Raw genomic sequence first — 57,671 nt, forward strand, 5'->3', positions numbered from 1 at the left:
TAGCTGCAGATGTGTTGCCGTATTTATGAATATTGATGAAAGCTTTCTTTTGGTCGATTTCAGCGTGATCACACAAGGTTTGAATAATCCGGACGTTAGCCTGATGAGGAACCACCAAATCGATATCATCTGTGCTTAAATTGGAGCGGTTTAGCACGGTTTGAGCAGCGGCACCCATTCCCCTAACAGCGCGTTTAAATATTTCCTTGCCAACGAATTCAAAACTCCAATACCCATTATCTGCCGCAAAGCGATCCATTGCTGTGCCGTACTTTGGTACAGACAGAATATCTCGCCCTTCAGCATCACAACCTAACTGAGCTTGTTGTAAACCAACGGGCTCAGTGGTTTTACTAAGAACAACGGCACCGGCACCATCCCCAAATAGAACCGCTGTATCTCGCTGAGTCCAATCTAAATAGAATGTTAAGCGCTCAGCGCCAATAACAAGTGCATGCTGGTAATTTCCTGCTTGAATCAGCCGCGTTGCCGTTTCAAGACCATATACAAAGCCAGTACAAGCAGCATTCATATCAAAAGAAGCACAACTTTGAATCCCTAAATTAGCTTGTACCTTGGAGGCAATATTGGGGATCAAAGTATCAGGTGAACAAGTCGCGACGATTAAACAATCAATGTCTTTTGGCTCTATGCCTGCGCACGCTATGGCTCTCTGTGCTGCCACAGTGGCAAGATCGGAGGTATTTACATGGCTAATTCGACGTTCTTCAATACCTGTTCTTGTTTTAATCCACTCGTCTGAGGTTTCTAAAAAGGTACTAAGATCTTGGTTGGAGAGCTTGGCAGGAGGTAGACACTTACCCCAGCCGGTAATTTCTGCAAAATTCGATTGCATGCTATTTCACCTATGATTTTATTTTTATGGCTTTTACCCAAATAAACGGGTTTCACTTTGAGTATACTCAAGCATATATAAATTCATCAAACTGTAAACTTTTCTGCCTCCAAAATTCGTTTTAATGACGGCTTGTTTTTTGATTCTGGTAAGGTTTCTGAGGAGGCAAACTACTTACAAGTTCCACGAAAAAAGCTGTACCTTAGAATGAAAAAGCATGGGATAGAAAAAGATAAGTTTAAAATCCGAAGCTAAAGCTTGGTAAGATGCAAAAAAAAGGAGAATGTATGTCTAGTTTTAATACACCCTGCCCTTCATGTCGTGGCGTTAACCGAGTTCCCGTTGAGCGTGTTTCCGATCATGCAACATGTGGTAAATGTAAATCCCACTTGTTTGATGGCGCGCCCATTGAAGGTACAGAAAACAATGTTGATGCACTATTGCAAAGTGACCAGCCTGTTGTAATCGATTTCTGGGCTCCTTGGTGTAACCCATGTGTTGGATTCGCCCCTGTATTTAGCGTCGTAGCAGAAGAAAGAAAAGGCAGTGTTCGATTCGTGAAAATAGATACTGAAGCTCAGCAAAATCTAGGTGCAAAATACCAAATCCGAAGCATTCCTACCGTCATGGTATTTAAGAATGGCAAACGAGTTGATGTTATTAATGGCGCATTACCAAAATCTCAGTTTGATCAATGGCTCAATCAAGCCTTAGTGAAATAATTTAGATCTGAAATTACTTTGAAAGCCCCATTGAAAGGTCATTTCAATGGGGCTTTTTGTTCTTCTTAAATCAAAAATTTTTTGTCGTAAGAATCAATATTTTTCGTTTTACTAAAACCTCCCAAAACCCGATAGTCGCCGCTCCTAACTAACCTATTTTTCAGGAGATTCCGGCATTGGAAAACACCCCTACTGCACCACTAAAAATCATCGCTCCAGTGGTCGCGTTGTCTTTGTTTGCTATCGCATCAGGCTACTTAATGAGCATCATCCCTTTGATGTTGAGCGAGTATGGTATGAGTTCTGATATTGCAAGCCGGGTCGCGAGCAGTTTCTATGCCGGCTTACTCATCGGGGCGACAGCGATAGAACCTTTGGTTGCGAAAACCGGGCACCGTAAAGGATTCCTTTTGTGCTTGGCAGTGCTTAGTAGCACCATCGCGCTTTTGCCTGTGTTTCCACAAGCTGAAGTGTGGATGTTTTCGCGCCTAGTCGCGGGTATAGCTGTCGCTGGTATCTTTGTCATCGTGGAATCTTGGCTGCTTGCAGGAGATGCATCCGGAAGAGCAAAAAGATTGGGAATCTACATGATGTCTCTATACGGAGGCTCTTCCCTAGGGCAGTTGGGTATTAACGTGTTTGGCGTAACGGGAGTATTACCGTTTGCAATTATTTTGTCACTGATGGTATTGGCTGCGATCGCCTTAGTGGTTATCCAATCCACTCAACCAGAATGTGAACAACACGACGCTATGTCGTTAAAGCAGATCATGCACTTAAGTAAACCAGCACTCGTGGGTTGTGTGGTCTCTGGGCTAGTGTTGGGGGCAATTTATGGGCTCATGCCTCTAGAGTTGAACAATAGAAATGTTGGGCTAAACCAAATTGGCAGCTTAATGGCTTTAATCATTTTAGGAGGTATGCTTGTTCAACCAATCGCCTCTTGGCTAATGAAGTACGCTGGCAGAACATTGTTGCTTGCGCTATTCAGCTTGTTGGGAGCATTCGCAATTGCACTTATTGCGGTATTTGACTCTCGGTCTATTTTAGCTGGTGCGCTGTTTGTGTTGGGTATGGCAAGTTTCGCTCTATATCCGGTCGCAATAAATCTAGGCTGCGATAATTTGGGAGACAATTATATCGTCTCTGCAACACAAGTGATGTTGTTTAGCTACAGTGTGGGTTCTGTATTGGGTCCGGTAGTTGCGGACACCTTTTTAACCAACGAGGAAGGGCTAATGGGTTACTTGTTTGTCACTTTACTGGCAACCAGCTTTTACATGTTAATTTCAAGCGCTAGACACAAGCCAACGCTTGTTGCTGGTGGCTAACAATTAAGTTTGTAAAAACACCGCTATCGCTGTATTCTGCGCGTCCTTAACAAGGTCGACGGAATACAGCAATGAACCGGAAAAAGAAGATAAATCAGATTCTGAAAAGTAAGCAGAAAAAGAAAAATTCAAAACTGCACAAGAGCAATAAGCCTAAATACGTTTCTAAAGCAGAACGAGCCAAGCTTGAAGCTGAAGAACAGGTACAAACAGATTTAGCAACCGTCGCGGAAGAAGAATCCAGCAATTAAAGAAGCATGTCATCTTCTATTGGAAAGTATTGAGTAGCGCTGTCTATTAGCGATTGAGCAGTCAGTGCTCTAACTCCATAGACTTCCACTCGCTTTTTGTATTTTTCGCAAATACGTTTTGCAAGTATGTCAAAATCCCCATCTCCCGAGAGCAATACAATCGTATCCACCTCCGGTGCAATTTCTATCGCATCGATGGCAATACCTACGTCCCAATCGGCTTTCGTACTGCCGTCTGCTCTTTGAATAAAAGGCTTTAGGACAACATTAAACCCTATTCCTCTTAAGATATGATGAAATTGTCGCTGCTTTTCTTGTTGGCTTGATATGGCATAGGCATTGGCGCAAACAACTTGACGTCCATTAGTCGCTCTCCACCAAAATTCGTTGTAATCAAAGTTTTTTCTAAATTTCTCTCTAGTGGTGTAGTACACGTTTTGTACATCAACCAAAATGGCGACTTTCTCTTTTTGATTTTCTTTTTCCACGACGGTATCCATATATGTGTTGAAGGCAACAGCATACAGAATTTTTTGAAAATCTCGACTTTAATACCGCTATTCTCAGCGGCATCTTCGTATAGGACCCATAATTGTAGAATCTTACAGCGTGCACGGCTTTCGTGTTCTCGCGGTGAGTCCCGCAAAATCAGACGAATTGGTCTGGGACGGAGGTGTGAAAATGATTCGTTTATTAATTCTAGTAGTGATAATTATCTGTAGTGCTAGCCTCCATTCATACCCTGCCCATCAAAGTCATTGGACACACAGAAGTATCTTATATTTCGCACCTTCTGAAGATGAATACGTAAAACAGTTTTTGCTTGAAACGCTAACAAATGAATGTGCACTAAAGACACGTGACATTGTCACTCTCGTAATGACCCAAGACGGTTTTACTGCACCAAGATGGCTTCAGCGTGAATTCGACGTTGCGAAATTGGCTAAGTTGTACCGAGTAGACAAGCAGTCACACACAGCGATACTGATCGGTAAAGATGGCGAAGAAAAATATCGATGGGGAAAAATCACAGATTGGGCTTTCATCAATCAGCTGATAGATTCCATGCCGATGAGAAAGCAGGAAATGAAGGAAAAGAGTAACCCCTGCAGTATTTGAATACTCTGGTAAGGACAGGAACTACATTAAAAGCGGATTTCATTGATCCGCTCGTCATAGGAAGTGCCTCAATAACGCATTAATCTCGTAACAAATGCCAAGCTTCACACAGTGTTCGAAATTTCTCTGTGTTGCCCCCTTCTCTATCAGGGTGCCATTTTAGTGCCATTCTACGCCATTGTTTACGTATTTCCGTTTGCGTAGATGTATCGTCCAATTCAAACAATCTTAGCGCCTTTTGGCGAGTCATATCTCCGTTGTGAGAACCGACAAAATTTCGGTATCGAGTCCAAAATTCGTTAAGTAGCCTTTTTACTTCACCATCTTCTGCTTCGTAATTACTCCAGTCTGTATAGTAATCACGCAGTGGATCTTGGACGTCAATTTCATATTCGCGAGTTTGCGTGTCATTTTTAAGTTGAATATCCATTGCTTGAACTTGTACCCAAGCGTCTGGGTATAGTGTCTCTTGCAATTGATATAATGCGTTCATCATTAAGAAGTTACGCTTAAATAAGTCTTTTTCTGGTGAAGAGTCCAAAAAAGGAATAATACCCAACTCAGATAGATGAGATGCTAAAGTGTGGACTTTCCAGCCTTCGTGTTTCTTTTTCAACACTTCCATAATGGGCCACACTAATGGATTTTCCATGTGTGGGTCATGGCTATGAATTAAATCGTTGTTCGACATAAGCGCTCTTATTTAATCTACTACTTACATTCAATGCTATAGAGAAGATTTTGTCATTCTTTATACGTTAACCAGCATCACAGATTTCAATTTGTATACAGCTCAGTATTATGATAGTTGTTGCTTTAAGATCTCGAATCAGACACTTATATTCCTATGCTAGTACAGCCGAATAATGCCTACCTAGATGCCTTTGTTGCATTTTACGATGATATTTTAGTTAACGACCCATTAAGCTGCGACTTTTACGGTGAAAACATTGAGGATTTTAATCGGTACATCAAAAACCTGTTAGATGAAGAACAAGGCGTTAATTTAAAAGATGGATACGTTCCCTGTTCACATCGATGGTACTTGAATAAAAAAGGAAACATTGTAGGAACAATAAGAATTCGACACAGTTTAGACACTGATTTTCATAGAAACGAGCTAGGACACATTGGCTTTGACATCGCGCCATCTTTTCGTGGCTATGGCTATGCTACCGATATGCTGGCAAAGGCAATTGACGTTGCCTCACAACTCTCAATCTCGGAGCTGTTACTGACAACAAGTGAAGAAAATGCCGCTTCGCAGCAAGTGATCAAGAAGAATGGCGGGCAATATCACTCTAAAGTGTATTCTTCTGTGTTTAATGAAGTGATTGAAAGATATTGGATTACTACGAACCCTAAGTAACCTCAGTTCCGAATAAAAATAAATATTCAGAGCTGAGGTTATATGGCCGGCTACATTTCTTAGATTACACCAAGTTCGCGTAAACGTTCCGTTAGATAGCTTCCAGCAGTGTGTCTATCCGACAAAACAACCTCTGGCTTCGGGTGTAAGAAAAGTGGCAATGAAATACGCGAATGGGTTTGTTGCTCACCTGTTGGGTTGATCACTCGATGCGTTGTCGACGGAAAATAACCACCTGATGCTTCTTGAAGCATGTCACCAATGTTGATGATCAAGTTACCAAAATCACAAGGCACATCTAACCACTCGTCATCCTTGCCTTGGACTTGTAGCCCTGGCTCATTTGCTGCGGGTAAAACTGTGAGCAGGTTGATATCTTCATGCGCGGCAGCGCGTATCGCTCCCGGTTCTTCGCTACCAGTCATCGGTGGGTAGTGAAGCACGCGCAGCAAAGTTTGCTCGCTACCGTTGATCATCTCAGACAATGGAATAGAGAATTTCTCTTGAACATCAACCGGGGCATGCGCTTCAACCCAGCCCAATAACTCTTGTGCAAAAGCATTGGCTTGCTGGTAGTAGTCTAAAATTTGCTCTTTTAGCGAAGGCGGGATTTGCCCCCACGGGTAGACATGAAAATATTCTTTGATGTCTTTTACGGTGTGTCCTTTCGCAACTTCTGACACGCTTGGTGGAAAATAGCCGTCTTGCGTATCAACATTAAATTGATATTGCGCTTTTTCATCTGTCAGAAAAAACTTGTACCAGTTGTCGTAAATCGACTCTACAAGTTCTTTTTGAATAGGATGGTTGCTCAGCACGCCAAAACCTGTTTCACGTAGGGATTTAACAAATTGCTCGGCTGAATCTGGAGAACGATAATCTACAGTTTCTAATTTCATGACTGTCTTTACTTTTATTGGGTACAAAGGTTATTGGAAGGTTAAAAGTTTAGACATCTACGTGACTCAAGACAAACATTTGAATGCGGACTCGACTTTGTTTAACCAATATATGTGACAAACAACTCATTTACATCTACCTCTGGCTATTCTTTAATTCAGAACGTTTTGTTAGAAAACAAAAAAGGCAGTCACAACAATGACTGCCTTTGGATTTCGTTAAGAACTATTTTCTAAGCTAGTGCGTTACGATTTAGGATCAATTGCTTCTTGTAAGCCATCACCTAGAAAGTTAATAGTGATAACTGTGAATAAAACCATGATACCTGGGTATACCGCTGCCATTGGATAGCTCCACATTGCTTCACGAGCGTTCTGAAGCATGTTACCCCATGACGGAGTTGGCGGGTTAATACCAAAGCCTAGAAAACTAAGTGCACTCTCTGTCAATATTGCACCACCAATACCCAATGTCGTTGCAGTAATTACCGGTGCGATTACGTTTGGCACAATATGACGTGTCATAACAAACCAGCTACTCGCGCCGTAACCTATTGCAGCTTGCACATACTCTCTATGCTTAACAGAAAGCGTATTCGAACGTACAAGACGAGCCGCAAACGGCCACCCAAGTAATGAAAGTACAACAACAAGTCGGTAGATACTAAAGCTGTCTGAACGGACCAGTTCTTCTGAAAAACCTAGCTTGGTCATATCAATACTTTGGATAAGAATCAGCAGCATAATACCAGGAAGGCTGATGATGAAATCGGCTGCACGCATAATGAATGCATCAACTTTTCCACCGTGGTAACCCGCAACAACACCTAATATAGTACCAATCACAGAGGTCGCAATTGCTGCCATAAAGGCGAAAGTGAGAGAAACCTGCCCACCAAGAAGTAATCTCGTGAAAATATCACGACCTAACTCGTCCGTTCCTAGAATATTATCTTCATCTGGCGCTTCAAAACGGCTGAAGAGATCATCAGCGTACGGATCAACACCTAACCAACCTGCAATCGGGTTTGCACTAAAGCAAACAATGGTTAGAGCCGCTAAGAAAATCATTGAAACCATCGCTAGCTTGTGACGGTACAAGCGTTGTGCCACCTGTACCCAAGGGTTTTGACTGCGTTTAGCAACGTAACTCATTTATTACCCCCTTTTGTCAGGTCGATACGTGGGTCAACTTTAGAATAAAGAATATCTGCAATGAAGTTCATAATTAGAATTGCCGTGGTGGCAACCATGAAACACAGCATTGCCACGTTGTAGTCACTGCCGTTGATCGAGTCAACGGTCAGCTTTCCAATTCCGGGCCAGCTAAAGATTGTTTCGGTAAGAACAGCGCCACTCATAAGTGCTGCAACATCCATAGCTAAAACAGTGATCATTGGAAGCATACCGTTCTTAATACAGTGCTTGAACAAAACTCGAGTCGAAGAAGCACCCTTTGCTTTTGCTGTTCTAACAAAATCTTGTCTGAACACTTCAAGCATGCTGGATCGCATGAAACGAGAAATAGAGGCAATACTTAGCAGCGTTAAGCTCAAGATAGGTAAGATCATGTACTCTAGCTTATCAAGACCCTCTACTCCGTCGGCTTCACCGGTTCCTCCTGCTGGGAAGATTGGGAATACGACTGAGAAAATCATGATGAGCATAAGCGCTAACCACGCGGCTGGCGTTGAAAGGAAAACATAGGTGAGACCACTAATAATGTAGTCAGTTGCTTTGTTTTGCTTTACCGCACAAATGATACCAATAGGTAGTGCAATAAAAATTGAGAGTAACGTGCCGCTTCCAACCAATACCAAGGTATTTTTCATCGCATCCCATAGAACATCGATGGCTGGTTGGGAGAACATACGTGAGTAACCTAAATCACCTTGCAGTGCATCACCCAACCACACGAAGTAGCGAACATAAACGGGTTTATCCAGCCCTTGTTCAGCCTTCAGGCGAGCAATGTCTTCAGATGTAATATTTGGGTCACTTTGCGCCAATAGATCAATAGGATCGCCTGGCATTAGTCCCATAAGGTTATAAGCTGCAAATGAGGCCAGTAAAAGCACCAATAGCATTTGCAGTATCCGTGAAATAAAAAAGCTAGTCATATTAACGTCCGAGCTGTTTTTTCAGCTTCTTAATCTTGCTTGCCATATTACGCCGATTTCCTTTCCGATTGATTTCGACGACGAGCGTTTCCAATGTCCGGTACTGCGTTCAGCAGTTCCTGGCTGTAAGGGTGTTTTGGACTTGCAAAAAATTCTTCTTTTGTTGCTTGCTCCACAATTTCGCCAGCTTTCATAACGACAATTTCGTGTGCAAGGTGGTAAACCACCGCCATATCATGACTAATGAAGAAAAAGGCAATGCCATGTTCTTCTTGAAGATCTTTAAACAAATTAAGGATTTGAGACTGAACAGATACATCCAGTGCAGACAGAGGCTCATCTGCAATGATGAGTTCTGGTTTAAGCATCAGTGCACGCGCAATAGCGATACGCTGTCTTTGTCCACCAGAAAATTCATGTGGATACTTGGTCAGAACGTCTTCACGCATCCCTACCCACTCAAGTACTTCCAAAGCGCGAGCACGCTGAGTTTCCTTGTTGCCAATTCCGTTCACTTTCATAGGTTCGATCAGTGATGCAAGAATAGGCATACGTGGGTTAAGTGCAGAATACGGATCTTGGAATACCAAACCAATGCGTTGACGCAGTGGGCGTTGGGCTCTCGTGCTAAGACGCGAAATTTCTTGCCCTGATAGGTAAATATCGCCGGAATCCGGCACTTCCAACATACTGACCATTCGACCCAAGGTCGATTTACCTGAACCAGATTCGCCAACGACAGCCAGCGTTTTACCCGGTTCAAGGTTTAGAGAAATGTTCTTTGTCACATGAAGATATTGTGGTTCACCACCAAACATCGATCCCGCATCAAGTACATAACGTTTTTGTAGATTTTTAACTTCCAAAAGAGCCATTAGGATACGCCTCCTTTGCTCAGTTGACGCTGTTTTGCAACATCAACGTAATGGTCGAAGAGTTCAGGACAACGGTCGCGGAACGTATAGTTATCGCCACGCTGATCCAACGGAGGTACACTTCCTGGAATCGCGGGCAATCGATCAACATTAACACCAACGCGTGGAATAGTGTCCAGCAATGCTTGTGTATACGGATGCTGAGGATTATCGAAAATTTCGTTTACATCTGCTAGTTCAACAACTTGACCAGCATACATAACCATTACGCGGTCCGAAATTTGAGAAACAACACCAAGCGAATGGCTAATAAACTGAATCGCCGTTCCGGTGGTTTCACGTAACTCTTCTAGCAAATCGAGTACTTGAGCTTGAACCGTAACATCCAAAGCCGTTGTTGGCTCATCTGCAATCAGAACTCGAGGCTTACATGCTAGCGCCATTGCAATCATTACGCGTTGACGCATTCCGCCTGATAGCTCATGCGGAAATGCTTTGGCTCTCTTTTCTGGATAAGGAATATGAACTTGCTTGAGCATTTCAATTGCTCGGTTCATCGCTTCTGGTTTTGAAGCTCCTTCATGAATGATGAACATTTCCGCGACTTGCTCACCCACAGTAACAACTGGGTTTAGTGCGGTCATTGGTTCTTGGAATATCATTCCAATACCTTCACCACGGATTTGTTGGTAACGCTTTTCTGGCATTCCGACTAGGTTTTCACCTTCGAAAAGGATTTCGCCAGACAGCTTTAATTTTTTATCCAGTAAACCCATAACAGATAATGATGTAAGAGACTTGCCACAGCCCGACTCTCCAACAATACCTAGAATTTCACCAGCTTTGATTTGGTAGTTGACATCCTTTACAGCTAAGTGCGGCCCTAAGGCCACACTCATATTGCGAACGTCTAGTATTACTTCACTCATAGACATTCCAATCGTTTATTCTGCACGAGTCCAGTTTTCAGCCCAGAAGCTTGAATACGTTTGATGACCCGTTGGAGCCACACCTTTTAGCCATTTAGGCATAATGAAGCTGTCTGAACGGTAGTACAGAGGCAATGCTGGTAGATCTGTCGCGTATAGGTTTTGGAATTTTTTCCATAGCTCCATACGTTTTTCGAAGTTTAACTCAGCATCGATTTGATTAATTAGGTTATCCATTTCTTCACTTTGGTAACCCGCATAATTTTGCCCAGACCAACCATTTTCTTTCGTTGGAATGTATTCTGAATGAAGTGTCGTTCTTGGTAGCTGCTCGGGTGAAGAACCCCATGCAAACATTGCCAAACCTTTGTGCTTACGTTCGTTTAGCGTTGTGCCAAAGTAAACACGAGCAGTTTGGTTGTTGATGACCGCTTTAATACCAACCTTTTTCCATTGACCTTGAGCAAACTGCTGTACAAGTTCACGCGTCTTGTTGCCAGAGGTTGTCATAAACTCGATTTCTAGTGGTTTGCCGTTCTTCATTTGAACGCCATTCACCAACTTATAGCCAGCATCTTTGAGAAGTGCTTTTGCTTTTTCAGGGTTGTATTCATACGTTGGAGCGTTTGGATCAAACGATGCATCTAATGGGCTAACATTTGAATTCGCAACTTTTTGCTTACCTTGGAAAAGCTTGTTTGTTAGCAATTCGCGATCCAATCCAAATAGTAATGCTTGGCGTACTCGCACATCTTGCAGGTGCTCATTTTGAAGTTGCACATCTAGGTGCTCATAAAGCGCCGCTGGACGAATATCTACGTTGTACTTGTTACCAAACTTCTTCTCAAATTGAAGCGCTTGGTCAAGAGTCAAACCCATTTCACCTGGAATAAAATCGACATCGCCAGATAGCAGGTTTGCTTGAAGCGCTTGTGTATCTGAAACGGTTTTGATAGTTACCTTACCGAAATGTGGCTGTTTGCCTTTCCAGTGTTCATTCAAGCCTAGCTGTACGAACTGCCCTTGTTTGATGTTTTGGATTGTGTAAGGGCCATTGTACAAGCCTGAGTGAGTCGGCTCTGTAATGTATTTTGTATTTAAGTGGTATTCTTTTGGGTTTGACTGGAAGATAGATTCTTCCAAGTGACGTGGTAACGCATCAGGAATATAGTAAGCGTTATATTTGTAAGAAACGCGGTCTACATAAACGTTTACCGTGTGGTCATCTACAATCTCAAGCTTTTCCATGTGCTGATATGTTGAAAGACCTGCATTTCCTTGAACATCTGGTGAAATGGCAACTTCGTACCAAAACTCAACATCTTTTGTTGTGATTGGCGTACCATCACCCCAGAAAAGATCTTTTTTGAATTTGACGGTCATCTTAACGCCTTGCTTGCTTTCACCCTCTTTCGCATGAGGACGATCAACAACAACTGCTAGACCATTTTCAAAAGTAGGTACCTCTTCACAAAGAAAACATGTCAGCTTCCATTGCTGATCAAATCCGATAGTGCCACGGTGTGTAAAGCCATGAGTGTAGGTTTTTGCAACCATGCTATCGATAACAGGGTGAAGAGTAGAGGGGAATTGTGAAATGCCCAAAGTCAGTTTGTCGTTAGATGCGAAAGCTTGACCGCTTAGCAATGCTGTAGCACCTGCAAGCGCCAATACGGATTTCTTTAACTTCATATTAATCTCCATATCTTTATATTGAGCCATTAGTAAATTCCATCTATGAAATTCTAAATTAGCTCTATTCCTTAAGTGATAAGTGCGGAATTTATAGGTGAATTTTAGATTTCTTCACCCCAAACCAGCGATTATTACAGAATTTTATACACAAAATAGATTTCCAATGTACTTTCTTTATAAAAAGCGATGCAATTATCATTTGTAATAATTTTTTAAGCGATGAATCATGTGATTTGAGGTTAAGTCGAACAATTTAGTTATGTAAGTGGTTATAAGTTAAGTTTTTAATTCATTTTCTAGTTGTTTTTTCGGATCGAAATCTCAAATACGGATGTAACACCAGCCCCCTTCCTTGAAACATCTTTGTATAAACATCAAACAATTCAATTCCGTTCGTTATTCATAATTCGCTAAAATCCACAATTGTACGGTGTTCGATTATATGTATAATTGCGTTGTTGATTTAGTATCTAAGGTGAGAAAATGAACTCCATGCGCTTAATTTTAAAAAATCGATTACTCGCTCTCTTGTCCATCAATTACATTGCTATTTTCGCTTTTTCTATGATTAGCCCAGCCTCATGGGCTGTTTGGACAGCAGAAATCATTCCGGTGATACTCGCATTTATTCTTATTGTTTTGACCTATCAAAAATTCCAATTTAGTAACACGGCTTACCTATTTATGTTCGTATGGCTATTCATGCACACCATAGGCGCGAAATATACCTTTGCAGAAGTCCCATTCGATTGGTTTAACAACCTAATTGGATCGGAACGTAATCATTACGATCGCGTGGCACACTATTCTATCGGATTTTGGGCTTACCCAATTGCTGAGTACTTGTATAGAAAAGGTCACGCCTCTCTTGTCATCTCATCTTTATTTGGCTTGTTTGCAATAATGAGCGTGGCTGCGGCTTATGAGATCATAGAATGGTGGTATGCCGATCTAGCTGGCGGGGATGAGGGGATTGCGTTTTTAGGTTCACAAGGTGACATCTGGGATGCACAACGTGACATGCTGTGCGACACCTTGGGTGCAGTAACTGCTTTAGGGGTATTCTTATACAAATACAAGAGCCTCGAGAAGTCTTTTGCGGTCAACAAGGTTTAGCCAACGGTATTATTTTTCACCCATGCTAAATAGTCAGGCAGACCAGATTCGATTGGAAGCTGTACAATTTGCGGAACATCGTAGTTGTGCAGCTTCTTGATGGTGTTCTCGATTCTTTTGTAAAGTTTGGACTGAGTTTTAATTATCAGCAGTTGCTCGTCATCTTGGCACACCTTGTCGTCCCATACATAGTAGCTCTCGATAGGCATAACTTGGATACAAGCCGATAATCTTTCGGAAAGTAAGCCATTAATGACCTTTCTCTTAACCACGTCATTATTGACGGTACTAAGTACAATACAAAATTCAGAGTCAGACATTTAAGCGTTTTCCTTCTAAAGATTTTACGTTATTCCATTTTTTAACTTTTTGAGTGGCAAATGGCCAAACGTTGTTTTTCAAACATCTTATTTTGCAAACACTTTGCCGCCAATCATTTTGTTCGCAGGGACACCTAGAATGATGGTTTGGCGTGCAAACTCTATCCCACAGTAGGGACATGTACATGATTTGTCCGTGTAGTCTTCAACTATCCTTTCGATAAAACATTTTACTAGGGATCCCTTCCCGCCCTTTCGATATTTGTAGAGCTTTGTTCGGCATTTTGAACAAAAAACATCAACCGTTTTTGTTGGTTGCTTTTTATTGGGTTTCGCCACGATACACTCGCTTAATGTTGGTTAGTATAGGTGTAAAGCAGTCCAGCTGCGGGGGCACTTATTACTGTGAGTTTGGCTAGTCTCGAGAAAAAAGTGTTAGCCCAATTCCGCCAAGCACTAAAACAGAAGATACTGCAAACCAGATTGTTATAGTTTCTCCTACAAATACAAGCCCCCCAAAAGCAGCGATTACTGGCACAGAAAGCTGCACTACACCGGCCTGAAGACCTGAAAGCTCTTTAACCGCCAGATACCATATTGCGTATCCAACACCTGAGGCAACACTTCCAGACAGTACTGCATAAACAACACCCTCTTGCGTTGTACCACTCCAATCAATTATCCAAGGCAATACAAGAAATATTGGAATCGACGCCCCTATAAAATTGAGTTGTGTTGAAATGAGAGGTGTTTGGCTGCTTTTACCATGCAGAGTATACCACCCCCAACATACGCCAGATATCGCCATAAGTGACGCGCTAGTGAAATCTGGCTGAGTAGTACTAGGAAGAAGTAAAATGATTAAACCTGCAAAAGAAACAGTCATACCCACCAGTGCTAAAAAGCGCATTTTTACGCCTTGGACGAGTGACGTAAAGATAATGGTAAGTTGCACCAACCCAAACAATATAAGCGCACCACTTCCTGTTGAAAGGTCAATATAGGCGTATGAAAAAGTAATGGCATAACCGAAAAGAAGAAGGCTGCCCTTGATACTGAATTCGTTTGAAAGCAATGAAGAACGTCTGGTTTTATTGCTTAGCATAACCAATACAAACAGTGTGATTGCACCGGAAACAAGCCGTATAGAAGTAAAAGTACCAGGGTCAATCTTTCCATCCGCTAATGCAAGTCTACAGAGCACCGAATTGCCCGCAAATGCGGTCATAGCAAAGAGTATATAAAGTTGAGTTCGTATTGAGGGCATCAAGCTAATCCATTCATCATGACTTAACTCATCATCGCCTTGTTACAATTATAAAACCAGCCTATTTTCGCTGGTTTTATAATCATATGGAATATACGCAAGTAGGGCAAGATACGTGGTACAGTGAAAGGCTATCTTTGTAACACTCTGAATTAGCGATGTTAATGAAGATCTTAGATAGAGCCTACTTCGATACATCTGGCATAACGGTATCTGGTTTCACCCATACGTTACTAAAATCAAACCACCCTAGCGCATTGGTTTTCGCATTTTGAAGAGAGCCACATTGATCTTTGCTTAATCCCATCCAGCCGTGAAACATTGGAATAATAACTTGGCTTTCTACGAGCTCTTTTCCCAACTGTTTTGCCGGAAATGTGGTATTGGGTTCTGCGCGCCAAGTATTAATTAACGACCGCCACTTTTCGAACTGTTCAGGCTTGCACATATTATGAATGTCGCCATAACTTAAAAACCATCCCAACAATCCATCATCTCGATTTGTGCTAATTCCCATTGGTTTTATCCAAATATCAATGTCTTCCATACGCTCTGGTTCTACATCGTATCGAATATACTCAACGGTCAATCCGTCTTTTTTAAGCAGCTCCTCAATAGCTTTAGCGTACATTTTAAAACCAGGATGGAAACAGTGGTATGCCACTTTAACAACAGTATCCTTTGAAGGGACCGGTTCTGGAGGCACTGGGTGGCAGTGGAACCAACCGGGCTTTAGTCCATGGGCATGTAAAAGCCCTTGCTCCACAATCTTGTCTTTCGGCATCAGTTCGAATACGTTGAAGCAGTTTAAACGTGAACAAAAATAGTCTGCCCACCGCTTATCTTTCGCCAACCCGTGCTTTAAGTTCAATAATAAATAGGTACAACCGGGGTCAAGTTCGACATCCTCATGATCGCGATGAGCCGGTTTAGTAGGGTGCTTGAGGCTGGGATAAACAAGTGTTGAATAGGTTTCGTCAATTACCCAAACCTCGACCTTATCGATGAGCGGTCTAAATCCAAAGTACCCATCAAAAGCTTCCAAAACTAACCGTTTATCATCATTAAGTAGCACCCGATAAGGACCAGTGCCAATTGGCATACGATCCATTTGGTCATCTGGTAGTTGATTCGAAGGCAGTATTTTGGCTTTTGTTTCGGTGAGTAGTAACGGCAGGTGCCAGTCTGGCATCGAAAGATGGATATCAACAACGTAGGCGGACACGCCTTCAACCTTATCAATATGATCAAACATAGAACAACACGCTGAATGGGACAAGCTTTGTACTACATCCTGCGACGTCAACAAATTACCGTTGTGGCAACGGACGCCCGGGCGAATGTAAAAACGCCAATGATTCGCAGTGATCATTTCCCAATCGTGCGCCAGATCACCTTGAACCTGTTCATTTTCATCAAGCTTAGTTAGACCTGAAAATACCTGCCTAATAATATGCTGTTCGGAACGACGTGTAGGTTTGTGGGGGTTTAGCATTTTCAGTGCGCGGTAATAAGGTAATCGCACCACCTGCTGACCTTCTTGATGCTGTAGCCCTAAATAATCTTGTATAACTTGGGTTAAGCGTGTGGCATCGCGCTCCAAAACATTAAGTGCTTGACCTATTTTCCCTTCTTCTAAATAGCGCTTGGCTAAGTTTTCACTCACGTCTTGTTTGTTTCTCCGAAAAAGGAGCTGAGAAAGCTTCCCCCTTCCAGCCGCAGGATGCCACTCTATCCAGCCTTCTTCTGCAAGTTTATTAAGTACAATTCGCGCATTTCGGCGAGTACAAAACAATATTTCGGTGATGTCTTCTAATTGAACATTACTGTCGGTTCCATTGTAATGCTCGAATAACGTTTCAAATTGGCTTCGAAGGCGTGGGCTACTCATAATGAGGAAAACTCTCCAAAAAGAAAGAACAACAGATTTCCTTATTTTATCATTGCGCTCACCAAAGCACTACACCAAGAAAGCCTAACTGTATTCAGTAATTTAGATAATCATCAATTACTGAATATGGATCCCAATATGCTTCGAAAGTTCCTTAAGTTGCTCCTCATTATCAAGTTTTACCGACCACTTTGTTTCCGAACTATTAGAAGTTATAACATTGGCACCCTTCCCTATAAGTGTAATCGCATCAACCTGCGAGTGCAGCGTGGTACGGTGATCGCCATCAATCTTGACGACGATTTCGTGAAGTGTCGTTATTACTTTTCCGCTTTTAAAGGTGATAACCATTAAACCGATCCTTTTCGAGCTTTTACTGCAATCGTTAAACGGCTGGTACAAATTAAACGGTCTTGCTCATCAACCAAATTTATTTGCCAAACCTGTGTTGAAATCCCTAAGTGCAATGGGTTTGCTGTTCCTGTTACTGTACCCTTTCGCACAGCCCGTACATGGTTGGCGTTAATATCTAAACCGACACAATAGCGTTCATCATCAACCGCAAAGTTAGCCGCAATAGAACCAAGCGATTCGGCTAACACAACAGACGCGCCGCCATGAAGCATGCCAAATGGCTGGTGAGTAATGGAACTTACTGGCATGGTCGCACTGATAGTACTCCCAGTGATCTCGGTATATACAATATTCAAATGTTCCATTAGCGTGTTTTTAGAAGACGCATTCAAAATGTCGAGACTGATGTCTTTCTTCCATATACTTTCTTGTTGTGTCATTCAAATTATCCTGCTTGAAGTGATATAATTTAAAAAAATCTGAAACATAAACATGGAGCCCGTTTATGATGTTAAAACGGATTGCTATCGCTTTAACTGCTGCAACGATGATCGCATCTTGCACTACTTCGCCTACTGGTCGTGATCAGCTTCTTCTCTTTTCTTCAAATGATATGGCTAATTTAGGCGCCAGTTCATTCGAACAGATGAAACAAAAAGAAAAGATTAGCGATAATAGCAAAATTAACACGTATGTACGGTGCGTTACTGACTCCATAACAAAATCGATACCAACTCAACTCAACTTTAAGGAATGGGAAGTCGTTGTATTTGTGAGCGATCAAGTTAACGCATTTGCGTTACCTGGCGGGAAAATTGGCGTCTACACTGGATTACTTAAAGTCGCAAAAAACCAAGACCAACTTGCAACCGTTATTGGACACGAAATAGCACACGTTTTAGCTGACCATGGTAATGAACGATTGTCTAGCTCGCAGCTAGCGAACGCAGGTTTGAAATTAACAAACATCAGTCTACAAAATTCAGAGTACCAAAGTTTAGCTATGGGTGTGCTAGGCATTGGCGTACAGTATGGGGTTTTAATGCCTTATGGTAGAAGCCAAGAGTCTGAGGCCGACATACTTGGGCTAGAACTAATGGCAAAAGCCGGATTCGATCCTTACCAAAGTGTTGAGCTCTGGAAGAATATGGCTGCTGCTTCTGGCGGAAGTAATCCACCGGAGTTGCTTTCAACCCACCCGTCAAATTCTACTAGGATCACTAACCTTTCAAATCAAATTAAAACACTAACTGGTACGATCAGTAACAAGCCAAATTGCACTTAAGCTATTGATATAACAATTAATAAAGTGAAATTCATGCATAATATTTAACCCATCGACTCAATTATGTTAATTGGGTCACATATGTGTTTGTAATTTTTAGAATCCCTAGTAGTAATCCTTTCTTGCGTCGCATAAAATCCCACCCACCTCTCATTTCATACTAATGATTTAAACAACTGTTTAACAAATCGGAAACATATCTCTAAGATTAACCGTAGCCAAAATGGCTAATCCCACTCATATAAATACAAGTCTTACCCAAGGGGACCAAGGATGAAAATTAAGCACTGCTCTCTGCTTACAATATCCATATTGTTTGCGTGTAATGTAAATGCAGCCGGATTCCAGGTTGCTGAGCACTCCGCTTCTGGTTTGGGGCGCGCATTTTCTGGTGAGGCTGCAGTAGCCGATAACGCCAGCGTACTTGCACGCAACCCAGCAGCGATGACACTTTTTGAAAAAGCTCAAGCCTCTGGTGCTATTTCTATTGTCGACCCAGAAGTCGATGTGAATGACGTAACCAACAACCAATATTCCAAAGATGTTGCTCCAATGCAGTTTGTCCCTGCTTCTTATTACATCAGCCCAATCGATGATAAGTGGGCTTGGGGTGTAGGTCTTTTTACAACTTATGGTGTGGGCACGGATTACCCAGACACAATTGCAGCAGGCGATATGTCAGGTAATACTTCTCTTGCTTCTGTTAATCTAAACCCAAATATTGCCTACCGCGTTAACGAAAATTTCAGTGTAGGTGCAGGTGTAAACCTAGTTTATGCCATAGCAGAATTGGATCGCCATAAAGGTTCGTTATACCCATTTATTGGCGGTAGCGCGTCAGACAAATTAATTTCAATGGAAGGTACAACCTTTGCGTTCGGTTGGAATATTGGTGCCCTATACGAAGTAAATGAAAACCATAGATTTGGTTTCGGTTATAGATCTTCAGTTATATTGGATTTTGACGATGGAAAATTCACTGATCACGGCGGTACAAGAGTTTCTGATTCGAGCAAAAATCCTGTCAAGGGCCAGCTAAAAATCGAGTTACCTGATATCGTTGAGTTATCGGGCTTTCATCAGCTAGACAGCCAATGGGCTGTACATTATAGCTGGCAACGCACCATGTGGAATAAATTCAAAGAACTTAGAGCAACAAGCCCTGATTGTGATTTAAATGACGGGATCTGCTTCTTAAAGGAAGAGGATTATTCTGATAACAACCGCTATTCTGCTGGTGCAACATATACAATGAATTCCGACTGGACTTTACGTGCTGGCTTAGCATTTGATGAACAAGCAGGAAAGACGACACTAAGTATCCCTGACTCTGATCGTATTTGGTATTCAGCTGGTGCTACCTACGCCTACAGCGAAAATCTCACTTTTGATGCTGGTTTTGCTCTTGTTAAAAGCAAGAGCGGAACATTTAAAGAAACGAATGCTGGCGAGCAAGAGCTGACTTTTGAAAGCTCTGGTTCCGCTTACATTACTGCACTTCAAGTTAACTACACATTCAATTAATCGAGGAATATCAGATGTCTAAGAAATTCTCAATTAGCTTGCTTGCGTCTGCACTAATCCTTGTAGGATGTGGAAACGATAATAAAGTAACTGGCGATCCAACCAACAACCTAGAGCCCTATCTTACGGAGTCCGTGAACAGGGCAACAACGATCAAATTTACCTTGCTAGGAAAAGACGCAAGTGTACCAGTACCTACTAACCTCTTTTTGAATCCAGAAGACGGTACTTTAAACATTCCATCTGGTGTCGACACTTCCATTTCGAACCCTCGAGTAGGAATGGGCTATGCAGATGGTTTTTCGACTTCAACACCAATTTATATATCACTTGAAGGCAAGGGCTTGGCTTCCCAAACTGTCTCTTCTGGTGTTCGAGTTTTTAAATTGGCGAAGAAACTGACAGACAAAACGCTAGTTCCTACTGACGTTACAGAGTTGACTTTCGGCGTGCATTTTGTCGCTCAATCTGTAGCCAAAGCCAAGGATGATAGTGATAGTACGTTGATTATAGTACCTATCAAACCATTTGATGAAAAGTCTGAGTACATGTTTGTTCTTACCGACGACATTTCAGACTCAGATGGTAATGCAATCGGAACATCTCAAAGCTATGCAAGCCTAAAAACATCTACGGTTACCTATAAATCAGGTAGCCTTGCAAGTGCGCAAGCTTTGATTAAAGGACAAGAAAAAATCGCTGCCTTAAAAGGCATAGATGCAACTAAAATTGTTTACAGCGCTTGGTTTTCAACACAGTCTGTGGGCGATGTTCTATTTTCCACTACGGCTAAGTTAGCCGGTTATCGTGATAGCTTGGCAGCACTTTGGAAAGATTCGGCAAATCCAAACTCTTCTGATCTAAGCGCAGTTTATGGAATGACATTTGGAACTACGTCATTATTTTCTACCGCATTATCTAACGATTATGCATTCACAAAATACGTGGCGGATGGTGATGCTACAAAATCGAGTGCATTACGCACAGGCATTCAAACCATCTATACAGGCGGGTCAGTAAACTTTGCCAATGTAAACGTTTCAAGAGGCACGGTTAAGCTCCCTTACTTCTTAGAGAGTTCACTTAGCAGCTTTTCTACTACGCCGTTTGAATCTGCAATGCCAAGCTTAGCGGTTATAAATAACGCACTTCAAGATGATGATTTGAAAGGCGTGATTGGGGCTCAATTGATTGCAAAGAACATCAACCCAACTCAATTAACGAATCCAACTGAACAAGAAAAGCTAATTGGTTTGGACTTGAAAAAGCCTGATGGTAGCGCACTAGATTCATCACGCATAACAAGCCAATACTCATACGTACCGAAGATCAAATCAGTTAAGGATGTTCCGTATATACTATTCACTCCAAATACAGTAAATGCGAGCACAGAGCTGGTAATTTATCAACATGGTATTACATCAGCAAAAGAAAACTTGTATGCCTTTGCTGCTAATTTAACCGATCAAAACCTTGCTGTTATTGCTATCGATCACCCGCTTCACGGCGAAAGATCATTAAGTGACACAATTTCTGCAAACAACGATGCTTTGTACTATCTGAATCTTAAAGCACTACCAGTAGCACGAGATAATATGCGTCAAAGTATTTTAGATTTAATCGGACTTAGAATTGCTTTAGGTAAAGCGAGCTTTGCTTCTACCCCGCTGGATGGAATTACCGTTTCAGACACTAATGTGAAACTACTTGGTCACTCGTTAGGCGGGATTACTGGATTTACATCCCTAGCAACGGCTCAAGCGGCATCAAGTGTTGTACCTGGCTCTGATAACTTCTTGAAATTTGGCTCTGGGGCTTATCCAAATGCAGGTGGGCATGTCGCTGAATTACTCTTTGCTTCGGAAAACTTTGGACCGCAGATCAAACATAACCTAGCAAAAGAAGCCGATAAATCTTACGCAAGTTATGCTGCAAGCTGTACATTTAAAGATGCAGTCTGCTACACCAACTTTGCAACTGCAAGCCCAAGCTCTGCAAAAGAAATTGAAGCTCAACTAATTCCATTCAAAGTCGCCGCTCAAACGCTGGTTGACACAGTCGATCCCTACTCCATAGCTTCAAGTACAGGCTATTTTGACAGCGGAAATGCGTTTCCAACGATGCTTGTTCAATCCGATGGTGATAAAACTGTACCTAACAACGGATACACAGAGCAGGATCCTACTAAAACGCCGCTTTCCCCTACAGCTGCATTTGTTGGAACAGAAGCATTCGCCACAAAACTTGGTCTAACTTCTATTACTAGCTCTTCAAATACTACGTATACAGGCTCTAGACCCTTTGTTCAATTTAACGGAACAGCTAGCCACTCGAGCTTGATTGGTCCTAGGGAAGACAACTCCGATGTTACTCATGTACTAGAAACAAGAAAAGTTGTTGCTGATTTCTTGGAAAACGACGGTCTAACTACCGCGGTAGTCAATACGCCAGTCTCTGTTCTTGAATAATCTTGAGTCTTTGTAATATTCGTAAAAGAGCCTTCGGGCTCTTTTTTTATACCTATTAAATATGAAAAAATAGATTGAAGTATGAAATAGAAATATCGGGACATTAATAGCATCAATGCCCTTTTAATCGTAAGGATAAAATGCATAATACACATCACTTATTCCTACAAAGGTAAGACCTTAATGTCTACTGAATCTACTCTGATAGAGCGTTGTGGTTCACAGTGCGAATTGTGTGCATCTCAAGCGCCTCTGCAGCCTTATATTGTTGCCCCACATTCCATGGTAACTGTTGACCACGCCATTATGCTTTGCGGAACATGCTTAAACGAAATTGAAGAGCCAAAAGATATTAATCACTGGCGCTGCTTGAACGACAGCATGTGGAGCCCTGTTGCTCCAGTGCAAGTTACGGCTTGGCGTCAGTTAAAGCGTTTGTCTGCAGAAAGCTGGGCGCAAGATGCTCTAGACATGATTTACTTAGAAGATGACGTGGCGAAGTGGGCAGAGATAGGAATGGACGACGACGTTGAAAAACCACGCGACGTTAATGGTTTAGAACTCAAGAAAGGTGATGACGTAACAGTCATCAAGGACCTACCAATTAAAGGGTCTAGTCAAGTTATTAAACAAGGTACTGTCGTTCGTGGTATTGGGTTAACCGATGACCCTAAACATATTCAGGGCAAAGCAAATGGTCAGGCAATGTTTATCATTGCCGAATACTGCCGAAAAAAGTGATAGTAAGTTTGTATTTGACATAAAAAAATGCCAGCTAAATATGAAGTGACCCCATAAAGCTGGCATTTTTACTTGCGAAAAAGTGTTAGCGATAAAGTCCGATATCGCGTTGTAGGTAAGATGAAAGTTGACCAACATTGTGCTTTGGTTCTACTTTGCTTTCTACGAACAAGATATCCAACAAATGAGCAATCAATCCTTTGATATTTAACGCATAGGTCTTTGATTCCATAGACCCTGGAGCAGCTACTGTTTCAATGTGCATTACCTGTGCCATGATTGCCTCACAAATTATTCTGTTTTCTCGATAGCTCAGATAATATTCGTATTCCAAAAATTCAAAAAATGACTTTTATTAGAAATTCGGATTAGATTTCCTAATGAAACAAATCATTAACACAACCTGTTTTAGTAAACTATTTATAGTGACTTTTTATTCAAATAAGCCTTTTGAATTGGTACTTACTTAGAATATATATTCACAAGCATATTTAGAATTTACAAATAGAGAACATAGATATTTTTCATTTAATTGGAGTTATCATTAGATATACATTCCCAACTTTTATTTCATAGCACTTCTTATCAATATTGCCTATTACTCAACAGGATTAAACGCAACATGTGCAACTCGATTTATATATAAAGCTCATAACCTCATTATTGTCACCGTTCTTATATTTTTCATTCGATTACTTTCTTATGTGCTAACCATCTAAAATATAATATTTAGTTTTACTTAACTATTTATTGCAAATCTTTCTGTGCTAGAGAACTAAATTTAATAAAAAGCTCAAAGTAACTTTACTGTTACATGCTGTTACACAGAGCATCTGAAATAAACGTATGTTGTTTCAAACACTTAACATAGTAAGCTGATAGTACATAACATTATGAGTTAATTACGTATTTCATTTATTCGATAACAGAATAAAATCAACGCCCATTTTTAAAATGTTTCGATGTGCAATCAATGGAGTACACATGCTTAACCGCCTATTAAATCGACTTAATGTATCAGCAAAAATACAGCTGATTATCATTGTAGCTAGTCTCATAATTTTTGGCGCAAAGCTATTTTCCGCATTGAACCTAAAAGATCAGATGATTAACGAAAGAAAGCAAGCTGCCGAATCTTTGGTTCAGAGTGGTATTAGCCAAGTTAATCAAATTGAAAAACTCGTCACTCAGGGAAAGCTTTCATTGGAAGAAGGTCAAGCCAGAGCGATAGATCTGATCAATACAAAGCGATATGGAAGTAGCGGTTATTTTTGGCTTAATGATATAGACGGTGTAATGGTCACACACCCTATTAAGCCTGAGCTCAACGGCAAGAATATGGTCAGACACAACACTGCTTATATCTCGAAAGCGTTTCGACAATTTGTTGATACTGCTCGTACAGAAGGCAGTGGTTTTGTTGCTTACGACTGGCCAAAGCCGGGTAGCAGCGAATTAGAAAAGAAAGTTTCCTTCGTTGGAAAGTCCAATCAGTGGAATTGGGTGTTAGGAACCGGTGTATATTTTACAGATGTTGAACAAGCGTTCGAAGATGAATTAGTAACTACGTTAGTTCATACGTTTATTTTTGTTGTTGCTCTTGTCATTTTCTCAAGCCTAATTGCTCAAAACATATTAAAACCATTAAATAAACTTACTCGAACCATGTCTCTTATTGCCGATGACAAAGACTTGTCTATTGTCATGAAAAACAAAGGCAAAGATGAGCTGGCCACAATGGCAACGGCTTTCAACAAGATGAATACGAATCTTCGTGATGTCGTAGTAAATATCCATGGAAACACTGATTCATTAGCCTCTCAGGCTGAAGAGCTGTCTAGTGTGACACATCAAATCCAATCAGGTATTCGAGATCAAAAAGAGCAGACACTTGCAGTTGCTAACCGAGTAGAACGGCTTACTCTCTCAGCAGATTTAGTTTCAGAAAAGGTAGAAGTCGCATTACTCACGACTAGGGAGTCGACCGATACTATTGCAAGTGGTACCCAAAGCGTCCATGAAAACCTCGATGTCATTCAAGGCGTTGCGGAAGAGGTACAAGCTACCGTAAAAATTGCGGAAAACTTGGAAGCATCCTCCAACGAAATTGGAGATATTCTTGATGTAATTAAGCAAATTGCCGAACAAACAAACCTATTGGCGCTAAATGCTGCCATTGAAGCTGCACGAGCTGGTGAGCAAGGTCGTGGTTTTGCAGTTGTCGCTGATGAAGTTAGAACGCTCGCCCAACGTACGCAAGAATCTACTGGAAATATCCAGCGTATAATTTCTGATCTACAAACGGGTGTACAGCACACAGTCAACTCGTTAGAGAACTGTCAACATAAAGCAGAGCTAGGGATAGAAAAAGCGACAAACTGTGGCGATGCCTTAACTAGCGTACAAGCGTCAATTAAAACACTGGCTGAAATGTCTACCGACATAGCGAACTCAGCAGAAGATCAACGACATCAGATACTCAGTATTGGAAACAGCATATCCAGTATTTCTGAGGTCGCGGAACAGACGGAAATTGGAACTAGTCACACGTCTCAATCCAGTGAGCAGCTAAGCGTTATGGCGCAGCGCTTAAATGGGCTAGTAAACGCATTTAAGGTGTAGGTTTTTCTTATTCTATCTAAAGGGAGCACTCGCTCCCTTTTCTATTTATATAGAGTTTGATATTTGTCGCTCAGACGCCTTGCAAGATCTTGTGGAAACTTGTTTCGTGCAATGGACGACGTAACCAAAACAATATCAATATTCGGTAGTTTGGGTAACCAAGATAATTCCAACTTATTAACACCCTCGCCTATGCTTTTAGAAGCCATAGCCCCCAATGCTAACCCCCTTTTGACGATACTTCGTTGTGCCACTGCGCTTCCACAACTGGATATTATTTGGAATGGAATATCTCGCTTTATAAGCCCTTCTGTCGCCGCATGATAAAACTTACAGTCTTTTTGAAATAGAGCGAGTGGCAAGGGCTTTCGTTCCAATATTGTTTCGTTGTTCCCAATAAACCAAACTCCAATGTCGTTAGAAAGTAAATACCCTTCTTCACTGTTAGGTAGCCGAGTGACAATACCAACATCAAGCCGTCCACTGTCAAGCATGATCCGTACTCGGTTACTTGGAGCACAAGTGATTTGTAAGTCTAAGCTGTCAAACTCCTCATGCAGTAAACTCACTAAGTTTGGTAACATGGAATCTGCATAATCGTCTGGGCAACCCAAGCGAATTACAGTTTGAGTTTGCTGGTTCTTTATTTCGCTAACCGTTTCATCGTGTAACTGGAGAATATTTCGTGCATATAAAGCTAACCTCTGACCGTCACCGGTTAACGCTAAGTTCCTTCCCTCTTTAACAAACAAAGGCTTATCAAGTTCACTTTCAAGCTTTTTCATTTGCATGCTGATTGCCGATTGGGATTTAAATGTCTGTTTTGCCGCTCTCGTGAAACTACCGGTATCGACAAATGCCAAAAAGCTTCGCAGTGCCTCAATGTCCATATCTAATCCTATTTAGTACGACTCTGAACATATTCTCGTATGAGTAATGCTCAAATCACCCATTCATAATTTGAATACAATCTATAAAAACTACGAATTAGTTTCGTTCGCTTCTTTTCATTAACTTTAAATGAACTTCATCCACAAGGAAATGCGAATGCTGTTAGTTATTGGAAATAAAAACTACTCAACCTGGTCGTTACGCGCATGGCTAATACTATATAAATCAGAGGTTAAATTCGAAGAGAATCTAATCCAACTTGATACGCCGGAATTCTATACATTGATAAAAAAATTCAGCCCCGCACAAAAAGTACCAACCTTAGTTGATGGTGCTCTAACGGTTTGGGATTCTCTTGCCATCTGTGAATACATCAATGATTCTTATATGTCAGGTACAGCTTGGCCGGAAGACACAGCACAAAAAACGAAAGCAAGATCACTCGCATCAGAAATGCATTCGGGTTTTGTGGCATTAAGGAATGAAATGCCAATGAATATTCGAGCAAGAAGAAGTATTGACCTTTCGCAAGCAGCCAAAGCTGACATAGCCAGAATAGATCAAATATGGTCTGAACAATTTAGAGCGTTTGGAGACAAAGGAGGTTGGTTGTTTGGGCGCTGGAGTATTGCAGACGCTATGTACGCTCCTGTCGCACTTAGATTCCAAACATACGGTATTGAGTTATCGCCAGAGGCTCAGGCTTATCAAGAGCATGTTATAAGCTGTGACGCGACAAAAATATGGATAGAGGATGCGTTAAAAGAAGAAGAGATCGTTAATAAGGATGAAGCTGGAACGTCGGTACTATAACAATATATGCTGATAAATATAATTATGTCTGGACGATAGAAATAAAGCTGAAAATCTCACTAATTGAATATTAAAAAAGCAGGTCCAAGGACCTGCTTTCTTCAATTTTACGCTTCTACGCTGCGTGTGCGAGGCGCTCTTTCGCCACGATGGCTTCCACGGTGATCACCACCTCGGTTACGATCGAAACGACGCTCGCCGCCTTCACGGTTTCCGCGACCTTGTCCACCTTCACGGTTTCCGCGACCTTGACCACCTTCACGGTTTCCACGACCTTGACCACCTTCACGGTTTCCACGGTAGCCGCCGCTACCACGGTGACCTTCGCGACGTCCGCCTTCACGGCGACCACGAGATTCGCGGAAATCATCAAAATCACACACAACCGCACCCACTTCTTTTTGGCGAATACGCAGTTTGCGTAGTTTACCAGCCACTTCAGAAGTCATTGCTTTAGGAAGCTGTACGAAGGTATGACCTTGCGCAAGTTTGATTGCACCGATAGAACCTTTGGTCAAACCTAGCTCGTTAGCTAAAGCACCAACGATATCTTTGACCTGTACGCCTTGCTCACGACCAACCTGAAGCTGGTACGTATCCCAGTCTTGGTTGTTATTGCCGTAACCACGTGCACCATCACGACCACCATCGCGACCACCTTCACGGCGTTCTTTACGACGTTTCTTATCACGCTCAATCGCTTCAATCATTGGATCTTCACCAATGTAGAACAGTGGGCGTTTGCCCTGTTGGCGCTTAAGAAGAATCGCAGCGAGTGTTGCAGCATCGATTTCCAGAGACTCTTGAAGTTTTTCAATCAAGTCGCCGAACTTGTCTAATGCTTTGTGCTCTTTTTCAGCAGCAAGTTCATTACCAAGTTTAACCAAACGAGCTTCCGCTACTTTGTCGCGAATAGGAAGTTGGATTTCTTCCATAGATGACTTAGTCACGCGCTCAATGGTGCGAAGCATACGGATTTGGTTAGTACGAACAAGAAGAATCGCTTTACCTTTACGTCCAGCACGACCAGTACGACCGATACGGTGGATGTATGACTCTACATCGAATGGGATGTCGTAGTTAAATACGTGAGTGATACGTGGAACATCAAGACCACGTGCAACAACGTCTGTCGCAACTAGGATATCAATAACACCTTGTTTGATGTGATCAACAGTACGTTCACGCTGAGACTGAGGAATGTCGCCGTGTAAAGCAGCTGCTTTAAAGCCACGCGCAGATAACCAATCAGCTAAACGCTCAGTATCTTGACGAGTACGAACAAAGACAATAGATGCATCTGTTTCTTCCGTCTCAAGAAGACGAGACATTGCTTCGTCTTTTTCAACACCTTTAACAACCCAGAATTGTTGTTCTACTTTATCAACGGTGTGGTTCTTACCTGCTACATCGATGTGCTCAGGGTTACGAAGGAAGCGCTCTACAATGTTTTTTAGCATCGGAGGCATAGTTGCAGAAAACAGTACGCGCTGCGCTGTTTCTGGCGCTTGTTCCATGATCCAAGTTACATCGTCAACAAAGCCCATGTTTAACATTTCGTCAGCTTCATCAAGAACGAATGTGTGAACTTCGTCTAAGTGTAGACGATCACGATTGATCAAATCTTGAACTCGACCAGGAGTACCAACAACAATGTGCGCACCCGACTTAAGTGAACGCATCTGATCAACGATAGATGCACCACCGTAAATCTCTAGAACTTTAAGCCCTTTGATGTTTTGACCTAGATTTTTAACTTCAGCGGCTACCTGAATAGCAAGCTCACGAGTTGGGGCAAGTACAATTGCCTGTGGCTTACGCTGGTTTAAGTCAAGCTTATTAAGGAGAGGAAGAGAGAAAGCTGCAGTTTTACCCGTACCTGTCTGCGCTTTACCTAGAGCATCTTTTCCTTCAAGAAGATGAGGAATAGCTGCTGCTTGAATTGGAGTTGGAGAAACAAACCCCATACCTTCAAGTGCTGAAAGAATGGCGTCATTAAGTGCTAATTCACTAAACTGAATTACAGAATCTTGCATTGGGATCCCACTATATTAAAACAAAAACAAACGGTCCCACGTGCTCTACCAATTCCAATACCAATCCAGAAGGTATACTGACTCCGTTCAGATGCGGATAAGTAATAAAACGCATCAAGCCGCTAGGGACATCATTAAGGGAGACGGATTCTGCCTGAAAAGCACAAGAAATACCAGAAAAAATTGAAATTCATCACATTTTTCATTGTTTTCCTCTTTTCTGGGTCATCAAATGGACATATTGCACACTTTTGCATCTTCGACCCCCTACTTTATAAAGCTTTCAACCCCACTAAATAAGGGGAAAATTTCGACTTTATCTAGCATTGGAGAAATTCAGACTATATAGTTAGGCGGATAATTAACAGCGACCAATAAAGATGTTTCAAGATAACCCGTTACTAGCTCAATTAAAGCAGCAAATAAAAGAAAACCTTCCAACTAAAGAAGGGACAATTAAAGCGACAGACAAAGGCTTTGGATTTTTAGAAGTAGACAGTAAGACTTCTTTCTTTATCCCACCACCTTACATGAAGAAATGTATGCACGGTGACAAAGTAGAAGCAATCATCCGAACTGAGAATGAAAAAGAAGTTGCGGAACCAGATAAGCTGATCGAGCAGTCTTTGACTCGCTTTATTGGCAGAATTAAAATGTTCAAAGGTCGCTTAAACGTGATCCCAGACCATCCCCAGCTTAAGAAATTCTCATTAAAAGCAAAAGCCAAGAAAGGGCTAAACCCAGAAACCTTAAACGAAGGTGATTGGGTAGTAGCTCATCTGACACGTCATCCCCTTAGTGGCGAAAATGGTTTCTTTGCAGAAATTTCGAAAAAAATCACCGACGCGAACGACAAGATTGCACCGTGGTGGGTAACACTAGCCCAAAATGACTTACCAAACAGCGAACCGGCTGGCGTTAAGAATTGGGAGCTTAAAGACGACGCTGATCTTGAGCGTATAGATATGACAAACGTTCCTTTCGTTACGATTGATGGCGAATCAACGAAGGATATGGACGATGCGTTGTATGCCAAGAAAAACGACGATGGTGGTTTTGATCTCACGATTGCTATAGCTGATCCAACTGCCTACATCACACCAGATGATGAAATGGATAAGGTCGCTAGAGACCGTGGATTCACTATTTACATGCCTGGCAGAAACATTCCAATGCTGCCACGTGATTTAGCTGATCAACTTTGTTCTCTCTTGGAAGACGAAATCCGCCCTGCCCTTTGTTGCTCTGTCTCAATCGATAAAGATGGCGTTATAGGTGACGATATTCGATTCTTTTCTGCGAACATCAAATCGCATGCCCGATTAGTCTATGACAACGTTTCAGATTGGTTAGATACAGGTTCCTCAGACAACTGGGAACCTAGTGATGTTATTGCTGAAGTAGTAAAAGATTTGCATGAGTTTGCACTAGCACGCGCAGATTGGCGTGAAAAACATGCCGTCGTTTTTCCCGATCGCCCAGACTATCGCTTCGAATTAAGTGAAGACAACGACGTTATCGCAATACATGCTGATTCACGCCGTACCGCTAATCGCTTAGTTGAAGAGTCTATGATCACCGCAAATATTTGTGCGGGTAAAGCGCTTAAAGAACGTTTTGGTACAGGTGTATTCAATACACACGCTGGTTTCAAAGAAGACAAGTTGACTGAAGCATTAGAGCTTATCAACACTGACAACGCTGAACCATTTACCGCTGAAGAAGCCAAATCTCTAGAAGGATTCAGCAAAATTCGTCGATGGTTGAGCAACCAAGAGACGTCTTATTTAGATAATCGCATCCGAAAATACCAAGCATACAGTGAAATGGGTAACCAGCCAGAAGCGCACTACGCCATGGGTTTGGATATTTACGCAACGTGGACGTCGCCTATTCGTAAATACGGTGACATGATTAACCACCGTATGCTTAAAGCACTCATCCTTGATAAGGAACCAATTCAAAAGCCAGATGATCAAGTTGGTGAAGAATTGGCGCTTCATCGCAAGCATCATAAAATTGCTGAGCGCAATGTAGGTGACTGGCTATATGCACGTACATTGATAGATGCCCCTAAGAACAAAACTTGTTTCCAAGGAGAGATTTTCGACGTAAACAGAGCAGGCGTACGTATTCGTATTTTGGAAAATGGAGCGTCTGCTTTTATACCGAGCTCACAAATTTTAGATACTAAAGAACGCATTGAATGCAACAGCGAACTTGGTCAAATCATCGTCGATAAGTCTGTGGAGTGGCAACTAGGTGATGTGCTTGAAATTATCTTGATCGATGTCAACCTTGAAAATCGTAACCTTGTCGCGAAACCAACTAAAGTTTTTGGAACAAAGTAAACACTTCTCAAAGTTTATATAAAAAATAACCACTTAAGAGCTCTCTAAGAAAGGAGAGCTCTTTTTGTTTTCATTAAATAAAATGCTCATTTCAGTTAAAGCAACGCCTTATCAATTACTTACGCTAACAAACTTCTAGTTGTCTCATTAATTGGCATCAGTCATAATTCAGCTCAACTTTCCTTGATTTCAAAAACTCAATAGAAATAATTAAGTTACGGAAGAAACAAAAACAGAGAAGTGCTATGGCGAATGTAACCCTACAAAAGTTCAGCAATTTCCAACAACGAGATCGTGATAGATATCACGCCGCCAATCCAGTCATTTTTATGGTGATTGAAGGCAGCGCTTCATTCAAATTTCCCGATGGCGTTATTGGAAAGTTAAGCAGTGGAGAATTTACTTTATTGGATATCTCACTGCTGACCGATGTAAAAACAGATCTTGAGAATAACGCAATTAATGCAACAGCTATTCATTTAGATACATCAATTTTACAAAGCATCAAAGCTGGCACTGAAGATTACGTCTTTGGTAAGCAAGAGAATTCCTTTGTTAAATTCGATTCTGATGATGTCGTCGCGCAATCCATCCAAGATTTGCTGATCGGTATTCTGGAAGAAGCAAAAGGACCAAACGAAACGGCAGAGTTTCTTGCTAGAGCGCTTGTGAGCGAGATGCTAAAAGTGAACCCAAGCCTTAGACGCTTGATTCACAACTCATTTGAACTAAAAGTTAGCCAGCGAGTTATTCAACATATTGAAAAAAATATTCGAAGCGAAATCTCGCTTGAAAGCGTTTCTCGCACACTAGGAATGTCTCCAGCGACGCTTAAGCGACGTTTGTCTGCCGAAGAGCTATCGTTTTCGCACCTATTGAAGGAAAAGCGTATAAACTACGCAGCGAACCAACTACGTGCTTCTCATGAGTCTATTTGCGAAATTGCTTTCCAGAGCGGCTTTAAGAGCGCTGCACACTTCAGTACCGCGTTTAAGAGCATTCAAGGCATGACGCCTAAAGAATTCCGCTCTCGCATTAACTGGAACCGTGAGGAGCTCAGACACGCCACTATGTGAACCTCGTTCTCATAGCGGCGTATTGAAATGAGATAAATTCGCCCATTTGTTTTTAATGAGGAATCAGTACCAAATACAATTCTCTTGGTCTGATTCAATCACCGAAAACACTTGTGACAAATCTCTACTGCGTGGCACCACCGGGTGTGGGTGCCACACTTTTGACAATGATTCCTTCTGACGTTTATTGACGAATAATTGCCAAGTATGTTCATCTGGATCAAATTCTACTTTTGCTACATCTTTTGAATAATCTGGGTGCCCTGAATCCAGTTTAAAAAAGGATTTAGTGAACAATACCCCCGATTCTAGAACCTCAAAATGCGCTTTTCCATGCTCAATGGGCAAGCCTTGGTTTCTGTGTTCGCACAGTTTGCTTGCCAGCTTATCGAGGCGTTGGCGGTCAATATCACATACCAACATGGATCTATCCTCCTTCCTTTACCCCACAATAACTATAAACCCACTTCTCAGTTTTATCCTTTTTTGAGCGTATATTTTCATCAATTACTCACCCAGGATGACTCTATATCTGTTCTTTCAGGGTTAAGCGTTTTCAAAAGAAAGGACTTAAGTGAATCAAATATCAGTAGAGTTATGTCATTACTGCTTGTAAAAAGCGGATTCACAAAAATGTCATTGTTACGACATATGATGGCTCGAAATAATATCCACTATATGGAGTAATCTATGTTTCGCGTTGCGTTTGCCGCTTTACTTTCCTTGTTTGTTTTTTCTGTACATGCCACTGAAATCAATGTTACTGGTTCAACATCCATGAGCCGTATCATGGATGTGGTTGCTGAAAAATACAATTCAGAGCACCCTGACACTTTTATAGCTATTCAAGGAATAGGTTCAACCGCTGGAATAACTTTGGTAAAGAAAGGCGTAGCTGAAATAGGGATGAGCTCACGTTATTTGACGGATGCAGAATTCAACGAATCACTCGCTGTCTACCCCATCGCATTCGACGGATTGGCGGTCGTTGTTAACCGCGCTAACACCATAGAAAATTTATCGCGGAAGCAGCTGACAGATATTTATTTAGGGAAAGTGAATAACTGGCGACATCTCGGAGGTGAAGATCGTACTATCGCTGTAGTAACAAGAGAAACCTCATCTGGGACTCGTTACAGTTTTGAAAGCTTGCTTGGGCTAACTAAAGTCGTCAATAACCGCTTAGTTTCCAATATTAACGCTGAAAACCTAGTCGTAAACAGCAACAGCATGGTGAAAACCATAGTGAACCATAACCCTCAAGCGATTGGTTTTATCTCTATGGGCTCTGTTGACCGCTCTGTAAAAGCGATATCTTTTGAAAATGTAACACCAACAAGTCAGAACATCGCAAATAATAAGTATGAACTGTCACGACCATTTCTATTGTTTCACGAAAAAGAGGCGATTACAGAGCAAGGTAAGTTGTTCATAAAGTATGTTTTGTCGGAAAAAGGTCAGACGTTTATTGAGGACTACGGGTACACCGGAATTCACTCTTCCGATTAATAAATGACACCCAAAAATATAAAAAGGCTGCCATTTGGCAGCCTTTTTGCGTCAATTAACGACTATATTACTAATCTAATTACCGACACAACAACACAACCAGGTCGGCGAATGCCTTCAATTTCCACTTTAATTTCACGCTCAATTTCTATGCCTTTAGAAACTGGAGTTACTTTAAGGAGCTTACTTCTGGCACGAATGCGATTTCCAGCTTTCACTGGATACGGGAAACGAACATGATTTAACCCAATGTTTACCGTCATTTTTGCAGCAGGGAACTGCGGGTTTTCGGGGTCAACACTGTCAGTGAGCTTAGAGAGCATCGACAATGTAAGAAAGCCGTGCGCAACTGGTGTTTTGAACGGTGACTCCTGAGAAGCACGTTCTGGATCAGTGTGTATCCACTGCATGTCTTCCGTTACCAAGCCAAATGCGTTAATTCGCTCTTGGTCGATCGTAGCCCAATCACCAACATGAATCTCTTCATTTAATTGGTTCTGTAATTCGAGATACAGCTTTTCCGCCTCTTCCGACATTGAAATAAGCGTTTTGTCTACTTGTGGAGACTCTTCATTAACTGCAGGTGTACTGTGATCTTTAACCCATGGAAAAAGATGTTGCGCGTGCGCTCTATTAACAATATCACTCCAGTACTCACGCAACATCGGAGACATCAATTCACGAAACTCGAAATGATGCTTCCTAGCAAGTGACTCACTTTTGTGTTTGAGAATATCAACAACTTTCATATTTTACCTTACTACACAACAACTCTCATAAGAGTTCTTAATAGTAATTTTGAATGAGATTAGTAAAAGTGGCAAATACTTTCGGGCGAACAGGTGTTGTCTGAAACACCATATATCTTTACAAAACAAAAGGTTAAACAATAAAACAATATTTTATTATCCCCTTCGCCACAAAAGAAATTGATTATATTTCTAACATTTTGCTATTTATTGCTCTCTTTTATCAACTCAATACAACGTGAATGAGTGCGAAGACATCACATTGTTCAAAATACCACCAAACGTTTTGAAAACTCAATTTAATTCTTTACAAGGATCGAGCATTTACATAATATCTGCACCGCAACGGAGAGATGGCTGAGTGGTTGAAAGCACCGGTCTTGAAAACCGGCATACGTTAATAGCGTATCTAGGGTTCAAATCCCTATCTCTCCGCCACATTGAAAAAGGGCGCTGTTTTTACAGCGCCCTTTTTGCGTTTTAGTCATAGAGAGTTCCCCCAATACAGATACGCCTCTTTTCACTTGCTAGGTGCAGTCTCGAAGAGTATTCGCTGTTCGGTCTTCTAGTTGTCAAGTGTACATAAGATGTGGCTAACATATGGATGGGCGAGCATCCGCAAAGGAAATTGCTCTTAGTTCGGTTTTTTAGAGGTTAACGAAACGAGAAGAAATCGAGTGAGTTAGTGCTTATGCTAGGTGGCTTAGTTATCTTATGTTCACATTAGTTAATCGGTATTCTTATATTATATTTTAATCCGTCTTCCGACTTCACGTGAATACTTCCTTCTAGTCCCCATATTACTGTCATATAAATAATAGTTGCACTGAAGCCTAAGTGTTTGTCTATTCTCTTGGTTGTGAAGAATGGGTCAAAAATTTTTTCTAAGTCATTAAAATCCATGCCGACACCATTATCTTGATATGTAATAACAATTTCCCTACCATTTTTATCTAGGTTAATATCAATCGCCTTATTACCACCATCAACGAATGCATGATCGAGAGAGTTTTCAATTAATTTATCAAATAGTTTGATAATAAGTTTCTTCTTTGTTGAAATAACAATATCGTTGCAAACCAGATTTAGCGTAACATTATTATCTTCAAGTTCTTTTTCTTTAGATTTACTAATATCACAAATAAGATCTTGAAGGTTTACTATTTCTATATCGGGAAGATCATGTACTGACAATGTTTTAAATGCTGTTATTAATTGATTTAATTTATTAAGATTTGTAGTAATCAGCTGATATATACTTTCTTCCTGTTCAATCCAACTTATTATATCATCGCGTGTAAGTTTATTTGATTCTAGTTTCCCATTCATCCTATTCGTTTGATCTAGAAGATGGCTACTTGAGGTAACGCATACTCCAATAGGCGTATTCATTTCATGCGCAACTCCCATTATGATATTGATCATGGTTGAAAAAAGTTGTGCGCGATACTTCTCTTTTTGTGCTTCTAATATTGATAGTACGCTTTTAACACGAATGAGAACTTCCTTGGCTCTGAATGGCTTAGTTATATAATCGTGCCCTCCCGCTGCGAATGCTTCCTCAATTGAATTGGTATCCGAATTGGCACTAATAAAAACAACAGGAATGTCACATAACTCAGGGTTTAATTTTAACTGTCTACACGCTTCAATCCCACTAATCCCAGGCATGTTAATATCCATCAAAACCAAGTCCGGAACATTATTAGCAATGCTTTTTATGGCCATTTCACCATTTATAGCCACTCTAATGTTATAACCTTCACCAGTCAAAATTGATTCTAGGAGTTTTAGATTAGCAGGTGTATCGTCTACTATCATAATGTCCTTCATTTTAACTTCCCCCGCTTTTAGTGCAAATACAACACATGCATTCAATCACTTCTCTTTAGCCTTTAATTTCAACAAAAGATTTGCTAATTCAAAATCTTCTAACATTTCTATTATCCACTGAGACTCATTACTTAACTCGACTGGCATTTCCTCACATAAGTTTATCGCGCTTTTTGTGTCCCCCATTTCAATAAGCTCAATTAATGAGTTGTTTTGCTCTGGAGATAGTGACTTTAAATTAATTTCTTGAGATTCTTCTTCATCTTTTACTTCATCATTATTTGAATTCGTTTCAATAACTGAATAGTCTAAATAGTTAATCAAACTTTTAATTAGTGTTTGCTTTGCTAAAGGTTTAGTCAGTAGGTCGTTACATACTTTGAGTAATTCTTGTTGTTCGTCGACCATTGCAGAGGCGGTAACCATCACTAACGGCATACAATTAGATCCCAAATCCTCTCTGAGTTTAACGCATAGCTCTTGCCCATCGATAACAGGCATTTTTAAATCTGTAAGAATTAAATCTGGTTTAAAACCATGTATTTTTTCTAGTGCGTCTTGCCCATTTTCAGCTTCCATTATGTCGAAAGACCAATCGGACAAGTAACTCGATATAAGGCTTCTGTTGTATGGGATATCATCGACGATCATAATTTTCGCTGGTTCAAATTCGATCTTTTCGAAGGGAATTTGAGGGCTTTCATTAACAATGTCAGGTAGTTGTGTATCACACCTCTCAACGTTGGGTATCATAATGCTAAAGCGTGAACCCATATTTTCACCTTCACTCGATACATTGATCTCCCCCCCCATTAGATGCACAATTTCTAAAGTAATGGCTAACCCGAGGCCTGTACCACCGTATTCAGAGCTTTTTTGACCTGACATTTGTTCAAAAGCATGAAATATACACTGCTGCTGAGATTTTGGAATGCCTTTCCCTGTATCGATAACATCGATGTAGATATCGACCTTTCCATCAATACTTGAAGGCGTTGTCCTAATGCTAACTTTGACGCTACCGTCGCGTGTAAATTTAACGGCATTGCTACAAAGGTTTATCAATACTTGTTTGAGTTTCAATGTATCAAGTAATACACAGCTTTCTAATTCATCACTGGATTTGATTTCAAAAAGGATATCTCGTTCACTAGCCTGCTTATAGAAAAAGCTGTGTAGCTCATTTAAGAGTTGCTTGAGCGATGTGGGGTTATATTCCAGCTCCATTTTGCCCGATTCAATTTTTGCAAGATCGAGAACTGAATTGATCAAGGCAAGCAAAGTGTTACCCGCACTGCTGATTGCTGATAAATAGCCAATGCTTTTAGTATCGTGTATCTGCGACTTTAGCATTTCAGAAAAGCCCAACACTGCGTTTAATGGTGTTCTCAACTCATGTGACATGTTAGATAGAAACTGACTTTTCGCCTGATTAGCCCGCTCTGCTTCGTCTTTGGAAATTTCAGCTTTTTTGCGGGCTTCTTCAGACTGCAACTGTGCCACCGAAAGTTCTTCAGTTCGCTCTTTTACACGCATTTCCAAATCTTGGTTTAACCGTTTAATATCGGCCAGCATTGTCATTCTTAAAATCGCAGTAGCCCCCATTCTAAAAAGGGTCGAAACAAATTCGTTTCCGACGTACTGACGCTGCACACTTCCAACCTTGCCTCTTGTATCGAAGATGGCGATGACCTTCTGTTCATGAATCATGGGTATGCAGCATCTCAGATCCGAATTGTTCTCTGCGAATTCTGTTTGTTTTTGATTGATTGATTTTAATAGTAGGTCGTCAATGGTATGAACTTCATCAGCACCTTTGTAAGCCTGCTGTCTTGCATCATTCCATAGATAAATCTCACAAGAGTCCAGCCGTAGATAGCTCATTAGAACGTTTTTAATAGTGGTTAATATATAAATTTCCGATTGCTCACGGTTATCTACCGAAATAATTTCAGAAAGTTCTTCTCCCGTTGTGTTTAAGGTATTTAAATCGGATATTTTCTTACGAATCGAATCTCGCATGATCGCAAAGCTATTGGCTAAACTTCCGATTTCATCTTTTCTTTCCTTTTCTATATCACAGGATAAATTCCCTTTGGCCAACTCATCTGAAGACACTTTAAGTTTTTGTAATGGATTGATGACGACAATCATAAGAATCATATAAATGGCAGTGTAGAGCACCGTAAATAGCACGATACTTTCTACTATGGTATTTATTATTAAGTCAGTTAATTTTTCTCTTAGAAAATCCTTCGTAATATAGACCTTTGCAACCCCTATGATTTCATCATCTGCAGAGTTACCTGAACCCACTGAATTAAAAAGAATGTTTTCTTCCTTGTAATAGAGGTTTTCATTGATATCCTGAAAATCTTCGTTTAATCCAACCAGTTCCCAGTTTTCATCTCTAGTTTGACCATGTGTCACGTAGGTGTTGGTAGAATCTTTAATAAGGATTGAATGAAACTCTTTATCATTCATTTCAGATATAATGATTTGATATACCTGATCACTATAAATGTTATAGAGTAACTTCCCTAACCCCAACGACATTCGGGTTAGGGTTGCGTCCATTTTCTCTTCGACTTGTCTTTCTAGTTCTTTTTCTGACTGGTAGTAATTAAGCACACCTAAAATGGTGCTAATAATAATGAATACGATTAGAAGAGGGATTCCAAGTTTGCTACGAATACTGTTGAATAAATTGGAATTTTTTATCATTTTATATTCTGCTTAGCTAGTGGAACTATGCAAATGAAATAGATGCGTATGTTTACCTACGCATCTCGTAGTAACCGTAATACATATCAAAGTTTTCCAACATCAAGCAGCGTGTATATACGGTCTTCTTTTCCTAAGTTTGCAATAGCCTTTACAGCACCTTCATTCAGCACATCCACTGAAGACCAGATTGCCCCCTCAAATTCAGGGTTTTTCTTCAAAAATTCTTCTACTGCTGCTTGTGCTTCTTGTACAGACTTATCCGAAACAGTAACTTGGCTTCTCCCCATAAGCTCAAGATTACTGTAGGTTTTCAACACTCCATCCATGACCCTTGTTCTTCTTCTAGAAGCGATATTCTCTTCTGATGTAACAACCAATAAATCCGTCTTATTGTTTTTTGTCATTTTATCAAACAGCAATGGTGTAATTAGCGCTGACAGGGTGTAATCATTCAATGTTTCCCCATCATTCGTATCTGTTCCCCAATTATCTTCAATTGTCGGCCAGGATGAGGATTGGATGTATTGGTCAGAAAACTCTCCGGTTTCACTCCATGGAAACTTACCAATTTGCGGAAGGTTGTTTTTAGTGGCAAGTATTGTGGGTACATACAAGTTATAAGGTACGACATCACCACAATAAATTTTCTCTGACTCATTGTCTTTATTGAAGATATCGTTCATGCAGTCTGCCACCTGTCTTCCCATCATCTCGAAATTCTGAGATTCTGAGATTCTGTTGCCAGAAAAGGAGGCCTTTGCCTGATCATGTCAAATGTCCATTTGTTTCCATCGATACCTGTGGTGTATACACTGTTCCCTTTCTTTGCATTTAATATGGCTTGCGTTGCTCCTGCTGCGGGCTCATCCCATGCAGCCCAAACCGCGCCATCGAAATCAGGATTGTTTTTAAGATAATCCGACACAAAATTCCTTGAATCCTGCACTTGTCCGGGTATGCTCGTGTGGTGCATTTTTACTAATTTGATATCGGGATACTCAGCCAATATCGCTTCCATTATGTCCGTTCTTTTTCTAATACCGTGATGGTCTAACCAAGTAACAGCAAGTAATTCCTTTTTGCCATCGACGAGCATTTTATCAAACAAAAACTTGGTGATTCGAGCTGATAAAAAATAATTATTTGAAGTTATATTTGTTACTACGTCCTTGTGGAATCCTGCATCCCCATTTATTACCGGAATACCAGCATTTTTTGCTTTCAAGAGTGCGGATTCAATTAAGTTAGGATCGAGCATGTCATTAAAAATCGCATCTACTTCCCGGTCGACAAAATCATCAAAGTAATCATCGGCTTGACTATAGTCTCCGAAAATTTCGGCTTTAATTACATTCCATCCATACTCCTTGGCTCTTAAGGAAAAAGAATTACCGAACCGGAGCATCGTATTTGATTGAAAATCAACGGTAATTATAGCGACCGTTTTCTGTTTTTCTTCGGCTATCGAACTCAGAGGACTTATAATTAATATTGCAAAAAATGTCACCAGTAACTTTGCTCTAAAATTCCACATTTTCTTACCTAAAACCGTTTTAAAATTTAGAGAATCAACCTTGTTTTTTTAATTATTCATGCTAAGGCTGAATGAAATATATAAATGTGGAGACCTCTCTCTGTCAGGTTTTACTGTCTAAATAGCTATGGAGGAAACGCACATTTAAAAGATAGTTTAGGTTTCTTTAAAACTCCAACCATCGAATATCCGAGTCAAAAGCATTTTATTTTCATACCAATGTTCGAGCGTTTATTCAAACAATCATACCCAGTCATTTACATTCACTTGGGGGAATAGAGTGGACGTTTCAAACAGAAACGGGACGCTTTTATTACTGCGATCTTTTCCTTGTTACTACAAACGCACCTTTTCCCCCATCACAAAAGTCTAAAATTGGACATTTATATGCTAATGGTATATTTTTGGACTTAGTTAAGTGTTGAGCTAGTACGAATTAAGGTGGGTTTATGGTTCATTCAACTAACGCTGTATTTGCGGACGGCTTATCTACAGATGATAAAGAAGTCCGCTCAACGGGCTTAAAAGCTGCATTGAGTATTTTGGAAAAGTGGTCTTTGACTAATAACCAGATGATGCAGGTTCTTGGCCTCAAGAAAAGCCAGTTTTTTAAAGCCAAAGCGAACCCAAGTTCGCTAAGTATAAGTAATGATCTTTTAGAACGAATTAGTCTTATTCTGAATATTCATGGTGTGCTGAGAACAGTTTTTACAAACCCAGAGCTTGTTTATGGGTTCATGACACGTAAAAACAACAATCAGTTCTTTAATGGTCGCTCCCCTATTGAAATTATCGAGGGAGGTAACTTTGGCTCTTTGTACGACGTATACCACCGAATTAATGCGCTTCGAGGCGGTCAATGGCAATGAATAACTCCGTAAAATCACTCAAAGACCAACTCGCGTATCGCCTCATTCCTTCTAAATATCCTCCAATTACTTTATTTGATGACGTAGCAAGCGAGGATGAATTCGCGGCATTATACGCCATTCAAGAACTGACTAACCCCCGAATACAGAACGAAGTAGGAAACCTATCTCTAGTCGCACTAAACGACATACCTTTTGGGATTTCTGGTTGCAGCTATGCTCTCGCGCCGTTTGTGCATTTAAGTCGTGATGGCGGTAGATTTAACGACGGTCAATTTGGTGCTTTTTATTGTGCACAAGAAGTCGATACCGCAATAGAAGAAGTCTCCTACCATCAAGTTCGTTACATGAACAATATCGATAACTGCCCTTTTGATGTGATTACCTACCGCGGATTAGAGTGTTTATTTTCCGCAAGCTTGCATGACCTGACATCCGTAAGCTTAGATAACCCGATCTACGATCCTAACAATTACGGAGCCGGCCAGCAATTAGCTAGAGAGCTAAAGCAAATCGGCAAAGAGGGACTTCAGTACTACTCTGTGAGGTCGGTAAAAAGTGAACAGATTTGCTTCGCTCTGTTTTCTCCAAAACTCATCCAAAGGGTGGTACAATCGGCGCACTTTGAATCATTCTATAGCGATGGAAAAATCATAAAGTTTGAGAAAGTCTCTCCCTGCGGAGATTAAATTCGATTGAAGCTGAATATTACACACAGTACCGCTCTAAATACTGATTGTTTTGGCTAGCTTATTTTTATTACAAGTTCAGTGAAACCGGTGCTCTTGTCGGGCTCACGCGTGAAAACCAGATTACTGTAACTATGAACAATAAGTTCTGCAGTAGTATCAATGATTGAACCAGGCATCAAATGCCCACCAAACACCTCTCCTTTTCGGTTTGCAACAGAAATGTGTATGTGTTGATGGGAGTGAGTTAGCGTCCCCATAATAGAGACTATTTCCAAAGGTTCTTCCAACCTTAAATATTCTTGAGCACCTGCTAACCGTATATGCAAGCTCGACAAGCTTCCAACACACGACGCAATAGAACCAGCTTGAATACCCTTTTCTATCACGACAGACTCAATGGCACCTTTTAAGTCCGCCCCTTTTTGAAATCGGAATGCGAGAGGGATAATTTGATTCATAGAAACTCATAACCTTTTAGTGAAAAAGGAAGCTTATACCCAATCCAGTTCGCGTTGCTAGGTATAAATTTAGGCCATCCTATTTCATTGCTCTTAGCATATGGTCAAATCTCGATTTGGAGTACAGGCGAGGCTTACGAAAGGTAAATTTCATCCCGATTAAAGAAACAACTAACAGACATGTAGCCATGAGCAAAGGTAGCATTTGCTTCTCTATATTCGATTCGAAACTGCCATACAAAGTGAGTGATAGAGTCATGACCAGAGTAAATAGATATAAAGCAACTGACAAAATTAAAGAGCGGCACACTAAATAGATGAAATCATCTAACCACACCATGGTACTCAAGACACGTCGATTAGCAAAAAACTGTATTGCAAAGATAAATGCCCAAATTACAAATAATGCAACAGCAAGTAAAAAGTTAAGTGATGAGCCATTGAGCATTTCTGTAAGCACCATTGTGTAGCCAAACAATGAAATGCCTACCGCTACACTGACGACCTCGTAGAAATGGCGATAAATCAAGCTGTCTTTGCCGAATTTTGACCCAATCATGCTAATTCCTTAGTAAATCACTAGATACTGTTTAAATATACAGTATCATTATTATATGAGACAACCTAAATCTGATCTTTTTTACAGACACCCATACAATGTGTTTTCCCTGAACGTTTTTACTTAAGGATGATTTAAAAATGCTATGAAATTCAGATGGTAAGAGCTTTAATAATAGAAATAGAAATAGAAATAGAAAGGGATTTTGCAGTGCTTAAGAAAAACCACCTCGTCATGTATAAAGGAGGTGGCTTCTTAAAATCTCAGAATGGGTGAATATCAGAAGAGTGTCGATCTATCAAAGAATGATGCTAAATCGATAACCTAGAATTTAACTGAAAAAGAGGTTTATATAAGTTCCTTGGCAATAAGATGCAATAGATAGGTTTCGCGCTCTATGCTCATGCCCTTTTTGTCGCTTTCAGCCATTGTTCGTTCGTTGTGTGCAATGGCTTCGTGGATATTCATCCATACCGCCTTCATCCCATTCTTGATTTCATATTCTTCATAGTTTGTTTCCCCAAGTTGGTCGTCAACTTTACAGGTGTAACAGTATGAAATCATATGAACGATATCCGCATCATCTTTGTACCATGGTCGGAACTCTTCATAGATACCATAAGGCTTAACGTTACGGATGTTTTGAGCACCTGTTTCTTCTTCCAGCTCTCGAACCATTCCAGCAATAATATCTTCACCTTCGTCCAAACCGCCACCAGGTATGGTGTAGTCATGATATCTCTCGGTATAGAGCATAAGGATGTCTTCACCACGTAAAACAATAGCTCTCGCTGCATTTCTATTAAATATCACTTTATCGTCGAGATGATCGATATCAGGGTGACGCGTTGTTCTTAAATGTCTCATATTATCGCTGATTATTTGACTTCAGCGCGGAGTGTAACGGTGGTGGGATAAAAAGAAAAGCTTTGCCATACGCAAAGCTTTTTTTGAGTTTCGGTTATCAAGTTTTACTGGATATTGAAATGTTAGCCATCAGCATTGATGGTTGCAATAAGCTCTTTCTCGACAGATTCCGCACTATTAACCGCGATCTGGCATGTGCCCGCCGCTTGGTGCCCACCACCGCCATACTTAAGCATCAACTCGCCAACATTCGTTTTAGAACCGCGATCAAAGATGGATTTTCCTGTAGCAAAAACAATGTTCTGCTTCTGGAAGCCCCACATTTTATGAATTGAAATATTACACTGTGGATACAGTGCGTAAATGAGGAATCGGTTTCCTGCGAAAATCACGTCTTCGTTAGTGAGATCGAGCAAAATCAAATTCTCGTGAACCGTAGCGCATCGCTGGATTTGATCCTGAAATTTAACGTTGTGCTCGCGATAAAGGTCAATACGCTCACTCACGTCTGGCAAAGCAAGTATCTCTTCGATCGTGTGATTCTTACAATAATCGATCAGATCCATCATGAGGTTATAGTTTGAGATCCTAAACTCACGGAATCTACCGAGACCAGTGCGCGCGTCCATTAAGAAGTTGAGTAAGTTCCAACCTTGAGCATCAATAACTTCATCACGCGTAAACTGTGCTGAATCGCCTTTATCAACCGCAACCATCATATCGTTCCATGATGCTGGAAATACTTTTTCACCGCCATAATGCTCCCAAACCACACGAGCAGCCGATGGTGCATCAGGATCAATAATATGATTTGGTCTATCACCAGTGTTTCTTATGGTTTCCGACAAGTGGTGATCAAACACTAAATGCGCATTATGAACATAAGGCAGGTTAGTTACGATATCGTTGCTTGATATTTCCACAATCCCGTCTTGCATGTCTTTTGGATGTACGAATTTAATATCATCAATTAAATCCAACTTCTTCAAAAGTACTGCACAAACCAATCCATCGAAGTCACTACGGGTTACAAGCCGAAATTTTTTCTCAGACATTTTTGCTTTCCTTGCCTGTTATTGAACATATACCAATGCCAAAATTTCATTAATTTGACATAATACCTATTTCAAATTCACGGTAAACCACGTATAGTTTGCTGAAGCGGCATCGAAGTATTCTAGGCTTTACTTTTAACTCGAAACAGCAAGCGTTTATCGACTTTGAAACTAAATATCACTGTTAATATAGACCCCTTCACCTGTTTTTTCCGCTACTGAGATTACATTTCTAAGAAATTACCATTTATTATCAGATTTTTAGGGGGCAAACATGTTTATACCCAAGTGACCTCAAGGTGCAGGATTCAGAGTCTCATATTCTGTTTCAATTCAAGGAAAAGAACGTAGCGGAATGACGAATCCTTTCCAAGTTCTTTGACGATGAAGTGAGGCAGAATATGGGCTCCCAAGGGCGAGAAAGGGATTTCCTATGATGTACCTTAACGCTTCCACCAGCGTTCATCGTTCATAAGCTCAGGATCGAGCATTCTGTTTAGCATATTTAAATTCACGTCTAATACTCCTAACACTTCTCGAACAGTGCGTAGGGCTAGAGTCGTTTCCGTTTCCTTAACCGCGCGTTCGATTAAATCTAAAACAGACAGTACGATACTTTGATTCTGCTGGGTGGCTATTTCGCGAGCTTGCTTAAGTGAGCTAATCGCAATGCTTAAGGGTATCTTTTGAACTTCTTTCAGTGGTCTAACAATACTATTTGCGTAAACGCCTTCAAGGAAGACGCGATAAGTGGTTAAGCGCTCAACTTGTAAAAAGAGTTTTGCATTATCATGCTCCGTAGCATATGGATAGCGAACAGCAACATGCTTATCGATACAGTAAGGGATACTTAATTTTATCCCCTCAGTCAAGCAACGTTTTTGCAGCTCTCTCAGCAAGCCTTGCTCATCAATCAATTCTTGTATTTCAAAAATACGCTCCAAGTGATAGTCGTTTGAAACTAAGACCAATTGGATTTCTTCGTTACTTTTGAAGGCCCCACACTCAATCAAAATCGAAGAGAGCATTTGAATGTTCTCTACCGTACTAGTTGAGTTGTTCTCAACTAATATCTCACTAATGACAGGAAGTTTTACGCCCAAAGACGCTGCTTTAAAGTACTGACGCATCTCTTCAGCTTCTGAGCTCTGATTGCCATGAGTGACCCCTCCACAAAAGCCAATCACTATTTTTTTATCGATGTTGTTTAATGATTGCAGAAATTGAACTAACCCCTCGACCCTAGAGCGAGATTCAAGGGTAAGTTGGTTGTTTACTAGGCGTTTACCTAGAACCACTATCAAAAGTTTTTGCATGCTTTACCGAATAACTAGGGTCTGTCGACCTTAGGTGAGGCTACTTACATTGAGTAAGCAGCCATAGGAATCTATTAAGCTGATATGATTTCGAAACTGTGCGTCATCTCGATTCCGTTACCAAGCATAAGGCAAACGGAGCAATACTTTTCTAAAGAATCGGAGACTACTTTCGCGACAAGTGATTCATCGAGATCATATCCAGTAACTTTGAAATGAATGTGAATTTCGGTAAAGAGCTTAGGGGCACTTTCCCTTCTTTCGGATCTGATTTCGGCGACACAATCTGTGATTTTTTGATTCTTAGACTTCAACCCATCAACTACGTCGACTGAACTGCATCCGCCTGACGCCATTAACACAACTTCCATCGGACTCGGAGCGTGTTCACCCCCACTGCCGTCCATCACAAGTGAATGCCCCGAATTCGACGTGCCTAGAAATTTAAATCCATCAATCCACTTTACTTCTGCTTTCATTTTCATTCTCTTTGATTTTATCAAGCCACTAAGGCAACTTTTCTTTCCAGCGTTTTTATCATGCTATCGGCGGTACTGGAAGAGTCATTTAACCCTTTTATCAATACCATAAAGTATAAATCCATCAGCACACTCGATTTTAGAACATCAAATTCAGGTTGCTTTGAATAGAGGCGCTCCTGAAACTCAACAATTTGCGCTTCTATACGCTCTGGTTGCCAAATCAATTCTCTAAAAATTTCTATAGAGAATTGGCGGTTATCCAAGTAGTAGCGATATAAATATCTCGCATAATGGACAAGTCTTTCTGAAGGTTCAGATTGTGTGTCGCTGGCGGAGGCTTCTTTCAACACACAATCAACTCTTTCCTGTATACCTGCAGTCAGCAAATCATATTTTGTAGGGAAATGAGAGAAAACGGTACCATTTGCCACTCCAGCCCTTTCCGATATCTGGCGTGTGGTTGTCGCAGTGTATGAACATTCCTCAAACAATGTCCACGCACACGACAGTATATGATTTCTCGTACGCTCTCTCTTAGACTCTTTTTGCAAACTTACACACCTTCAAATATACGCGGTTCTTCATACAACCATTCACTGCACCTATTTTGCCGTTTTTCTGCCACATTGCGCAATTCAATTTACACGCTTCCCTCCAAATTTACTTGTTTTTTGAGCGCGCTCAATTTAAATTATGAGCACGCTCATTTTTAACCAGAGAGAATAGTATGGAATTGATAAAGCGACTGATGATGTTTGGGATATATGTGCCCTTTCAAATGGCATTTAGCTATTTAATGGCTCCAATACTGGCAACCATACTTTTATTTGGGGGGATGGGGTTTCTATTCGTTATATTGGGGTATGAAGATGGTGTGAAAGTGTTTCTTAACTCCATGAAGCAGCGTCAGGTTCGCCAGAAAGAGAAGCTGATTTCTTAAGGCCTGTTGACCTTCAGTGATGCGTTTTGTCTTTGCTATAGAGTTTTAATTACGGTGCAGGTATCGCGTCTCAAACAAACGGCAACTGTTTAGTGCATGAAAGCCAGTTTCTAATATGGCGACCATAAGCGTTGCCTTCATTGCTTGTGTACACAGATTTATCACAAAAAGCGGCAACGTCCCTTCTGCTCCTCAGCTCTTCTAACATTTTACATACCACACGCTTTGCCATTAGCACCGAATATCTCTTCCCTCGGTATTCGGGTTGAATAAAAACATAATGGATTTGATAGAAGTAAACAGGACATCCGCTATAACGCTCACTGTCGACAATATCTGTCCAATACGAGCAATAACCTATTGGTTTACCCTCCTCAGAAAAAAGCAGCAACACGCGAAACATGTCTTGCTCTAATGACTGACGAAAGCGTTTTTTACAGACCATACTAAAATGATCAAAAGCCGAATGAGTGACGCCGTCACACAACAATTCCTCACCCAATGGATTGATACTAACCATGTATTATTGACTCTTATTTTATAATCCACTCGTTTAATATTCGTACATGATCTCAAGTTTTCAAGCTAGAAACGTCTTTTGCATACCTCACTGGTTGAGCCGCTTTTTAATTAAGCCTACAATCAACCACCTGCACTACCTGATGCATGACTAAGCGACATACCTTGCACCGCGATTAAGATATTGAACTCACACAAAATTCAAACGCGAAAGGTAAACAAACCCTTATAGAAATGCCAAATATTGAACCTAATGGAAAAATCGATGGATAACCTAGCAAGCTCAATCACTCAACAATTTCATTTGTTAGAACAAACTTGGTTTGGCGATGTGGTCATAATGACAAGCATAAGTTTGGTTGCTTGGATCGCTTGGCGCATCATTTATTCACGAATAGAGTCTCTCGCCTCTAAAACACAAAACCGTTGGGACGACGCAATCGTTCATTCATTAAAAACGCCCGTCAGCGCGCTAATTTGGGGCTGGCCAGCCATGGTTTCTATCGGGTTCATTTTACAAACGTACCTAGAGAGCTCTTTAAACTGGCTAGAAACCCTGAAAATGTTGCTGGGAATTGCGATAGCCGTCTGGATTGTGCTCCGCCTCATTACCAATGTTGAAGATGAAGTGCTCTCTCAGAAAAAACGAGACGAGACCACAGTGCAAGCGATAGCAAAAGTTGCGCGTTTAGCATTTATCATCATGGGTGTTCTTTCGATAATGCAAAGCCTAGGGCTTAGCCTTTCGGGCTTGCTCACCTTTGGTGGCGTAGGTGGTTTGATTGCAGGTTTGGCTGCCAAAGATCTCCTTTCAAACTTTTTTGGTGGCATGATGATTTACTTCGACCGCCCATTTAAAGTTGGCGACTGGGTGCGCTCACCAGACAGACAAATCGAAGGCACTGTAGAGAGAATTGGGTGGCGCATGACCATAATTCGTACTTTTGATAAACGTCCTCTTTATGTGCCAAATTCGGTATTCAGCAATATTGTCGTAGAAAACCCGTCTCGAATGCTAAACCGTCGGATTTACGAAAATATCGGATTACGCTACGACGATACAAAAAAAGTGGATGCGATCATCACAGATGTAAAATCTATGCTTCAAAACCACCCAGACATTGATACCAGCCAAACACTGATTGTTAACTTCAACGCCTTTGGTGCGTCATCTTTGGACTTTTTTGTGTACACCTTTACTAAAACCGTGAATTGGGTTCGCTTCCACGAAGTAAAACAAGACGTTCTTCTAGAGATAATGGCAATCATCCACAAACACGATGCCGATGTCGCTTACCCTACCCAAACATTAAAAATTGATGCGCCCGACGCGTCGTTCCTTCAAAGTAACCAGAGTACAAATTAGAAGTACTCTCTAACATCAGCTCATTAAAACAGCGAAACATTCTTCTTATTGTTTCGCTGTTTCCATAGGCAAATCCCACTGTTTATTCCCACTACCTTCACGCTACAATCCCCTACTAGTAAAAAGGCTTTACAAAGATAAATAGCAAGGTATATTCCCTGCGCAAACGTTTACGTCACTAGTTTCACGCCTTAAAGGGGATTTAAATGCTAAGCGACATCGAAATCTGTCGAACGACTCCGCTTTCTTCTATCGACACTGTTGCATTCAACGCCGGATTATCCAAAACCGAATATACACCTCATGGTAAACATAAAGCGAAAGTATCGCTCGATGCCCTTAACCGCCTAGCTGATCACCCTGAAGGTAAATTAGTTGTCGTTACTGCGATTACACCCACACCACTTGGCGAAGGAAAGACCGTTACAACCATCGGATTATCTCAAGGTTTAGCAAAAGTTGGGCAATCTGTGATGGCATGTATCCGCCAGCCTTCTATGGGACCCGTGTTTGGTGTTAAGGGGGGCGCAGCTGGTGGCGGTTATAGCCAAGTCGGACCGATGGAAGAGCTTAATCTGCATTTAACTGGTGACATTCACGCAGTGACAGCTGCACACAACCTAGCAGCAGCAGCCCTTGATGCACGGATTTATCATGAACAACGCTTAGGTTATGAGCTGTTCTCTGAACGAAATGATTTAAAGGCTCTGAAGATAGACCCCAAACGTGTTGTGTGGCGCAGAGTCATGGATCATAACGACCGCGCATTACGAATGGTCACCGTTGGTCAAAACGAAGTAGGCAAAACAATCAATGGGTATGAAAGGCAGGATGGCTTTGATATCTCCGCTGCTTCAGAGTTAATGGCAATCTTGGCATTAGCATCCGATCTAAAAGATCTACGTAAAAGAATTGGGAAAATCGTACTCGCCTATGATTTAAATGGTAAACCCATTACAGCAGAAGACTTAAACGTTGCCGGAGCAATGACGGTAACGATGCGTGAAGCCATTGAGCCAACGATGATGCAAACATTGGAAGGTGTCCCTACACTCATTCACGCTGGTCCATTTGCCAATATTGCGCATGGTAATTCATCCATTATTGCAGACAGAATTGCTACTCGCCTTGCCGATTACACCATAACAGAAGGCGGTTTTGGTTCAGATATGGGGTTTGAGAAAGCCTGTAATATCAAAGCAAACACGTCCGGTAAGTCACCCGATTGTGCTGTGATCGTCGCAACTCTTCGCGGTTTAAAAGCCAATTCAGGCTTATATGACTTGAGACCAGGTCAACCATTACCGGATTCAATCTTTAATGAAGATGCTGCTGCCTTAGAAGCCGGTTTCGAAAACCTAAAATGGCACCTAAATAATGTGGCAAAGTATGGTGTGCCCGCAGTCGTTGCCATTAATCGCTTTCCGCAAGATTCCGAAGATGAACTCAATACACTAGCACTCTTGGTTCAAGCCCATTTCCCTAATGTTAAAGTCGCCATCAGCGATGCCTTCTCTCAAGGTGGAAACGGAGCCGTCGAACTCGCCAACGCAGTGGTTTCTGTTTGCGAAACAGACGTACAGTTTTCTCCGCTGTATAGTTTGGAACAAACGCTTGAAGAAAAAGTTATGGCAATCACTGAGGTAGGATATGGCGCTGGGCAAGTAACACTTTCAGATACGGCAAAGCGCCAGTTAGCGCAGTTTAAAGAACAAGGATTTGATGGACTCGCCGTATGCATGGCTAAAACCCCACTATCTATCTCCACAGACTCTTCTGTTAAAGGCGCACCCGCAGGATTTAACGTCGACATTAGAGAATTTAAGCTTTGTGCTGGTGCCGGTTTCATTTACGCACTCTGCGGTAACGTGATGACGATGCCCGGTCTGCCCGAAAAACCGGCATTTATGAACTTAGACATCGACGAAGAAGGCAACATTACAGGGCTAAGCTAACTGGGTTCGAATTAAATAGAAAAAGGCAACGTAATGTTGCCTTTTTCATTGTCGATAATTTATTTGTTGCTAAATCGCGCTCGCATTGAATATTTTCACGCATCTTGTATAAGTCGCATCTTATACATGCCACTCTCGCGATTGTATGAATCACATCATCATTTATCTGTTATAAACATCAACTCAACACGTCGATTACATGCCATTCCTTGCTTAGATAAGTTGGAACATGAAGGCATGTGCTTCCCATATCCACGGGTGTAAACATTTGAAGCGGGAACTTGCTCACGAGTGAGTAGGATTTTCACCTGCATGGCGCGCTTGTCCGAAAGCGAATCGTTGATCATGTTACTTCCGGTGCTATCAGTATGGCCATCTATCACCGTTTTGATTGTCGGTTGTGAAGCGAGAAACCGACCAAGACCTGATAACCAATATTGTGAAGCATCCGTAACCAGCGCAGATCCTGTTCTAAAATGAATTTTTTTGTCGAGTTTAATAACCGGATGTTGCCCAGGAACCACGTTGTACCCAATCCCATTCTGGTCCATATAAGCCATCAGGTTTTGAATATCAGTCGTGTTTTTGCGACCTGTTGGGCTCCTAACAGGTGAAGGGCTTCTTACGGATGAAGGGGCAGCCTGACGTTGGACATATTCCATGCGAGTTGTTGGCTGTTCGACCTCCTCTTCTCCCCAATCAGGGTAGATGAGTTCCGCCTCCGAACGAGGAGCCGTTTCTAACAGATTAGGTGGCTTAAGCGCGGTACACCCACTCAGGGTTCCCAACAGCAGAATGAAAGCCAGATTGAAATGTCTTGTCATAAGGCTACTAATTGCTCTAATTCAAAATGGTGCTGATTAGCGTTTGTTAGCTTAAAAACATAGAGTCAAAGGACTCAACAGAAATAGGCAAACGCATACAGGTTACAATATCTTTATCGGCAGACAGCTAAAATCTTTAGAAAAATCTACCTAATGCAGTGCTGACTTTCATTGTTCCTTAGATCGAATGCGTTTATCTAGTAAATTTTAGTATGTCCGAAGGGAATTTTCTTCTACTATACTCGCCACAATTTCGAACGACATATCATTATGCTTAAACGTTTCTATTCTTACATTTCACTTTTGTTCGCTTCTGTCGCACTTGTTGCATGTACCGATGACGGAGTGCCGAAGCAAGGCACCCATTTTGAATTACTGCCAGCAGCGCTGAGCTCCGATCTCGTTTCCCCTGTAACTGAAGTTTTTTCCCTAAATTGTGGTCACTGCAGAAGTATGGAGAAATTCCTGCCCGAGATTGAATCTGAACTTTCAGAGAAGATTGGCAAAGTTCACGTCACCTTCAACGAAAGCGCTCAAATAGGCGCGCTCATTTATTACGCTGCAGAAATGCAGCTGAATACAACGCCAGATCATCAAATGATGGATGAACTATTTGCAGCAGCACAAATGGGGAAAGGGTTTACTCAAGAAGAAATTAAACAAGCAACAGAGAAAGTGTTTACTTCTCGTGGTTTGATTAGCCCTTACGATTTCAACAAAGAACAGCAAAAAACTTTGTTCGAACACATTTCTAACGCAGAAACAGTGACTCACCAAGCTCAAATCAATGCTGTTCCAACGTTTATTATCAATGGCAAATATCAAGTTGTTACGTCTGGACACAAAGATGTCAAAGACATTGCCAAGACGATAAATTATCTTCTAACTCTTTAGGATCTATTGTCCTCATAGAATTCAGCTATTTCCAATCAAAGGGAGCCATTGTGTCTAAGTTAGTTTTTCCGATCATTATTTTTGTCCTTGCCGCCTTTTTCATCTATCGCACGTGGACAAACCATAAAGCATCAGAAGCCAATTTCAAACTGGGTCAAGACTTCTTAATGCAAAACGAACAGAGAGACGGCGTAAAAACAACCGAAACTGGTTTGCAATATGAAGTAATTACCGCTGGTAGTGGCGAAATCAACCCAACAGCGACTAGCCAAGTAAAAGTGCATTACCACGGAACGTTACTTGACGGTACAGTATTTGATAGTTCCGTTGATCGTGGAGAGCCTATCTCCTTCCCTCTAAATAGAGTCATTAAAGGTTGGCAAGAAGGCGTGCAGCTAATGGTTGTTGGCGACAAATTCCGATTTTATATCCCGAGCAACCTTGCCTACGGGAAAAATGGGTCTGGTCCTATTCCACCAGCGGCAACACTGATCTTTGAAGTGGAATTGCTCTCCATTAACTAAGAGTACTCATTTGCTCTATTGCTATGCTCTAAGATCAAACTTGTTCGCCCAATTGTTCTTCCAAAATTGACGATGCGAGTTGGGGTATGTTTCAAGAGCTGAAAGCATCGAATTGAGATTTAAGATAGCCAGCGAAACCCTAAACATGAAAGTAACTTGCGTATTTAAGGCAATTAGCATTCAGGTGGGTTAGCGTGCGACTATTGAACAAACCGCTCTTTTGGGCGGTTTTTCTTTACCTGTCAAATATTTCCTTCCATTCTTCGAGACAAAACGCTTATCTAGATTAAAAAAATAATTGATGAGAAACATTAAAGAAAAATTACAAATAGTCGATATAATTGTTACCAGATAGGAAATTGATTTAAACAAGGATTTTATATAATGAACTTAATTGAACATTCTCATTGGTGAAACGCTCACATGTAAATGAGAAACATTATTAAGAACCCATTCATAATATTTCTTCTAACGGGTTTCAAACACAACGTCTTTTATGCACCCTTTTAAAACAATGAGTTAAACCCCTTAATATAAATGTAACCTAAATGTCACATTTATTTGTAGCAGAAGTCTCATTTCTAAATTAACTTTATGAATATTAGTGATAAATAAATCTATCATTAATGATACTTATATCAATAGAAGAAGAATACTTATGAATATTAAGTCTCGACTAATACTTTTGGGATTGGTTTCAATCCTTGGTGTTGCGACCATTTTAGGTGTATCTACCATTTCAAGTAAAAATGTAGGTGAATTAAGCGAAGCTAGAACGAAACTCTCAGACCTACAAGTAAGCCTGCTGATGCTGAGAAGAAACGAGAAAGACTTCCTTCTTCGCAAAAATATGAAGTACCTTGATAAATTCAACAAAAACGCAGATAACTTCCTAGCAATTAACGCTCAAATCGCGTCCAGCCTTAAAAGTTATGACATCCCCTACCCTAACCAACTTATTACAGATTTGGATACCTATAAGAAGAGCTTTAGTAACATGGTTTCTTCTTTCAAGACCTTGGGTCTAAAGGAAACTGAGGGGTTGCTGGGTAACTTCAATGCCGAATACGATCGTCTGTTCGATTCATCAGACGACATGGGTAAACTTGCTTTAGATACCTTTCATCATGCTGTTTCAAAAGGCAAATATGACCCTTCACTTCTTGGAAATTACGGCAGCAACGAGCTGAAAAACTCTGCGCAAAAAGTAGTGAGTCAATTGGAAGTTATTGGTCTTAAATATAATGTTGGTATGCTTGGTCAAGTGCGTGCTGGATCCCATAAGATTGAGAAACAATTTAAAGCGACTGCAGAAATTCTCAAAACAGGTGTAGCTGCATACGAAGAGAAAAACATGCAAATAAAATGGGGGATCTCGTTTGTTATTATCCTCATTATTGTAGGTGCCGTTACACAGATTTCTATGTCCATCAATACAATGATGAATAAGCTTCTCACGACAATTCAGGAAATCTCCGAAACCAACAATATAGGCATGCGTGTCGATATCAATGGTAAAAGCGAACTTTCAGAATTAGGTAAGTACTTTAACCACTTACTTGAAAGCATTGAAAAGCTCGTTTCTGGTTCTCAAGTTAAATCCAAAGCATTGTTTAGCAGCACCGAAAGTATGCACTCTCAACTTCAGGGTGTGATTGAGCAATTTGATACTCAAGCTGAACACACAACATCAATGGCGACGTCTGTACAAGAAATGGTATCTACTATCAGTGAGATTTCCGAAAGTACTGCGGTTGCTGCTGAAGGCGTTAACCAAGCTGCAAACAATGCAAGATCTGGTAGAGATGTTGTAAGCAGTACAGTTGAAAACATCAATGGTCTTTCAGGTACATTAGCAAATAGCCAAGCTTCGATAACTTCGCTCAATCAACACGTAGACCAAATTGGCGGCGCTGTTGTAATGATTCAAGAAATAGCGGAGCAAACTAACTTATTGGCACTAAACGCTGCTATAGAAGCGGCGCGTGCAGGTGAGCAAGGCCGTGGGTTTGCAGTTGTAGCCGACGAAGTAAGGGCTCTCGCTAGCCGTACTCACCAATCGACTGAGGAAATTACCTCTGTGGTTACAGCAATTCAATCTCAGATGTCCACGGTAGTCACAGACATTGAAACGTGTAATGCCCAAGGTGAGCAAACGAAGCAATATTCACAAACACTGGATGATAGCTTTACTCAAATCATCAGTGACATGGATACAATACAAAGTAATTCAGAACGTATTGCCTCTGCGATAGAAGAACAAGGTATTGTAATGAATCAAGTCAGTGGTTCGATTACTGAGTTGCAAACCATTTCAGACAACAACATCCATTCTGCAAAACAATGTATGGAAGAGGTCGATGGCGTATCTAGCCAAGCTCACGAAATGGATGAAGCAGTAGCCCAGTTTAAAACAAGGTAACTTTTGTTCAAAACCCAACAAAAAACCCAGCATTACGCTGGGTTTTTTATGATAAGAACACTAATTAGTGACAGTATTTCAACACGTTTACCTAAGTAAACCTTGCTAAAAAATTTATCTCAAACCATGAAGGAATTCATGTCGAGTTGCTGGATTCGATTTGAATATCCCACCAAGTGCCGTAGTAGTCGTTTCGCTGGTTGCGTCCATGACTCCACGAGACTTCACACAGTAATGTACTGCATCCATAGTAATGGCAACATCGTCGGTTTCGAGTAATGTTTGAAGAGCAACAAGTACTTGCTGTGTCATACGTTCTTGCACCTGAGGGCGCTGCGCGAAGAAACGAACAATGCGATTGATTTTAGACAAACCAATAATTTTCTTGCGCGGAATGTAAGCCACTGCTGCCTTACCATCGATGGTAACTAAATGATGCTCACAGGTACTTGTTACGGTGATGTCTTTTACACGCACCATTTCACTGCAAGCCATTTTGTTTTCGATCACTGTGATTTTTGGGAAGTTCTTGTAGTCTAATCCTGAAAACACTTCATCAACGTACATTTTAGCAATTCGACGCGGCGTTTCTTCAAGGCTATCATCAGAGAGATCCAATTCAAGAAGTTGAAGAATTTCACGCATATGATTTTCAA

57 protein-coding genes and 1 tRNA gene (2 of these 58 cut by a window edge) are annotated in these 57,671 nt (G+C 41.0%); 24 read left to right on the forward strand and 34 right to left on the reverse strand.

Annotation, left to right across the window (positions count from 1 at the left end; all coding sequences use genetic code 11):
* Positions 1-856, reverse strand: partial view of a ketoacyl-ACP synthase III gene (locus Q8W40_RS09350; protein WP_305396900.1) — the 5' portion only. The gene continues 230 nt to the left of window position 1, outside the view; only the first 856 of its 1,086 coding nucleotides appear in the window; the start codon lies at positions 854-856; the stop codon falls past the left edge of the window.
* Positions 857-1,143: 287 nt separating this feature from the next.
* On the opposite strand from Q8W40_RS09350, the gene trxC reads away from it, so the two are divergent.
* From trxC to Q8W40_RS09365, 3 genes are all read left to right on the forward strand, one after another.
* The gene (gene trxC, locus Q8W40_RS09355) at positions 1,144-1,578 is read left to right on the forward strand and encodes a thioredoxin TrxC (protein WP_305396901.1); all 435 of its coding nucleotides are present in this window, start codon (positions 1,144-1,146) and stop codon (positions 1,576-1,578) included.
* Between the two features lie 176 nt (positions 1,579-1,754).
* A complete protein-coding gene (locus Q8W40_RS09360) occupies positions 1,755-2,909 on the forward strand; it encodes an MFS transporter (RefSeq protein ID WP_305396902.1) in 1,155 nt (384 codons plus the stop codon).
* A 71-nt stretch (positions 2,910-2,980) separates the two neighbouring features.
* The gene (locus Q8W40_RS09365) at positions 2,981-3,160 is read left to right on the forward strand and encodes a DUF2986 domain-containing protein (protein ID WP_305396903.1); all 180 of its coding nucleotides are present in this window, start codon (positions 2,981-2,983) and stop codon (positions 3,158-3,160) included.
* Here Q8W40_RS09365 and Q8W40_RS09370 read toward each other — a convergent pair.
* Complete coding sequence (locus Q8W40_RS09370; protein WP_305396904.1) at positions 3,157-3,648, reverse strand: LabA-like NYN domain-containing protein; 492 nt, start codon at positions 3,646-3,648, stop codon at positions 3,157-3,159. The genes Q8W40_RS09365 and Q8W40_RS09370 overlap by 4 nt on opposite strands.
* 193 nt (positions 3,649-3,841) lie before the next feature.
* Between Q8W40_RS09370 and Q8W40_RS09375 the strand changes: the two genes are divergently transcribed.
* Complete coding sequence (locus Q8W40_RS09375; protein ID WP_305396905.1) at positions 3,842-4,279, forward strand: DUF4174 domain-containing protein; 438 nt, start codon at positions 3,842-3,844, stop codon at positions 4,277-4,279.
* Between the two features lie 79 nt (positions 4,280-4,358).
* Here the strand turns inward: Q8W40_RS09375 and Q8W40_RS09380 are convergent, their stop codons facing one another.
* Entirely contained in the window at positions 4,359-4,970 is a 612-nt protein-coding gene (locus tag Q8W40_RS09380) for a DNA-J related domain-containing protein (protein WP_305396906.1), read from the reverse strand.
* Positions 4,971-5,126: 156 nt separating this feature from the next.
* On the opposite strand from Q8W40_RS09380, the gene Q8W40_RS09385 reads away from it, so the two are divergent.
* Complete coding sequence (locus Q8W40_RS09385) at positions 5,127-5,648, forward strand: GNAT family N-acetyltransferase (RefSeq protein WP_305396907.1); 522 nt, start codon at positions 5,127-5,129, stop codon at positions 5,646-5,648.
* A 59-nt stretch (positions 5,649-5,707) separates the two neighbouring features.
* On the opposite strand, the gene Q8W40_RS09390 is transcribed toward Q8W40_RS09385, so the two are convergent.
* The 6 genes from Q8W40_RS09390 to Q8W40_RS09415 all read right to left on the reverse strand — a co-directional run bounded on the left by Q8W40_RS09390 (position 5,708) and on the right by Q8W40_RS09415 (position 12,163).
* Positions 5,708-6,547 carry an isopenicillin N synthase family dioxygenase gene (locus Q8W40_RS09390; RefSeq protein WP_305396908.1) on the reverse strand — a complete coding sequence of 280 codons (840 nt, stop codon included), beginning with the start codon at positions 6,545-6,547 and terminating at the stop codon, positions 5,708-5,710.
* Between the two features lie 246 nt (positions 6,548-6,793).
* A complete protein-coding gene (locus tag Q8W40_RS09395) occupies positions 6,794-7,702 on the reverse strand; it encodes an ABC transporter permease (protein WP_305396909.1) in 909 nt (302 codons plus the stop codon).
* Positions 7,699-8,667 (reverse strand): ABC transporter permease, encoded by a 969-nt coding sequence (locus tag Q8W40_RS09400; RefSeq protein ID WP_305396910.1) that lies wholly within the window; start codon positions 8,665-8,667, stop codon positions 7,699-7,701. Before Q8W40_RS09400 ends, Q8W40_RS09395 begins: the two co-directional genes overlap by 4 nt.
* A 47-nt stretch (positions 8,668-8,714) precedes the next feature.
* A complete protein-coding gene (locus Q8W40_RS09405) occupies positions 8,715-9,542 on the reverse strand; it encodes an ATP-binding cassette domain-containing protein (RefSeq protein ID WP_305396911.1) in 828 nt (275 codons plus the stop codon).
* Positions 9,542-10,471: an ABC transporter ATP-binding protein gene (locus Q8W40_RS09410; RefSeq protein WP_101115099.1), complete on the reverse strand. Its 930-nt coding sequence runs from the start codon at positions 10,469-10,471 to the stop codon at positions 9,542-9,544. The genes Q8W40_RS09405 and Q8W40_RS09410 overlap by 1 nt, the downstream gene beginning before the upstream one ends.
* Positions 10,472-10,486: 15 nt before the next feature.
* Positions 10,487-12,163 (reverse strand): peptide ABC transporter substrate-binding protein, encoded by a 1,677-nt coding sequence (locus Q8W40_RS09415; RefSeq protein WP_305396912.1) that lies wholly within the window; start codon positions 12,161-12,163, stop codon positions 10,487-10,489.
* 486 nt (positions 12,164-12,649) lie between these two features.
* On the opposite strand from Q8W40_RS09415, the gene Q8W40_RS09420 reads away from it, so the two are divergent.
* On the forward strand, positions 12,650-13,282 hold the full coding sequence (locus Q8W40_RS09420; protein ID WP_370693375.1) for a DUF2238 domain-containing protein: 633 nt from the start codon (positions 12,650-12,652) through the stop codon (positions 13,280-13,282).
* Here the strand turns inward: Q8W40_RS09420 and cutA are convergent.
* The 6 genes from cutA to Q8W40_RS09450 form a co-directional block, all read right to left on the reverse strand.
* Positions 13,279-13,602, reverse strand: a complete 324-nt coding sequence (cutA, locus tag Q8W40_RS09425) for a divalent-cation tolerance protein CutA (RefSeq protein ID WP_305396913.1) — start codon at positions 13,600-13,602, stop codon at positions 13,279-13,281. The two genes, Q8W40_RS09420 and cutA, sit on opposite strands and share 4 nt — an antisense overlap.
* Positions 13,603-13,689: 87 nt before the next feature.
* Positions 13,690-13,941 carry a hypothetical protein gene (locus Q8W40_RS09430; protein WP_305396914.1) on the reverse strand — a complete coding sequence of 84 codons (252 nt, stop codon included), beginning with the start codon at positions 13,939-13,941 and terminating at the stop codon, positions 13,690-13,692.
* 76 nt (positions 13,942-14,017) lie between these two features.
* On the reverse strand, positions 14,018-14,869 hold the full coding sequence (locus Q8W40_RS09435; protein ID WP_305396915.1) for a DMT family transporter: 852 nt from the start codon (positions 14,867-14,869) through the stop codon (positions 14,018-14,020).
* A 184-nt stretch (positions 14,870-15,053) separates the two neighbouring features.
* Positions 15,054-16,760: an SgrR family transcriptional regulator gene (locus Q8W40_RS09440; RefSeq protein ID WP_305396916.1), complete on the reverse strand. Its 1,707-nt coding sequence runs from the start codon at positions 16,758-16,760 to the stop codon at positions 15,054-15,056.
* Between the two features lie 117 nt (positions 16,761-16,877).
* On the reverse strand, positions 16,878-17,111 hold the full coding sequence (locus Q8W40_RS09445) for a DUF3389 domain-containing protein (protein ID WP_305396917.1): 234 nt from the start codon (positions 17,109-17,111) through the stop codon (positions 16,878-16,880).
* On the reverse strand, positions 17,111-17,554 hold the full coding sequence (locus Q8W40_RS09450) for a hotdog fold thioesterase (protein WP_305396918.1): 444 nt from the start codon (positions 17,552-17,554) through the stop codon (positions 17,111-17,113). The genes Q8W40_RS09445 and Q8W40_RS09450 overlap by 1 nt, the downstream gene beginning before the upstream one ends.
* A 65-nt stretch (positions 17,555-17,619) precedes the next feature.
* Between Q8W40_RS09450 and Q8W40_RS09455 the strand changes: the two genes are divergently transcribed.
* The 4 genes from Q8W40_RS09455 (at position 17,620) to Q8W40_RS09470 (ending at position 23,132) form a co-directional block, all read left to right on the forward strand.
* Positions 17,620-18,399 carry a M48 family metallopeptidase gene (locus tag Q8W40_RS09455; protein WP_305396919.1) on the forward strand — a complete coding sequence of 260 codons (780 nt, stop codon included), beginning with the start codon at positions 17,620-17,622 and terminating at the stop codon, positions 18,397-18,399.
* Positions 18,400-18,672: 273 nt separating this feature from the next.
* A complete protein-coding gene (locus tag Q8W40_RS09460; protein ID WP_305396920.1) occupies positions 18,673-19,923 on the forward strand; it encodes an outer membrane protein transport protein in 1,251 nt (416 codons plus the stop codon).
* Between the two features lie 14 nt (positions 19,924-19,937).
* Entirely contained in the window at positions 19,938-22,391 is a 2,454-nt protein-coding gene (locus Q8W40_RS09465; RefSeq protein WP_305396921.1) for a VolA/Pla-1 family phospholipase, read from the forward strand.
* Between the two features lie 183 nt (positions 22,392-22,574).
* Positions 22,575-23,132 carry a PhnA domain-containing protein gene (locus Q8W40_RS09470; RefSeq protein ID WP_305396922.1) on the forward strand — a complete coding sequence of 186 codons (558 nt, stop codon included), beginning with the start codon at positions 22,575-22,577 and terminating at the stop codon, positions 23,130-23,132.
* Between the two features lie 85 nt (positions 23,133-23,217).
* Here the strand turns inward: Q8W40_RS09470 and Q8W40_RS09475 are convergent, their stop codons facing one another.
* A complete protein-coding gene (locus Q8W40_RS09475; RefSeq protein WP_101114459.1) occupies positions 23,218-23,409 on the reverse strand; it encodes a hypothetical protein in 192 nt (63 codons plus the stop codon).
* A 707-nt stretch (positions 23,410-24,116) separates the two neighbouring features.
* On the opposite strand from Q8W40_RS09475, the gene Q8W40_RS09480 reads away from it, so the two are divergent.
* On the forward strand, positions 24,117-25,754 hold the full coding sequence (locus Q8W40_RS09480; RefSeq protein WP_305396923.1) for a methyl-accepting chemotaxis protein: 1,638 nt from the start codon (positions 24,117-24,119) through the stop codon (positions 25,752-25,754).
* 41 nt (positions 25,755-25,795) lie between these two features.
* Here Q8W40_RS09480 and Q8W40_RS09485 read toward each other — a convergent pair whose 3' ends face one another.
* Positions 25,796-26,644, reverse strand: coding sequence for a LysR family transcriptional regulator (locus tag Q8W40_RS09485; protein WP_305396924.1), 849 nt, complete (start codon positions 26,642-26,644; stop codon positions 25,796-25,798).
* A 157-nt stretch (positions 26,645-26,801) separates the two neighbouring features.
* On the opposite strand from Q8W40_RS09485, the gene Q8W40_RS09490 reads away from it, so the two are divergent.
* Positions 26,802-27,458 (forward strand): glutathione S-transferase family protein, encoded by a 657-nt coding sequence (locus Q8W40_RS09490; RefSeq protein WP_305396925.1) that lies wholly within the window; start codon positions 26,802-26,804, stop codon positions 27,456-27,458.
* A gap of 107 nt (positions 27,459-27,565) precedes the next feature.
* On the opposite strand, the gene Q8W40_RS09495 is transcribed toward Q8W40_RS09490, so the two are convergent.
* A complete protein-coding gene (locus Q8W40_RS09495; protein WP_305396926.1) occupies positions 27,566-29,494 on the reverse strand; it encodes a DEAD/DEAH box helicase in 1,929 nt (642 codons plus the stop codon).
* A 380-nt stretch (positions 29,495-29,874) separates the two neighbouring features.
* On the opposite strand from Q8W40_RS09495, the gene rnb reads away from it, so the two are divergent.
* Entirely contained in the window at positions 29,875-31,845 is a 1,971-nt protein-coding gene (rnb, locus tag Q8W40_RS09500; protein ID WP_305396927.1) for an exoribonuclease II, read from the forward strand.
* Positions 31,846-32,090: 245 nt separating this feature from the next.
* Positions 32,091-32,921 carry an AraC family transcriptional regulator gene (locus tag Q8W40_RS09505; RefSeq protein ID WP_104402098.1) on the forward strand — a complete coding sequence of 277 codons (831 nt, stop codon included), beginning with the start codon at positions 32,091-32,093 and terminating at the stop codon, positions 32,919-32,921.
* 63 nt (positions 32,922-32,984) lie between these two features.
* On the opposite strand, the gene Q8W40_RS09510 is transcribed toward Q8W40_RS09505, so the two are convergent.
* Positions 32,985-33,344, reverse strand: coding sequence for a DUF3024 domain-containing protein (locus Q8W40_RS09510; protein WP_126606435.1), 360 nt, complete (start codon positions 33,342-33,344; stop codon positions 32,985-32,987).
* Positions 33,345-33,611: 267 nt separating this feature from the next.
* Between Q8W40_RS09510 and Q8W40_RS09515 the strand changes: the two genes are divergently transcribed.
* The gene (locus Q8W40_RS09515; RefSeq protein ID WP_305396928.1) at positions 33,612-34,430 is read left to right on the forward strand and encodes a phosphate ABC transporter substrate-binding protein; all 819 of its coding nucleotides are present in this window, start codon (positions 33,612-33,614) and stop codon (positions 34,428-34,430) included.
* Positions 34,431-34,492: 62 nt separating this feature from the next.
* On the opposite strand, the gene Q8W40_RS09520 is transcribed toward Q8W40_RS09515, so the two are convergent.
* A complete protein-coding gene (locus Q8W40_RS09520) occupies positions 34,493-35,179 on the reverse strand; it encodes a MaoC family dehydratase (protein WP_305396929.1) in 687 nt (228 codons plus the stop codon).
* A 347-nt stretch (positions 35,180-35,526) separates the two neighbouring features.
* On the opposite strand from Q8W40_RS09520, the gene Q8W40_RS09525 reads away from it, so the two are divergent.
* Positions 35,527-35,617, forward strand: a tRNA-Ser gene (locus Q8W40_RS09525).
* Positions 35,618-35,902: 285 nt separating this feature from the next.
* Here Q8W40_RS09525 and Q8W40_RS09530 read toward each other — a convergent pair.
* From Q8W40_RS09530 to Q8W40_RS09545, 4 genes are all read right to left on the reverse strand, one after another.
* Complete coding sequence (locus Q8W40_RS09530) at positions 35,903-37,012, reverse strand: hybrid sensor histidine kinase/response regulator (protein ID WP_305396930.1); 1,110 nt, start codon at positions 37,010-37,012, stop codon at positions 35,903-35,905.
* 45 nt (positions 37,013-37,057) lie between these two features.
* Positions 37,058-39,736, reverse strand: a complete 2,679-nt coding sequence (locus tag Q8W40_RS09535; protein ID WP_305396931.1) for an ATP-binding protein — start codon at positions 39,734-39,736, stop codon at positions 37,058-37,060.
* Positions 39,737-39,822: 86 nt separating this feature from the next.
* The gene (locus Q8W40_RS09540) at positions 39,823-40,422 is read right to left on the reverse strand and encodes a hypothetical protein (RefSeq protein ID WP_305396932.1); all 600 of its coding nucleotides are present in this window, start codon (positions 40,420-40,422) and stop codon (positions 39,823-39,825) included.
* Positions 40,423-40,445: 23 nt separating this feature from the next.
* Positions 40,446-41,273, reverse strand: a complete 828-nt coding sequence (locus Q8W40_RS09545) for a sugar ABC transporter substrate-binding protein (protein WP_305396933.1) — start codon at positions 41,271-41,273, stop codon at positions 40,446-40,448.
* A gap of 449 nt (positions 41,274-41,722) precedes the next feature.
* Between Q8W40_RS09545 and Q8W40_RS09550 the strand changes: the two genes are divergently transcribed.
* Positions 41,723-42,142 (forward strand): MbcA/ParS/Xre antitoxin family protein, encoded by a 420-nt coding sequence (locus Q8W40_RS09550; RefSeq protein ID WP_305396934.1) that lies wholly within the window; start codon positions 41,723-41,725, stop codon positions 42,140-42,142.
* A complete protein-coding gene (locus Q8W40_RS09555; protein ID WP_305396935.1) occupies positions 42,139-42,831 on the forward strand; it encodes an RES family NAD+ phosphorylase in 693 nt (230 codons plus the stop codon). The genes Q8W40_RS09550 and Q8W40_RS09555 overlap by 4 nt, the downstream gene beginning before the upstream one ends.
* A 56-nt stretch (positions 42,832-42,887) precedes the next feature.
* On the opposite strand, the gene Q8W40_RS09560 is transcribed toward Q8W40_RS09555, so the two are convergent.
* From Q8W40_RS09560 to Q8W40_RS09590, 7 genes are all read right to left on the reverse strand, one after another.
* A complete protein-coding gene (locus tag Q8W40_RS09560; protein WP_305396936.1) occupies positions 42,888-43,292 on the reverse strand; it encodes a PPC domain-containing DNA-binding protein in 405 nt (134 codons plus the stop codon).
* 79 nt (positions 43,293-43,371) lie between these two features.
* Positions 43,372-43,851: a hypothetical protein gene (locus Q8W40_RS09565; protein ID WP_305396937.1), complete on the reverse strand. Its 480-nt coding sequence runs from the start codon at positions 43,849-43,851 to the stop codon at positions 43,372-43,374.
* A 348-nt stretch (positions 43,852-44,199) separates the two neighbouring features.
* Entirely contained in the window at positions 44,200-44,718 is a 519-nt protein-coding gene (locus tag Q8W40_RS09570; RefSeq protein WP_101114441.1) for an NUDIX hydrolase, read from the reverse strand.
* A 122-nt stretch (positions 44,719-44,840) separates the two neighbouring features.
* Positions 44,841-45,773 (reverse strand): exopolyphosphatase, encoded by a 933-nt coding sequence (locus tag Q8W40_RS09575; protein WP_305396938.1) that lies wholly within the window; start codon positions 45,771-45,773, stop codon positions 44,841-44,843.
* A 443-nt stretch (positions 45,774-46,216) separates the two neighbouring features.
* Positions 46,217-47,089: a YdcF family protein gene (locus Q8W40_RS09580; protein ID WP_305396939.1), complete on the reverse strand. Its 873-nt coding sequence runs from the start codon at positions 47,087-47,089 to the stop codon at positions 46,217-46,219.
* 74 nt (positions 47,090-47,163) lie between these two features.
* Positions 47,164-47,568, reverse strand: a complete 405-nt coding sequence (locus Q8W40_RS09585; RefSeq protein ID WP_305396940.1) for an OsmC family protein — start codon at positions 47,566-47,568, stop codon at positions 47,164-47,166.
* A 20-nt stretch (positions 47,569-47,588) separates the two neighbouring features.
* A complete protein-coding gene (locus tag Q8W40_RS09590; protein ID WP_305396941.1) occupies positions 47,589-48,122 on the reverse strand; it encodes a TetR/AcrR family transcriptional regulator in 534 nt (177 codons plus the stop codon).
* Positions 48,123-48,298: 176 nt separating this feature from the next.
* On the opposite strand from Q8W40_RS09590, the gene Q8W40_RS09595 reads away from it, so the two are divergent.
* Positions 48,299-48,511, forward strand: coding sequence for a hypothetical protein (locus Q8W40_RS09595; protein WP_305396942.1), 213 nt, complete (start codon positions 48,299-48,301; stop codon positions 48,509-48,511).
* A gap of 70 nt (positions 48,512-48,581) precedes the next feature.
* Here Q8W40_RS09595 and Q8W40_RS09600 read toward each other — a convergent pair whose 3' ends face one another.
* The gene (locus Q8W40_RS09600; RefSeq protein ID WP_305396943.1) at positions 48,582-49,031 is read right to left on the reverse strand and encodes a GNAT family N-acetyltransferase; all 450 of its coding nucleotides are present in this window, start codon (positions 49,029-49,031) and stop codon (positions 48,582-48,584) included.
* A gap of 264 nt (positions 49,032-49,295) precedes the next feature.
* Here Q8W40_RS09600 and Q8W40_RS09605 point away from each other — a divergent pair, with 264 nt between their 5' ends.
* Both Q8W40_RS09605 and Q8W40_RS09610 read left to right on the forward strand, forming a co-directional pair.
* Complete coding sequence (locus tag Q8W40_RS09605; RefSeq protein ID WP_305396944.1) at positions 49,296-50,396, forward strand: mechanosensitive ion channel family protein; 1,101 nt, start codon at positions 49,296-49,298, stop codon at positions 50,394-50,396.
* Positions 50,397-50,602: 206 nt separating this feature from the next.
* Positions 50,603-52,351, forward strand: a complete 1,749-nt coding sequence (locus Q8W40_RS09610) for a formate--tetrahydrofolate ligase (RefSeq protein WP_305396945.1) — start codon at positions 50,603-50,605, stop codon at positions 52,349-52,351.
* Between the two features lie 158 nt (positions 52,352-52,509).
* Here the strand turns inward: Q8W40_RS09610 and Q8W40_RS09615 are convergent, their stop codons facing one another.
* Positions 52,510-53,175, reverse strand: coding sequence for an OmpA family protein (locus Q8W40_RS09615; protein ID WP_305396946.1), 666 nt, complete (start codon positions 53,173-53,175; stop codon positions 52,510-52,512).
* A gap of 270 nt (positions 53,176-53,445) precedes the next feature.
* Here Q8W40_RS09615 and Q8W40_RS09620 point away from each other — a divergent pair, with 270 nt between their 5' ends.
* The 3 genes from Q8W40_RS09620 (at position 53,446) to Q8W40_RS09630 (ending at position 57,015) form a co-directional block, all read left to right on the forward strand.
* Positions 53,446-54,069 (forward strand): thiol:disulfide interchange protein DsbA/DsbL, encoded by a 624-nt coding sequence (locus Q8W40_RS09620; RefSeq protein WP_305396947.1) that lies wholly within the window; start codon positions 53,446-53,448, stop codon positions 54,067-54,069.
* Positions 54,070-54,119: 50 nt separating this feature from the next.
* Complete coding sequence (locus Q8W40_RS09625; RefSeq protein WP_305396948.1) at positions 54,120-54,593, forward strand: FKBP-type peptidyl-prolyl cis-trans isomerase; 474 nt, start codon at positions 54,120-54,122, stop codon at positions 54,591-54,593.
* Positions 54,594-55,251: 658 nt separating this feature from the next.
* A complete protein-coding gene (locus tag Q8W40_RS09630) occupies positions 55,252-57,015 on the forward strand; it encodes a methyl-accepting chemotaxis protein (RefSeq protein WP_305396949.1) in 1,764 nt (587 codons plus the stop codon).
* A gap of 114 nt (positions 57,016-57,129) precedes the next feature.
* Here the strand turns inward: Q8W40_RS09630 and folE are convergent, their stop codons facing one another.
* Positions 57,130-57,671, reverse strand: partial view of a GTP cyclohydrolase I FolE gene (gene folE / locus Q8W40_RS09635; RefSeq protein ID WP_305396962.1) — the 3' portion only. Its footprint extends 112 nt past the window's final position; 542 of the gene's 654 nt are visible here — the last part of the coding sequence; its start codon lies beyond the right edge, outside the window; its stop codon occupies positions 57,130-57,132.

It is taken from the genome of Vibrio penaeicida (genome assembly GCF_030689305.1).
GTDB classification, from domain to species: Bacteria; Pseudomonadota; Gammaproteobacteria; order Enterobacterales; family Vibrionaceae; genus Vibrio; species Vibrio penaeicida_B.

Bases quoted from the DNA above. Each gene is read 5' to 3' on its own strand.
- Q8W40_RS09385 (WP_305396907.1), top strand. From the start codon at position 5,127: ATGCTAGTACAGCCGAATAATGCCTACCTAGATGCCTTTGTTGCATTT.
- Q8W40_RS09565 (WP_305396937.1), bottom strand. From the start codon at position 43,851: ATGATTGGGTCAAAATTCGGCAAAGACAGCTTGATTTATCGCCATTTC.
- Q8W40_RS09530 (WP_305396930.1), bottom strand. From the start codon at position 37,012: ATGAAGGACATTATGATAGTAGACGATACACCTGCTAATCTAAAACTC.
- Q8W40_RS09575 (WP_305396938.1), bottom strand. From the start codon at position 45,773: ATGTCTGAGAAAAAATTTCGGCTTGTAACCCGTAGTGACTTCGATGGA.
- Q8W40_RS09570 (WP_101114441.1), bottom strand. From the start codon at position 44,718: ATGAGACATTTAAGAACAACGCGTCACCCTGATATCGATCATCTCGAC.
- Q8W40_RS09435 (WP_305396915.1), bottom strand. From the start codon at position 14,869: ATGCCCTCAATACGAACTCAACTTTATATACTCTTTGCTATGACCGCA.
- rnb (WP_305396927.1), top strand. From the start codon at position 29,875: ATGTTTCAAGATAACCCGTTACTAGCTCAATTAAAGCAGCAAATAAAA.
- Q8W40_RS09515 (WP_305396928.1), top strand. From the start codon at position 33,612: ATGTTTCGCGTTGCGTTTGCCGCTTTACTTTCCTTGTTTGTTTTTTCT.
- Q8W40_RS09460 (WP_305396920.1), top strand. From the start codon at position 18,673: ATGAAAATTAAGCACTGCTCTCTGCTTACAATATCCATATTGTTTGCG.
- Q8W40_RS09485 (WP_305396924.1), bottom strand. From the start codon at position 26,644: ATGGACATTGAGGCACTGCGAAGCTTTTTGGCATTTGTCGATACCGGT.
- Q8W40_RS09585 (WP_305396940.1), bottom strand. From the start codon at position 47,568: ATGAAAGCAGAAGTAAAGTGGATTGATGGATTTAAATTTCTAGGCACG.
- Q8W40_RS09365 (WP_305396903.1), top strand. From the start codon at position 2,981: ATGAACCGGAAAAAGAAGATAAATCAGATTCTGAAAAGTAAGCAGAAA.
- Q8W40_RS09440 (WP_305396916.1), bottom strand. From the start codon at position 16,760: ATGAGTAGCCCACGCCTTCGAAGCCAATTTGAAACGTTATTCGAGCAT.
- Q8W40_RS09390 (WP_305396908.1), bottom strand. From the start codon at position 6,547: ATGAAATTAGAAACTGTAGATTATCGTTCTCCAGATTCAGCCGAGCAA.
- Q8W40_RS09620 (WP_305396947.1), top strand. From the start codon at position 53,446: ATGCTTAAACGTTTCTATTCTTACATTTCACTTTTGTTCGCTTCTGTC.
- Q8W40_RS09465 (WP_305396921.1), top strand. From the start codon at position 19,938: ATGTCTAAGAAATTCTCAATTAGCTTGCTTGCGTCTGCACTAATCCTT.
- Q8W40_RS09445 (WP_305396917.1), bottom strand. From the start codon at position 17,111: ATGGTTATCACCTTTAAAAGCGGAAAAGTAATAACGACACTTCACGAA.
- Q8W40_RS09490 (WP_305396925.1), top strand. From the start codon at position 26,802: ATGCTGTTAGTTATTGGAAATAAAAACTACTCAACCTGGTCGTTACGC.
- Q8W40_RS09580 (WP_305396939.1), bottom strand. From the start codon at position 47,089: ATGCAAAAACTTTTGATAGTGGTTCTAGGTAAACGCCTAGTAAACAAC.
- Q8W40_RS09470 (WP_305396922.1), top strand. From the start codon at position 22,575: ATGTCTACTGAATCTACTCTGATAGAGCGTTGTGGTTCACAGTGCGAA.
- Q8W40_RS09455 (WP_305396919.1), top strand. From the start codon at position 17,620: ATGATGTTAAAACGGATTGCTATCGCTTTAACTGCTGCAACGATGATC.
- Q8W40_RS09395 (WP_305396909.1), bottom strand. From the start codon at position 7,702: ATGAGTTACGTTGCTAAACGCAGTCAAAACCCTTGGGTACAGGTGGCA.
- Q8W40_RS09520 (WP_305396929.1), bottom strand. From the start codon at position 35,179: ATGAAAGTTGTTGATATTCTCAAACACAAAAGTGAGTCACTTGCTAGG.
- Q8W40_RS09595 (WP_305396942.1), top strand. From the start codon at position 48,299: ATGGAATTGATAAAGCGACTGATGATGTTTGGGATATATGTGCCCTTT.
- Q8W40_RS09555 (WP_305396935.1), top strand. From the start codon at position 42,139: ATGAATAACTCCGTAAAATCACTCAAAGACCAACTCGCGTATCGCCTC.
- Q8W40_RS09540 (WP_305396932.1), bottom strand. From the start codon at position 40,422: ATGAACGATATCTTCAATAAAGACAATGAGTCAGAGAAAATTTATTGT.
- Q8W40_RS09615 (WP_305396946.1), bottom strand. From the start codon at position 53,175: ATGACAAGACATTTCAATCTGGCTTTCATTCTGCTGTTGGGAACCCTG.
- Q8W40_RS09475 (WP_101114459.1), bottom strand. From the start codon at position 23,409: ATGGCACAGGTAATGCACATTGAAACAGTAGCTGCTCCAGGGTCTATG.
- Q8W40_RS09510 (WP_126606435.1), bottom strand. From the start codon at position 33,344: ATGTTGGTATGTGATATTGACCGCCAACGCCTCGATAAGCTGGCAAGC.
- Q8W40_RS09415 (WP_305396912.1), bottom strand. From the start codon at position 12,163: ATGAAGTTAAAGAAATCCGTATTGGCGCTTGCAGGTGCTACAGCATTG.
- Q8W40_RS09375 (WP_305396905.1), top strand. From the start codon at position 3,842: ATGATTCGTTTATTAATTCTAGTAGTGATAATTATCTGTAGTGCTAGC.
- Q8W40_RS09450 (WP_305396918.1), bottom strand. From the start codon at position 17,554: ATGACACAACAAGAAAGTATATGGAAGAAAGACATCAGTCTCGACATT.
- Q8W40_RS09400 (WP_305396910.1), bottom strand. From the start codon at position 8,667: ATGACTAGCTTTTTTATTTCACGGATACTGCAAATGCTATTGGTGCTT.
- Q8W40_RS09610 (WP_305396945.1), top strand. From the start codon at position 50,603: ATGCTAAGCGACATCGAAATCTGTCGAACGACTCCGCTTTCTTCTATC.
- Q8W40_RS09550 (WP_305396934.1), top strand. From the start codon at position 41,723: ATGGTTCATTCAACTAACGCTGTATTTGCGGACGGCTTATCTACAGAT.
- Q8W40_RS09560 (WP_305396936.1), bottom strand. From the start codon at position 43,292: ATGAATCAAATTATCCCTCTCGCATTCCGATTTCAAAAAGGGGCGGAC.
- trxC (WP_305396901.1), top strand. From the start codon at position 1,144: ATGTCTAGTTTTAATACACCCTGCCCTTCATGTCGTGGCGTTAACCGA.
- Q8W40_RS09545 (WP_305396933.1), bottom strand. From the start codon at position 41,273: ATGTGGAATTTTAGAGCAAAGTTACTGGTGACATTTTTTGCAATATTA.
- Q8W40_RS09405 (WP_305396911.1), bottom strand. From the start codon at position 9,542: ATGGCTCTTTTGGAAGTTAAAAATCTACAAAAACGTTATGTACTTGAT.
- Q8W40_RS09420 (WP_370693375.1), top strand. From the start codon at position 12,650: ATGAACTCCATGCGCTTAATTTTAAAAAATCGATTACTCGCTCTCTTG.
- Q8W40_RS09600 (WP_305396943.1), bottom strand. From the start codon at position 49,031: ATGGTTAGTATCAATCCATTGGGTGAGGAATTGTTGTGTGACGGCGTC.
- Q8W40_RS09505 (WP_104402098.1), top strand. From the start codon at position 32,091: ATGGCGAATGTAACCCTACAAAAGTTCAGCAATTTCCAACAACGAGAT.
- Q8W40_RS09380 (WP_305396906.1), bottom strand. From the start codon at position 4,970: ATGTCGAACAACGATTTAATTCATAGCCATGACCCACACATGGAAAAT.
- Q8W40_RS09535 (WP_305396931.1), bottom strand. From the start codon at position 39,736: ATGATAAAAAATTCCAATTTATTCAACAGTATTCGTAGCAAACTTGGA.
- Q8W40_RS09410 (WP_101115099.1), bottom strand. From the start codon at position 10,471: ATGAGTGAAGTAATACTAGACGTTCGCAATATGAGTGTGGCCTTAGGG.
- Q8W40_RS09605 (WP_305396944.1), top strand. From the start codon at position 49,296: ATGGATAACCTAGCAAGCTCAATCACTCAACAATTTCATTTGTTAGAA.
- Q8W40_RS09480 (WP_305396923.1), top strand. From the start codon at position 24,117: ATGCTTAACCGCCTATTAAATCGACTTAATGTATCAGCAAAAATACAG.
- cutA (WP_305396913.1), bottom strand. From the start codon at position 13,602: ATGTCTGACTCTGAATTTTGTATTGTACTTAGTACCGTCAATAATGAC.
- Q8W40_RS09495 (WP_305396926.1), bottom strand. From the start codon at position 29,494: ATGCAAGATTCTGTAATTCAGTTTAGTGAATTAGCACTTAATGACGCC.
- Q8W40_RS09630 (WP_305396949.1), top strand. From the start codon at position 55,252: ATGAATATTAAGTCTCGACTAATACTTTTGGGATTGGTTTCAATCCTT.